Origin of the sequence: Wenzhouxiangella sp. XN79A (assembly GCF_012272825.1) — a bacterium.
Taxonomy (GTDB): domain Bacteria; phylum Pseudomonadota; class Gammaproteobacteria; order Xanthomonadales; family Wenzhouxiangellaceae.
On record NZ_JAAWWS010000122.1, the window covers coordinates 57,672 to 107,014 of the forward strand.

A 49,343-nucleotide genomic window follows, 5' to 3' on the forward strand; every position below is an offset into this window, starting at 1 on the left:
CGGTTCGACGGTGCTGACCCACTGCAATACCGGCGCGCTGGCCACCGGCGGCATCGGCACTGCCCTGGGTGTGATCGTCCGGGCCTGGAACGACGGCCGGCTGGCCCGGGTGCTGGCCTGCGAAACCCGGCCGTGGTTGCAGGGGCTGCGGCTCACCGCCTGGGAACTGGCCCATGAAGGCGTGCCGGTGGAGGTGCTGGTCGAAGGGGCGGCGGCCGCTGTGATGCAGCGGGACGGGGTCGACTGGGTGATCGTCGGCGCCGATCGGATCTGTGCCAACGGCGACGTGGCCAACAAGGTCGGCACGCTGATGCTGGCGGTACTGGCTCGCCGCTTCGGCGCCCGGTTCATGGTCGTTGCGCCGTCGACCACGCTGGATCCCTCGACGCCCAGCGGCGATCGGATCGAGATCGAGCAACGCGATGGCGGTGAGCTGTGGCGCGCCGCCGGCCTGGCCGGCGCGCCGGCCGGAGTCGCGACGCTGAACCCGGTCTTCGACCTGACCCCGGCCGAACTGATCGATTGCATCGTGACCGAGCGCGGGGTGCTCGAGCCGCCGTTCGGCGGCCGGATCCGGGCCGCGGTCGACGAGCCGTGACGGGCTGTGCGTACGGGGCGCGCTGTGGTAGAATTTCAGGATTGTGACGGACCCGATCCGATGCGTCGGAAGGTCTGAACAAAAGCATCAAAAACAATAAGATGCGAGCTTTTCTTCCGGCCCATTCCAGACCTGAATCGCATGGCTGAACTCGCCCAGGAAGTCCTCCCGGTCAATCTCGAAGACGAAATGCGTCAGTCCTACCTGGACTACGCGATGAGCGTCATCGTCGGACGCGCTCTTCCCGACGTCCGCGACGGCCTCAAACCGGTGCATCGGCGCGTGCTCTATGCCATGCACGTGCTCGGCAACGACTTCAACAAGCCGTACAAGAAATCGGCCCGCGTGGTCGGCGATGTGATCGGCAAGTACCACCCGCACGGCGACACGGCCGTCTACGACACCATCGTGCGCATGGCGCAGCCATTCTCGCTGCGCTACATGCTGGTCGACGGCCAGGGCAACTTCGGTTCGGTCGACGGTGATTCGCCGGCCGCGATGCGCTATACCGAGGTCCGGATGGCCCGGCTTGCGCACGAAATGCTGGCCGACATCGACAAGGACACCGTCAACTGGCTGCCGAACTACGACGAGTCGGAGTACGAGCCGGCCGTGCTGCCGACCCGGGTACCGAATCTGCTGGTCAACGGCTCGTCCGGGATCGCGGTCGGCATGGCCACCAACATCCCGCCGCACAACCTGAACGAAGTGATCGGCGCGCTGCTGGCGCTGATCGACGACCCGATGCTCGATATCGACGGCATCATGGAGCATCTCCCGGGTCCGGATTTCCCGACCGCCGGCATCATCAATGGCGCGGCCGGCATCGCCGAGGCCTACCGGACCGGTCGCGGCCGCATCTACATGCGCGCGCGCAGCCATTTCGAAGACGTCGACACCGGCAAGACCAAGATCGTCGTCACCGAGCTGCCGTACCAGGTCAACAAGGCGCGTCTGCTCGAGAAGATCGCCGAACTGGTCAAGGCCAAGAAGCTCGAGGGAATCTCCGAGCTTCGCGACGAGTCCGACAAGGACGGCATGCGCATGGTCGTCGAGCTCAAGCGCGGCGAGGTCGGCGAGGTCGTGCTGAACAACCTGTACCAGAACACCCAGATGCAGTGCGTGTTCGGCATCAACATGGTCGCGCTGGTCGACAACCAGCCGAAGCTTCTGAACATCCGCCAGGTGCTGCAGCAGTTCCTGATGCACCGGCGCGACGTGGTCACGCGCCGCACGCTGTTCGAGCTGCGCAAGTCGCGCGACCGGGCCCATATCCTTGAAGGCCTGACGGTGGCGCTGGCCAACCTGGATCCGATCATCGAGCTGATCAAGGCGTCGCCGACGCCGGCCGAGGCCCGCGAGGCGCTGCAGACCCGCCGTTGGGAGCCCGGTCCGGTGGCTGCGCTGCTGGGCGAGGCCGGCGCCGACCTGTCGCGGCCAGAGGATCTGCTGCCCGAATTCGGCCTCGGCGACGGCGGCTACCAGCTCTCACCGGTCCAGGCCCAGGCCATTCTCGACCTGCGCCTGCAGAAGCTGACCGGGCTGGAGCAGGAGAAGCTGTCCGACGAATACCGCGAGATCCTCGAGGCCATCCGCGAGCTGATCCGCATCCTGTCCGATCCGGACGCGCTGATGCAGGTCATCCGCGACGAGCTGACCGACCTGCGCGCCACCTACGGCGACGAGCGTCGGACCGAGATCGTTGCCGATCAGCTCGATCTGACCATGGAGGACCTGATCACGCCGGAAGACGTGGTCGTGACCCTCTCGCACGCAGGCTACGCCAAGTACCAGCCGCTGGACCGCTACCGCAGCCAGAAGCGTGGCGGACGCGGGCGCAGCGCGGCCCGAACCAAGGACGAGGACTTCGTCGAGCGGTTCTGGGTCACCAACACCCACGACACGCTGCTGGTGTTCACGAGCGCCGGCAAGGTCTACAAGACCAAGGTCTACGAACTGCCGCAGGCCGGTCACAGCTCGCGCGGACGGCCGATGGTCAACCTGCTGCCGCTCGATGCCGACGAGCGGATCAACGCCGTGCTGCCGACTCGCGAGTTCCCGGACGACTGGTTCGTGTTCTTCGCCACCCGCAGCGGGCGGGTGAAGAAGACTCCGCTGTCGGATTTCGCCAATATTCGTGCCAACGGCATCTGGGCGATCGAGCTCGAGGGCGACGACGAGCTGGTCGACGTCGCGTTCACCGACGGCAGTCGCGACATCCTGTTGCTGTCGTCGGCCGGCAAGGCGATCCGGTTCGGCGAGGACAAGGTCCGGCCGATGGGCCGCCAGACCCGGGGCGTGATCGGCATCCGCCTGCAGGCCGACCAGCAGGTCGTTTCGATGCTGGTCGTCGACGATTCGGCCGATCTGCTGCTGGCCACGGCCAACGGCTACGGCAAGCGGACCGCGCTGGAGGAGTTCCCGATCTACAACCGCGGCGGGCAGGGCGTGATCGGCATCCAGACCAGCGGCCGCAACGGCGAACTGGTTGCCGCGCTGATCGTGAGCGACGACGACGACGTGATGCTGACCTCCAACAGCGGCACCCTGGTCCGGACCTCGGTGGCCGAGATTTCCCGCCTGGGTCGAAACACGCAGGGCGTGACGCTGATGCGCCTGGGCAAGGGCGAACAGCTGATCGGTATCGCCCGGGTTGCGGTGTCCGAAGACGAGGAGCTCGGCGACGACGAGGACGTCGAGATGGACGACGACGCCTGACGGCTTGCCGCCGTCGGGCGCTTGCTGTACTGTCCACCGGGCCGCCTGAGGGCGGCTCGTTGTCATTCCGGATTCAGGAGCCCGCCCATGCCGTTCATTCCTTCCGCGCGTACCTCGCCCCCCGCTCTCTGCCGATTGGTGACCACGAAGGTCACGACCATGGTCTTCACGATCGTTGCCATGAGCATCGCAGGAGCCGCGCTGGCCGCCGACTCGGCATGGCGCATGGATCCGGCCCGGGCGGCCTCGCCGGAGTTGCTCGAACGTGCCGAATGGGTGCGTGACTATGGCCGCTTCGTCTGGGTCGTCGGCGATCGCGCCGAGCTCGCGCCGCTGCTGGCGGCCTCGACCGAGCGGATCGATTCGCCGTACCGGATCGGGCTGCACGGCGAGCGTTTCGACCCGACCGAGCTGGACCGCGACGAGCCGTCGCGCGCGCCGGACGGCGCCGGTCTGCTGCTGGTCCAGCTTCGCGGCCCGGCCCTGGCCGACGACCTGCTGGCGCTGCGTGATGCCGGGCTGGACGTATTCCAGCCGCTGCCGGGCTTCGGCTACCTGGCCTGGGGCGATGCGGTTTCGGCCGGACGGGCCGCCGGCTCGCCGTTCCTTCGGCACGTCGGTCCGCTACCGACGCGCCTGAAGACCCAGCCGGGCCTCAAGGCGCGCGGTGAATGGATCCGCAACATCAACGTCCATTTCTACAACAGCGGCGATCCCGGCGACGTGGCGCGATCGATCGCGGCTCTCGGCGCACGGGTCATCGACGTCTGGGCCGCCCAGCCCGACCGACGGCTCTACAACGCCGTCATCGAAGCGGATGTCCGCATGCTGCCGGCTCTGGCCGATCTTTCCGAGGTCATCGCCCTGAGCTACCTCAGCCCGGAGCCGGAGCTGGAGGATGAAAGCGGGGCCCAGGTGCTGGCCGACAACCTCGACGCGAACAACATCCCGTTCCCGGGTTATCCGGCCTGGCTGGGCTCGGTCGGCCTGGACGGCTCGGGCGTGACCTGGTCGACCACCGACTCGGGCGTCTGGTACGGCCACGGCGACTACAGCAGCCGGATTGTCGGTGGCGCGAACTATCCGGGCTGCAACCTTGCCAACCCGGGTGACGATCCGACCTCGGGCGGCCACGGCACCCACGTCACGGGCATCTTCGCCGGCGACGGCACGGCCGGCTTCGTCGACAGCGACGGCTTCCTCTACGGCCACGGCGTGGCGCCGGAAGTGTCGATCTTCGCCCAGAACCCGATCTGCGGGTCGCAGAGCAGCTGGCCGCCGGCCGGAGGGTGGCCGGTGCTCAGCCGCGATGCGCTGACCGGAGGGGCGATCGGCTCGAACAACTCGTGGACCTCCGGCGAAGGCACGCAGCACGGCTATCAGGCCACCGAGCGAACCTATGACCTGATGGTGCTGGACGGCAACTTCGATACGCCCTCGGTGCTCGACCCGTTCATGGTGGTGTTTTCGGCCGGCAACTCCGGCGGCAGCGGCGTGACCGCACCGAAGGAGGCCAAGAACGTGGTGGTGACCGGTTCGCTGGAGACCTTCCGCGTCTCGGGCGACGTCGATGCGATCAGCGGCTTCTCCAGCCGCGGTCCGGCCGTCGACGGTCGCTGGTTGCCGACCATCTCGACGCCCGGCGAGAGCGTCAGCTCCACGCGCCGGCCGAGCGCCTCTTCGTGCGCGTCGCCGATTTCGGGTACCGATGGCGAATACTCGTTCTGCAGCGGCACCTCGATGGCGGCCCCGCATGCGTCGGGCGCGCTGATCCTGTTTACCCAGTGGTGGCGCCAGCAGTTCGCCGGCGCCACGCCGAGCCCGGCGATGGGCAAGGCCCTGTTGATCAATTCGGCGACCGCGCTGTCGGGCTCGCCGCCACCGAACAACGATTCCGGCTGGGGTCGGGTCGACCTCTCGACGATCGTCGATGACGGCCTGAGCTTCGAGTTCTGGGACCAGGAAACCCTGTTCACTGCCTCCGGCGAGAGCTTCACCCGGACCGTCGGCGTGGTCGATCCGACCCAGCCGCTGAAGGTGACCCTGGTCTGGTCGGATGCACCGGGCGCGATCGGCGCCAACCCCGCTCTGGTCAACGACCTCGACCTGACGGTGACCAACGGCGGGACAACGTATCTCGGCAACAACTACAGCAGCGGCGTATCGCAGCCCGGTGGGTCGCCCGACCGGCTGAACAACATCGAACAGGTGACGCTGCCGGCTCCCGGCCCGTCGGCAACGATCACCGTCGATGCCTTCCAGATCGCCGGCAGCGTGCTGCTGGATCAGTCCAGCGTCACCACCGCACAGCATTTTGCCCTGATCTGTCAGAACTGTCTGGAGGAACCGGATTACACGCTCGAGCTCGATCCGGCCGAAATCCTGGCCTGCGTGCCGGATTCCCGCGATGTCACCGTCCAGGTCGGCAGCCTGCTGGGCTACAGCGACCCGGTTTCGCTGGCCACCAGCGGGCTGCCGGCCGGTGCCTCCGGGACGTTCAGCGTCGACCCGGTCGATCCGGGGTCGTCCTCCACGCTGTCGCTGACGCTTGGCGCCTCGGTCGTTCCGGGCACCTATGCCGCGCAGGTCGAGGGCAACTCGACCAGCGGGCCGAAGAGCGCGCCGCTGGACCTGCAGCTGTTCGATGCCGCGCCGGCGGCGCCGACGCTGCAGGCGCCGGTCGACGGCGCGCTTGACCTGCCGACCGACGTCGCGTTCAGCTGGGCGGCAAGCGCCCAGGGGCTGGACTACCGGCTGGAAGTCGCCACCGACGCCGGGTTCACCGATGTGATCCACGACATCGTGACTCGCGAACTGCAAGCGACGCTGCCGCTCGAGACGGCCACCGAATACTACTGGCGGGTGACCGCCTTGAATGCCTGCGGCCAGGACGTCTCCGTGGTGTTCGACCTGCGCACGGCCGCCGAGCCCGGCGTTTGCGCGTTCGGTCAGGCTGCCGACATCCACTGGATCGACGACATGGAAAACGGCACCAACGGCTGGACCACCGCGGCCCTGGCCGGCACCGACACCTGGGCGCTGGAAGATTCCGACGCGACCAGCCCGGTGCATTCATGGCGTGGACTGGATATCGCCACGATCAGCGACCAGGTGCTGGTTTCACCGCCGATCGAACTGCCGAGCGGGGTCTCGCCACTGACGCTGCAGTACTACGGCAAGCGCGACATGGAAGACGGCGGCTCGGCCTGCTTCGACGGTGGGCTGCTCGAGTACAGCAACGATGGCGGCGCGACCTGGCTGCCGGTCGACAGCAGCCGCTTGCTGACCAATCCGTACACCGGACCGATCGACGACGGATTCAGCAATCCGCTGGCGAATCGGGATGCCTGGTGCGGTACCCAGGACTGGACCCGGACCGTGGTCGACCTGGGCGGGCTGGAAGGTCAGACGGTGAGCTTCCGCTACCGGATCGGCACCGACAGTTCGGTGGCCGCCGACGACTGGCACATCGACGACGTCCGCATCCAGAGCTGCCGGGTCGTGCAGGAAGAGATCTTCTTCGACGGCTTCGAAAGCCCCTGAGCCGACGGCGGTGCAGGGGCCGGTGCCGGGGACGGACGACCGTCCCCGGCGTGTCGGTCAGGGCCGCTCCGGTTCGTCGTCGAGTTCGAGCTCGCGCAGCTCCACGCGGCCGTCGCCGAGCGCCTGCATACGCTGGGTCTCGATCGCCACGATCTGGCGGAAGTCCCACTTCTCCTCGGCATAGAACTCCGCGCCGTCCCGGCTGAACCCGTTGCGGTCGATGATCCGCAGGAAGCCGGCAAAGCCCAGCCGAGAGCCGGTCGCCAAGCGGCGGTCGCGCTGCATCCGGCGGTGGGTGCGCTCGATCGCGACCTCGTCGCCGAACTGCGGTTCGAGTTCCTCGACGCGGATCCGCTCGGCTTCGCGCCGGATCGGATCGTCGACCATCGCGTCGAGCTCCTCGACCATGGTCAGCATCATCGGATAGTCGCGCTCGGCGGCAAGCTGGAACCAGGCCAGCGCACGCGCTGGATCGAACTCGGTGCCCTTGCCCTGCAGGTGCATCACGCCGATGTTGAACTGGGCGAACTTGTCGGCCCAGCGCGCGGCGGCTTCGTACTTGGTCAGCGCCGAGGCATACTGGCCGGCGTCGTACGATCGCTTGCCTTCGGCGACCAGGCGTGCGCCCGGTGTGTGCTCGGCGTAGCTGAAGGGCGACCCGTTCTGGGCCGAAGCGGAGGTGGTGAAGACGACGGCCAGCAGCGCGGCCGTCAGGAGTGCGGTCGATTTCATGGGTTTCGTCCCCGTTCGTGGTTGCCAATGGGCGCCAACGCCCGATGCCATCGACGGAAATTATCCGGAAAAGTTCCGGCGATTTTCAATCCATGAAGGTCAGTTCTCGTCCAGCTCGAGCTCGCGGACGTCGACTTCGCCCTCGGCGACCCGTCTCATCAGCCGCGTCTCGTAGTCGACGATGGTGTCGAAATTCCATTTGTCGGGATCGTAGAACTCATCGGCGTCGCGGGGAAATCCGGTCCGGTCGATGATGGTGAGCATGCTCATGAACGCGCGCGAACCGGTCCGGGTCCCGGTCGCGTCGCGCATCCGGAATCGCATTTCCCGCGCGGTGCGCTCGCGCGTCTGTGCGTCGCCGTAGACCGGCAGAAGGTCCTGTTCGAGGACCGCCCTGGCGCGATTGCGCTCCGGCTCGTTGAACATCGCCCACAGCGCATCGGCGGCGTCCTGGAACTGGGGATAGCCGCGTTCGGCGGACAGTTCCAGCCAGGCCCAGCCCTGCAGCGGGTCATATTCGGTCCCCTCGCCGCGCAGGTGCATGATGCCCACGTTGTACTGGGCGAACTTGTCGGCCCAACGGGCCGCGGCCTTGAAATGACCCAGCGCGCTTTCGAACATGCCGGCCTTGTAGGCGCGCCCGGCCAGGATCATGAAGCGCTGGCCCGGGGTGTGTTCATCGTAGGCATAGATCGGCTCGCCGGGTCGTTCCAGCGGCTCGTCGGCGATCGAGGCGGCCGACACCAGAAGCAGCGCGACGATCGGCAGTACAGAACGTCTGAACATGGCGCATGGCCCTCCGTGAACTGCCTCCAGTGTGCCACGTGCGCCGGATTGCTGCGTCGACAGGACTTCTGGCACCCGGAACGGGCACGCTGGAGCGATACACTGCCCGGATCGACAATCTGCCCGGAGCACCGGGCGTGCAAGGAGACCCCCGCGTGTACCGAACGATTCTTTCCGTTGTCCTGCTGCTGGCCACTCTGCCGCTGCATGCTCAGGACGAAGAAACCCTGCTGCTCCGCTTTCCCGACCTGCACGATGATCGGGTGGTGTTCACCTACGGTGGCGACCTGTGGATTGCCTCCGATCAGGGTGGCGAGGCCCGCCGGCTGACCAGCCATCCCGGACTCGAACTGTTCGCTCATTTCTCGCCCGACGGCAAGTGGATCGCGTTCACCGGCCAGTACGGCGGTGACGAACAGGTGTACGTGATGCCTGCAGCCGGCGGCGAGCCGCGCCAGTTGACCGCCTATCCGGCCGCCGGGCCGCTGCCGCCGCGCTGGGGCTATGACCACCAGGTCCACGGCTGGACGCCGGACGGCAGCGGCGTGGTCTTCCGGTCGCTGCGCGATGCGCACGATTCCTCGGATGGCCAGCTCTACGTGGCGCCGGTCGACGGCGGTCTGCCGACCGTGCTGCCGATGCCGCAGGCCGGCTCGGGCGTGTACGCGGGTGATTCGGCGATCCTGTATACACCGCTGGCGCGCGACTTCCGGACCTGGAAGCGCTACGAGGGCGGTTGGGCCCAGGACCTGTGGTTGTTCGATCTGGAACGCAACACCGCTCGGGCAGTGACGACCCACCCGCGCACCGACCGCGACCCGATGTGGATCGACGGGATGGGGTACTTCGCCTCCGATCGTGGTGAGTCCGGCAAACTGAACCTGTACCGCGTCGACCCGGAAAGCGGTGCCGTCGATGCGTTGACCACCCACGACGACTGGGACGTGCGCTGGCCGGCCGATGACGGGGTGGGGCGGATCGTCTACACACATGGCGGCGCGCTGCGCATCCTGGATGTCGCCACCGGCGACGACCGGCGCCTGTCGATCCGGGTGCCCGACGATGGCGTCAACCGCCGCGTGCGCACCGTCGATGTCTCGGACCGGATCGGAAGCGCCTGGCTCAGCCCGACCGGCGAACGCGTACTGTTCTATGCGCGCGGCGACCTGTTCAATGCACCGGTCGGATCCGGCGTGACGCGCCCGCTGACCCGGTCGTCGGACGCCCACGAGCGGGAAGCGGCGTGGTCGCCGGACGGGACACGGCTTGCCTGGATCTCCGATCGTGACGGCGAAGAAGCGCTGTACATCGCAGCCGCCGATGGTCGCGGCGAGCCGCGCAAGCTGCCGTCGCCGCCCCGGACCCGCCTGTATGCACCGCGGTTCGCGCCGGATGGACAGCACATCGCCTACTCCGACAAGGACGGCTTCATCTTCGTCCAGGCCGTCGACGGCGGCGAGCCGGAATCGGTGGGTCGAGACCCGAGCTGGCGCAACCGCGATTACAGCTGGTCGCCGTCCGGACGCTACCTGGCCTTCAGCCAGACCCGGCCGAACCAGCTCCGGGCGCTGTACATCCATGATGTCCGTGACGGCGAGACGCGGCAGATTTCCGAAGGCCTGTTCTCGGAGTACGAACCTTCGTTCTCGCCGGACGGGCAGCATCTGTTCTTCCTTGCCGATCGCGAGTTCGCGCCGCAGATCTCGGGCCGTGAGTGGAATTTCGCGACCAACCGGGTGACCGGAGCGTTCGCCTATGCGCTGACCGGCGAGGCGCCCAACCCGTTCGCGCCGGAGGACCCCTCCGACGCCGGGATTCTCGACGCCGATGCCGACGACGACAGTGACGAGGACAACGACAAGAACGGGGCAGCCGACGTGGCGATCGAATTCGACGGCCTGGCCCGGCGGATCATCCGGGTGCCGGTCGAGGCCTCGAACTATCAGGACCTGTGGGCCGTGGAAGGCGGTCTTCTGCTGGCCGAGATCGACGCGTTCTACTACGGCCGCGGCTGGTCCACGCCGCCTCGCCTGAAGCGCTACGACTTCGCCGACGATGAGCTGTCGACGCTGGTCGATGGCATCGGTTCGGTCGATCTCAGCGCCGATGGCCGGAAACTGCTGACCCGGCAGGGTAGCCAGTGGCGGGTGCACACCCTGGGCAACGGCAAGGACCCGGTCGCGGTCCCGACCGACGGCCTGGTGGCCGAGATCGATCCGATGGCCGAGTGGGAGACCGCCTTCGACGAGGTCTGGCGTCGTTTCCGCGACTTCTTCTACGTCGACAACATGCACGGCTACGACTGGGAGGCGCTGCGCGATCAGTACCGGCCGCTGCTCGTCCACGTCGCACATCGCATGGACCTCAACGACATCCTCGGCGAGATGATTGCGGAACTGAACGTGTCGCATGCCTATGTCGCGGGCGGTGATCTCGGGCTTCCCGAACGCCCCGACGTCGCCCTGCTCGGCGCGCGCTTCGAGCTCGATGACCGGACCGGCCTGTACCGGCTCTCGACCATCTTCGACGGCCAGAACGACGAGCCGCGATACCGTGCGCCGCTGACCGAAACCGGCGTCGAGGCGTCGGTCGGCGACTACCTGCTGGCGATCAACGGCCGCCCGCTGGACGCCGGTGTCAATCCGTTCCTGCGCCTGACCGGGCTCGGTGACGCGCCGATCGCGCTGACGCTGGCGAGTCGGGCCGACGGACGCGATGCCCGCGAGGTGCTGGTCCGGCCGATCGATGACGAGCAGCCGCTGCACTACCTGGCCTGGGTCCGCGCGAACAAGGCCGCGGTCGAAGCCGCCAGCGACGGCCGCCTGGGCTACCTGCACCTGCCGGACATGGGCCCGGACGGGATCCGCGAGTTCATCAAGTGGTTCTATGGCCAGATCGATCGCGACGGCCTGGTCATCGACGTGCGCGGCAACGGCGGCGGCAACGTCTCGCAGATGATCATCGAGCGGCTGGCCCGCAAGCCGCTGGCGCTGGGCTATTCGCGGACCATGCCGGAAGCGACCAACTACCCGTACCAGGCCTTCCGCGGCCACCTGGTCTCGCTGCTCAACGAGAACTCGGCCTCCGACGGCGACATCTTCCCCTACCAGTTCCGCAACGCCGGGCTCGGTCCGCTGATCGGAAAGCGTTCCTGGGGCGGGGTGGTCGGTATCACCAGTCACGGTCCGCTGATCGACGGCGGCTCGGTGAACGTCCCGGAGTTCGGTTTCCTGAACACCGAGGGCGAGTATGTCGTCGAGGGTGAGGGCGTGGCGCCGGACATCGAGATCGACAACGATCCGGCCAGCGTGATCGCCGGGCGGGACCGCCAGCTCGAAACGGCCATCGAATACCTGCTCGAACGGGTCGCGATGGATCCGCCGGCGGCCCCGGCGCGACCTGCGCCGCCGGTCAAGACGCCCTGAGCCGGATCGGCCGATCCTTCAGCCGCCCGGCCACCGGGCGGCTGCTATGCTTGCGCGCCGTACCTCTCGAAGCCCGTCGGCATGAATTCGTTGCGCTGGAACCGTCTGGTCCCGTTCCTGTTCGGGGTGCTGCTGCTGGCCCAGGCGCCCGAGACCCGGGCGGCCGAGGCCTGGCTGATGACCTACGGCAAGGCCGACCGAGTCGAGGAACGGTTCGGCCACAACGCGCTGTGGATTCGCGACCCGGCGCGCGGTGTCGACCGGATCTACAACTTCGGGTTCTTCGACTTCGACACGCCGGGCTTCTACTTCGATTACCTGTTCGGCGACCTGATCTACTACGCCGTGGCCCGCGATCCGGCCGAGGAACTGGCCTACTACCGCTGGCGTGATCGCTCGGTCCGGGCCCAGCGACTGGACCTGGACGATCCGACGATCCGCCGTCTCACCGACTGGCTGGATCTGCGCGTGGCACCGGAGAACCGGAATTTCCGCTACGACTACTACCTGAACAACTGCTCGACGCGAATCCGGGATGCGCTGGATTACGCCCTGGACGGTGCGCTCGGCAACGCCACGCAGACGGAACCGGCACGGCTGACCTTTCGCGAACACACCCGCCGCCTGATGCGGCCCGACCCGCTGCTCTACCTCGGCATCCAGGCCGCGTTGGGCCCCGGGGTCGATCGACCGCGGACGGTCTGGGACGAGATGTTCCTGCCCGACGTGGTGGCCGAGGTCGCGGCCGGGTTCCGGTTGCCGGACGGCGAGGGCGGGTCCAGACCACTGGTCGTCGACGACCGGATGCTGCACGTCTCGCAGCGCCCCGAGCCGGCTGCAGTCCCCGGTTTTCCGTGGGTGCCGGTGCTGGGCCTGATGGTCGGGGGGCTGGCGCTGCTGCTGGTGCCGTACCTGCTGTTCCGTCGTCGGGGATTGAAACTGGCCGGTTGGCGAGCCTGGCTGACACTCGATGCGCTGGCCGGCGGGCTGCTGCTGTTCCTGTGGCTGGCCACCGACCACCTGGCGGCCGGCGCCAACCAGAACGTGCTGCTGCTCAACCCGCTGCTGGTCCTGCTCTGGCGCGCTCGCGGCGGACGGTTCGAACGCTGGATCGCGAGCGTCGTCATCGGCCTGTTGGTTGCGCTGCTGGTGATCAAGGCCTTCGGCAGCGGCCAATGGAACAACGACCTGCTGCTGGCGCTGGCGCCGGTCCAGCTGGCCGCGCTCTGGGTCTGGCACCGCAGCGTGCCGGCCGAGAAGGCCCGGGCGCCGGCCTGAACGAAAACGGCGCCGCCGGCCGGCGCCGTCGATATCGATGCCGCGGCCGCGGCGTTCGGGTCAGCGGCGCCCGGTCGGCACGTCCTGCTCGAACGCGCCGGGCTCGTCCTCGCGGACGTGGCCGTCGATCCGGTCCAGCGCGGCCAGCTTCTTCAGGAACGGGGTCGCGACCAGGAAGCCGACGAACACCACGCCGCAGAAGATCACGATCTGGCGGTACAGCGCCGGGAACTCGCTGACCGCATCCCCGCTGAACTCGCCGGCGACCAGCCCGGCGATCAGGTTGCCCAGCGCGGCGCCGAAGAACCACATGCCCATCATCTGGCTGTAGTACTTGCGCGGCGAAAGCTTCGAGGTGGCCGACAAGCCGATCGGGCTCAGGCAGAGCTCGCCGGTGGTGTGGAACAGGTAGGTCAGCAACAGCCAGGTCGGCAGCACCTGGTCGCCGTCCTGGATCAGGGAGGCCGCGACCCACATGAAGGCGAAGCCCAGACCGAGCTGCAGGAAGCCCAGCGCGAACTTCAGCGGGATCGACGGATCGAGGTTGCGCCGGCCGAGATTGATCCACAGCGCGGAAAAGAACGGCGCGAAGACCAGGATGTACAGCGGGTTCAGCGACTGGAAGACCTCGGCCGGAATGACCAGGCCGAGCATCTCGCGCGCGGTGTAGCGCTCGGCGAAGAGATTCAGCGACGAGCCGGCCTGCTCGAAGCCCGACCAGAACAGCGCCGCGCCGATGAACAGCGCCACGAGCACGATCACCCGATTGCGCTCGAGCCGGGTCAGCGAACCGTCGAGCAGCACCCGGCCGAAGAACAGCGCCGCGACCGCGACGATCGCGTAGACGGTGTATTGCGACAGCGAGATCGCGTCGATCGAAATCACGCCTTCCAGCGCCAGGACCGCGACCAGGAACAACAGCGCGGTGCCGCCGTAGGTCGCCCATTTCATCGCGTTGGTCTGGCCTTCCTTGCCGGCCGGCGTCGGGTGCGGTTCCTTGCCGTAGTCGCCGAGGTGGCGCTCGCTCCACTTGTAGACGACGAGGCCGGCGATCATGCCCACCGCCGCGGCAGCGAAGCCCCAGTGCCAGCCCATGTTGATGCGCAGGAAGCCGCAGATCAGCGGACCCAGGAAGGCACCGACGTTGATGCCCATGTAGTACAGCACGTAGCCCGCGTCGCGGCGCGCGCCGCCTTCGGGATAGAGTTCGCCGACGCAGCTGGAAATGTTCGGCTTGAGCAGGCCGGTGCCGACCACGATCAGGATCAGTCCGATGAAGAAACCGTAGTGCTCGCTGACCCAGCCGAAGCCGGGCAGGGCCAGCACCAGGTGCCCGGCAGCGATGATGATGCCGCCGTACCAGATCGCGTTGCGCTGGCCGAACACGCGGTCGGCCAGCCAGCCGCCGGGCAGCGCGGCCAGGTAGACCCCCGCGGTGTAGAGGCCGTAGATCGCGGTTGCGGTGGCGTCGTCGAAACCCAGTCCGCCCTCGGTCGCCGCGGCGACCATGAACAGGACCAGCAGGGCGCGCATGCCGTAGTAGCTGAAGCGCTCCCAGAGTTCGGTGAAGAACAGCGTGCCGAGGCCGGCCGGGTGGCCGAAGAAGGTCTTGCCCGGCGTGCCGGCGGCAGGAGTGGCTTGATTCATCCGGAGTTCCCGAAACGTTGGATATGGATAGGAACGGCCGTGAGTCATCGATCGGCCGGGCAAGTACGACAACTTGCCCGAAATCGGGTCTGCAAGTCAACTGACATCGGCCAGAAGATCGTGTTTCAGCCGGCCACGCTCACCACGATCTGCCTGGTGTGGGGCCGGCGACGATGCTCCCAGAGGAAGATGCCCTGCCAGGTGCCGAGGCGGAGCCGGCCGGCGTCCAGCGGAAGACACAGCGATGTCTGCGTCAGTGCACTGCGGATATGCGCCGACATGTCGTCCGGGCCCTCGGCGGTGTGTCGATAGTCCGGATCGCCGTCAGGCCCCAGTCGTGCGAAGACCGTTTCGAGGTCGTGCAGCACGTCCGGATCGGCGTTCTCGGTGATCAGCAGCGAGGCGGACGTGTGCAGGATGAACAGGTGGCAGAGGCCGCTGTCGATCCCGCTGCCGATCACGACCTCGGTGACTTGCCGGGTGATGTCCACCAGGGCACGACCGGGCGTATCGACGCTCAGGGTCTGGCGATGCATTACCCGGCGTCGCAGCGTTGGTCCGGTCGGAGCGCTTCGAGCAGGCCGGTGATCACACCCTCGAGCGCCGGGATCCAGCGAAGCACCACGACCAGGTCGTTGCACTCATCGATGTAGATGGAGTTGCCGCCGAAGCCGGCGGCCCAGTAGGCGCTTGCCGGAGCGGCCGGAATCCGCTCGCGGTCGGTGTTCAGCCACCACATCAGCCCGTAGTCCGGCCGGACCTCGACCGGCTCGCGCAGCAGGTCGAACCAGGCGTTGGACAGCAGGCGTCGCTCGCCCCAGACGCCGCGCCGCAGCATCAGCAGGCCGAAGCGCGCGTGGTCGCGGGTCGAGATGAACAGGCCGCCGCCGAAGTGGCCGCCGCCGGAGACCGACTGCATGCGCAGGCCGTCGAGTTCGATCCAGGAGTTGCCGTAGCCGTGCCAGCGCCAGGTCGGCGAGGCGCCGATCGGGTCCATGATCCGCGTGCGCAGCACGACCGGCAGTGGCTGCCGATGGACCTGGAGCAGCGCCAGCGCGGCCAGGTTCACGCGCACGTCGTTGTACTTGAACCGGCTGCCCGGCGGATGCAGCGGTCGGTCCGGCCAGGCCTCCGGGTCGTCGCCTTCGGGCCGGTCGGCCCAATCGGGTACGTCCCACAGCGTTCCCGACCAGTCGGAGGTCTGGTTCAGCAGGTGGCGCCAGGTGATCGCGCCGTTGTGCTCTCCTTCGAACCAGGGCCCCGGTACGCTTTCGGCCACTCGTGCGTCGATTCCGGGGATGCGCCGATCGTCCAGGGCCAGCGCCGCGATCGTGGCGAGATAACTCTTGACCACGCTGAACGTCATGTCGACGCGGTGGACGTCGCCCCATTCGGCCACGATCCGTCCGCCGCGCAGGATCAGTCCGCTGTCGCCGCCGCGGGGGCGGGTCGGTCCCAGCACGCGATAGTTCGGCTCCCGCGGCGACCAGCTGTCGATCAGGACCTGGTGCAGATCGGTCGGTTCGGTCACGGCCTGCGCCCGGGCCGCGGCAACGGCGCGGGCCAGTCGCTGCGGGTCGAAACCGGCGTTGGCCGGCTCGACGGTCGACCACTGGCCCGGCGGCGGCACGTAGGCGTCGTCGGCGGAGGCGCTCGCTGCGGCGACCAGGAGCAGGAGCAGCCAGCCGAGCCGAAGCGCGGGTCCGGTCTTCGATCGGAGTCGAACGTCGTTCGATACAGGCATGTGCATCAGCGTACACGAGCATCGCCCGACGAGCGCAATGTTAGACTTCGTGCATATGGGCATTGGCCGAACCGATCCTTCCTCACGCCGGGTCACCGTGGTCGGCAGCGGTTTCGCGGCGCTGACCGCGATCCGGACGCTGCGTCGTCATGCACCGGGTCTCGGCATCGACGTGGTCGCGCCGCGCGCCGAGTTCGTCTATTACCCCGGAACCATCTGGATTCCGACGGGTGGGCGCGAGCCCGACGACCTGGTGATCCCGCTCGGTCGCTTCTTCGACCGCATGGGCGTGACCCACCATCCGGCCGAGGCCACCGGCCTTTCCGAAGACGGGCGTCGGCTTGCGACGACGGCAGGAGAACTCGCCAACGACGGGCTGATCATTGCCTGCGGCGGTCGTTTTCTGGACCGACTGCCCGGGCTGGAGCACGCGATTCTTCCGTGCGGCGGGACCGGGCCCATGCTGCGGCTTCGCGAGCGCCTGCATGAACTGGACGGCGGGACGATCGCATTCGGGTTCTCGGGCAATCCCGAGGAGCCATCGGCCATGCGCGGCGGCCCGGTGTTCGAATTCCTGTTCGGCATCGAGCGCTGGCTGCGCAAGCAGGGCCGTCGCGACCGCTTCGAACTGGTGTTCTTCACGCCGGCCGAGAAACCGGGCCAGCGACTCGGCGAAAAGGCCGTCGAACGGCTGGTTCGCGAAATGCGACGCTGCGGCATCACGCTGCGGCTCGGTGAGAAGCCGCAGCGGTTCTCCGAGCGGTCGGTCGAGACCTCGGCCGGGTCCTTCGATGCCGACCTGATCCTGTTCATGCCCGGCATGACCGGCAACGCGTGGTTCGATGACACGCCGCTGCCGCGCTCGCCTGGCGGCATGATCCAGGCCGATGCGCACTGTCGCGTGGCCGGGCTCGAGCGGGTCTACGTGGCCGGCGATGCCGGCAGCTTTCCGGGCCCGGGCTGGATGCCGAAGCAGGCGCACATGGCCGACCTGCAGGCCGCGGCCGCGGCGCGCAACCTGGTCGCTGAATTCGACGGCGTACCACCCCGCCACGGGTACAAGGCCGAGCTGATGTGCATCGTCGATATGCACGACCGCGGCCTGCTGGTGACGCGGACCGAAAAGGGAAATCGCGTGCTGCCGCCGTTTCGCGGCTGGCACTGGGCCAAGCGCCTGTTCGAGTGGAACTACCTGCGGAACTATCGCTGAGGTCGCGCAGCGAAGCGCTCGCCCGGCGGCCGTGCCGCCGGGGCCGGTTCGACCGCCGGGCTCAGCCGACTTCGACGGCGATCGCCGTGGCCTCACCGCCGCCGATGCACAGCGAGGCGATGCCGCGCTTGCCGCCGCGGGCCGTCAGGGCGTGGATCAGCGTGACCAGGATGCGCGCACCGCTGGCGCCGATCGGGTGACCGAGCGCGCAGGCGCCGCCGTGGACGTTGACCCGGTCGTGCGGCAGCTCGAGTTCGTGCATTGCCGCCATGGTCACCGTTGCGAAGGCCTCGTTGATTTCGAACAGGTCGACCTCGGCGGCCGACCAACCGGCCTTGTCGAGCACCTTCTTCATCGCGCCGACCGGCGCGGTCGTGAACCATTCCGGTTCCTGCGAATGGGTGGCATGAGCAACGACCCGGGCCAGCGGCACGGCGCCGCGCGCTTCGGCGTCGCCGGCCCGCATCAGGACCAGCGCCGCTGCACCGTCGGAAATCTTCGACGAACTGGCCGCGGTGATGGTGCCGTCCCTGGCGAACGCCGGCCGCAGCGTTGCGATCCTGTCGAGCAGGATCCGACCGGGTTCCTCGTCGATGCCGACCTCGGACTCGCCCTTGCGGGTCCTGACGCTGACCGGGGCGATTTCGGCGGTGAAACGGCCGGCCTCGATCGCGGCCTGCGCACGTTCGGCCGAGGCGCGCGAAAACTCGTCCTGCTGCTCACGGGTGAAGCCGTACTTCGCCACGCACTGCTCGCCGAACTGGCCCATCATCTGGCCGTCGTAGGGATTCTGAAGGCCGTCGAAGAACATGTGGTCGAGCAGCTGGTCGTGGCCCATCCGCAGCCCGCGCTTGACCAGGTAGGGCGCATTCGACATCGATTCCATGCCGCCGGCGACGACCAGGTCGGCCGAACCGGCGACCAGCGCATCGTGACCCTGCATCACCGCTTTCATGCCGGAACCGCAGACCTTGTTCAGCGTGGTGCAGGCCACCGAGACCGGCAGGTCGGCGCCCAGCGCGGCCTGGCGGGCCGGTGCCTGGCCGAGGCCGGCCGGCAGCACGCAGCCCATCAGCACTTCGGAGATCTCGGCGGGGTCCACGCCGGCATCGGCCACGGCGGCGCGGATGGCGGCCGATCCCAGCGCGGGGGCGGCGACAGGGGCGAACTGGCCCTGGAACGAGCCGATTGCGGTGCGGCGCGCGGCCGCGATGACGATGGAGTCGGTCATATGCTGGAACGATCCTTGCTCGGGCAAACCCCCATTATCGCAGGTTCGGAGCCCGGCTCGGGATGCCCGGCCGGGTTCAGGTCGCCTGGAGTGGCCAGAACCAGGTCACCGCGTAACTGGTGACGACCATCAGGATCAGGTTCAGCGGTGCGCCGACCTTGGGGAAATCGGAAAAGCGCAGCACGCCGGTGCCGAAGATCATCGTGTTGGTCTGGTAACCGATGGGCGTCAGGAAGCTGTTCGATGCCGCGAACATCACCACGATGGTCAACGGGATCGGGTTGAGACCGAGCATGTCGCCGAGCGCGATGGCGACCGGCACCAGGATCACGACCGAGGCATTGTTGCTGAGGATACTGGTCAGGATGGTGGTCACTGCGTACAGCGCCATGACGATGAAGATCGGATCCCAGTCGGCGGCGTAGCCGGCCAGCAGCGAACTGACCCAGTCGGCGGCGCCGGACTTGGTCATCGCGATGCCCAGCGGGATGATGCCGGCAAGCAGGAAGATCACGTCCCACGAGACATCGTCGTACATGTCCTGCTTGGCGACGGTTCCGGTGGCCACCATCGCGATCACGCCGGCGATCGCGGTCAGCACGATCGGCATCGGGGTCAGGGCAGCGAGCAGGATGACCGCGGCCACGATGCTGCCGGCGACCAGCATCCGCCGGGTGTCGAAGTCGTCCTCGTATTCGTCGAGCACGACCACGTCGGAATTCTTCGCCAGGCGGGCCAGCGCGGTCTTGGAGATCTCGAGCAGCGCGATCTCGCCGACGTGCAGTTTTTCCTGGGCCAGCCGGCGCGACCGGACCGTGCGCGTATCGAGGCCGATCAGCCGACCCTGGTAGCGTTTCCAGAAATCCACCGCGCGCGCGGTGCGGCCGTTGAACAGGCCCCGGTTGCGCAGCAGGATGGGCACCAGCTGACCATCGGTACGGGCCTTGCGCACGTCGCCGAATTCCGACAGCACGTCGACCTGGGATTCCTTGATCAGGTCCATGATCTGACGGACCGTCGCCCGCGCCATGACGATGTCGCCGGCCAGGACCGGGGTGCTGCGAGCACGCTTGATCCAGGTCTTCTCGCCTCGGGTCAGCTTCATGACCTCGACCCCGGAGGAGGCTTCGAACTTCGCCTCGTCGAGGGTCTTCTCGATCAGCGCGCTGCCGATCGGCACGCCGACCTCGATGACGAAGGTCTCCTCGTCCTGTTCGTTGACCGGCCGCGCATCACGGGCCGGCAGCAGCCAGCGGCCGATGGTCAGGAAATAGACCAGGCCGGTCGCCAGAACGATCAGGCCGACGTGGGTGAACTCGAACATGCCCAGCTCGCGATCGATGCCGGGCTCTTCGGCAAGGATCGCCGAGGCCAGGATGTTCGTCGAGGTCCCGATCAGGGTCAGCGTGCCGCCGAGCATGCCGAAGAAACTGACCGGGATCAGGACCCGCGAAGCACGCAGGTTGGACCGGCGGGCCATGTCCAGCACCAGCGGAATCGCGATCGCCACTGCTGCGGTATTGTTGATGAAGCCGGAAACCACGCCGACCATGATGCCGACCACGATCATCTGGCGGATCTCGGAATTGCCGACCATCGGAAACAGCCGCTTGCCGAGCAGGTGGACCAGCCCGGACCGCTGGATGCCGCCGGACAGGATGAACATGCACAGCACGGTCACCGTGGCGGTGCTGGACAGCCCCGACAGGCTTTCGCCGACGGTCGGGAAGGCCGCCTGCAGGTCGACGCCGCGCTCGACCAGCCACTGGGAGTGGAACAGCACGGGGATGGCCATGACGGTGACCAGGATCGCCAGGGCCGTGACGTCCACCGGCAGCTTTTCGGTGGCGAACAGGTACAGGGCGCACGCAATGATCACGAACACCAGCGCGATTTCGAAGGTCATCTGGACTCCCGGACCGGTCGAGGGGCGAAGCTTACCCCAGAGGGGTGCGCCCCGTCGCGGACGGCGACGGGGGCGGTTCTGGCAATGCTCAGGAACGCTCGTGGACCAGCTCGCGGCCGATCAGCATGCGGCGGATCTCGTTGGTGCCGGCGCCGATGTCGTAGAGCTTGGCGTCGCGCAGGAGGCGACCGGTCGGGTACTCGTTGATGTAGCCGTTGCCGCCCAGCGCCTGGATCGCTTCCAGGGCCACCTCGACGGCGCTCCGCGAGGCGTGCAGCAGGCAGGCCGCGGCGTCGATACGCGATTTCTCGCCCGCGTCATAGGCCGCGCCGAGCTGGTAGGCGAAACCGCGCGAAGACTGCAGCGCGGCGTACATGTCGCCGATCTTGGCCTGCATCAGGCCGAAATCGCCGAGCCGACGCTCGAACTGCTTGCGCTCGCGCACGTAGGGCAGCACGTTGTCCATGCAGGCCTGCATGATCCCGATCGGTCCGCCGGACAGCACCAGCCGCTCGGAATTGAGCCCCGACATCAGGATCTTGACGCCGGCGTCGACCTCGCCGAGCACGTTGTCTGCCGGAATCTCGCAGTCCTCGAACACCAGCTCGCAGGTGTTGGAGCCGCGCATGCCGAGCTTGTCGAGCTTCTGGGCCTTCTTGAAGCCCGGCATGCCGTCCTCGATCAGGAAGGCCGTCATGCAGCGCGAGCCGGCCTCCTTGCCGGCCGTGCGCATGTAGACCAGCAGCACGTCGGCTTCCGGGCCGTTGGTGATCCACATCTTCGAGCCGTTGGCGACCCAGACGTCGCCGCGCTTCTCGGCCCGGCAGGCCATCGATCCGACCACGTCGGAGCCGGCGCCGGGCTCGGACATCGCCAGCGCGCCCTTGAATTCGCCGGACACCAGTTTCGGCACGTACTTCTGCCGCTGGGCGTCGCTGCCGTTGCGGTAGAGATTGTCCAGGCACAGGTTGGAATGGGCACCGTAGGACAGCCCGACCGAGGCCGAGGCACGGGAAATCTCTTCCATGGCGACGAGGTGAGCCAGGTAGCCCATGTCCGCGCCGCCCAGCGACTCCGGCACGGTGATGCCGAGCAGGCCCATTTCGCCGAGCATCGGCCAGAGGTCCTGTGGAAACTCGTTGGATTCGTCGATTTCGGCCGCGCGCGGCGCGATGGCGTCTTCGGCGAATCGCCGCACGGACTCGCGCAGCAGTTCGATGTCTTCGGACAGCTTCATGCTCTCGATCTCCGGATCTCAGGGCTCGACGGGATTCGTGACCCCCTCGGGGTCGACCCCGGCGAGCCTACGGGGCGCCCGCGGGCGCCGGGTCAACGTCGACGGGCGGGGCAGGGCGCGGCGCAGGCCGCCGTGCCCGATCCCGGTCAGTGGTTGCCGCGTTCGCGGCCCGGGAAGCGGTGGGCGCGACCCATGAACGGCAGCTTCAGCTTGCCGATGGTCGTGATCCGCTCCTCGGCCATCCGGTCGGCGGCCTTCCAGGTCGGAATGCCGTCCCGGTCGGCGATCTGGAAGATCTTCGAGACGTTGTAGTAGATGGTCCGCATCATGCGCTTGGCGCGTTCCCGGTTGTAGCCTTCGAACTCGATCGAGACGTTCATCAGGCCGCCGGCATTGACGGCGTAGTCCGGCGCGTAGAGGATGCCCCGGTTCTCCAGCTCGTCGCCGCACTGGTCGGTCGCCAGCTGGTTGTTGGCCGCGCCGCAGACGACCTTGAACTTGAAGCGGGGAATCGTCTGCTCGTTGACCACCGCGCCCAGCGCGGTCGGGCAGAACACGTCGGCGTCGACTTCGTAGATCTCGTCGAGACCGACCGCTTCGCAGCCGAGCTCGACGCAGGCCTGGACGGCCTCTTCGTTGATGTCGGTGACGAAGACCTTGGCGCCTTCGTTGCGCAGCAGCTTGACCAGTTCGTAGCCGACGTGGCCGACGCCCTGGACGGCGTAGCTGAAACTGCCGACGTCCTCGTTGCCGAACTTGTGCTGCAGGCTCGCGCGAATGCCCTGCAGGGTGCCGAAGGCGGTAAACGGCGACGGATCGCCGGAGCCGCCGTGGACCTGGTGAACGCCGACGCAATTGTCGGTTTCCTGGAACACGTACTCCATGTCGTTGACGTCGATACCGACGTCTTCTGCGGTGATGTAACGGCCGTTCATCGAATCGATGAAGCGGCCGAAGGCGCGGAACAACGCTTCGGACTTGTCGGTCCGCGGATCGCCGATCAGCACCGACTTCCCGCCGCCCAGGTTCAGACCGGCCACGGCGGCCTTGTAGGTCATGCCGCGCGACAGCCGCAGGACGTCGTCCAGCGCTTCCTGCTCGGTGGCGTAGGGCCACATCCGCAGGCCGCCGAGCGCCGGACCGAGGGTGGTGTTGTGGATCGCGATGATGCCCTTGAGGCCCGCGTCCTTGTTGTGGCAGAACACGACCTGCTCATGCTCGGTCGTGTGGATCGTTTCGAAAAGATGCATTCAGTCCTCCAGACTTCGCGCTTCTGTCGGCGCGAATCGACGGGCGATGAAGCCGGCCCCCGAGACCGGCGGGGATGAACGAGCGGGGGCGGGCTCCTGCATGCGGAGTCCGACCCGACTCAGCCGGTTATTTTAGCGGATTCGGGCCGCCGAGGTTCCGATCGGAGGGATTCTCGATGCCGGACTCGGCGTTGTCGGAATGCCGACGCTCGAATGCTAGTGTTGGCGGGCTGTCGAGCGGAACCGCCGACGAAACGGCGGGGTCGCAGGACCGGTCGGTTGCGGGCGCGTTTCGATCCGATCGATCACATTAGATTGTTACGATATACGTCGGCTTTCCGGAGTCTCGCCATGGAGCTCGATCCTCTCCTTCTGTCACGCATCCAGTTCGCCTTCGTGGTGTCGTTCCACGCGATCTTTCCGGTCTTCACGATCGGCCTCGCCGCGTGGATCGCGCTGCTTGAAGCCCTGAACTACCGCAAGCCGGACCCGGTGCTCGAAAAACTGTCGCAGTTCTGGATCAAGATCTTCGCCGTGGTGTTCGGCATGGGCGTGGTCTCGGGCATCGTCATGGCGTTCCAGTTCGGCACCAACTGGTCGCAGTTCTCGTTCGCCGCCTCGAACTTCCTCGGCCCGGTGCTGAGCTACGAAGTCGTGACCGCCTTCTTCCTCGAGGCGACCTTCCTCGGCGTGCTGCTGTTCGGTCGCAGCCGGGTGCCGCCGGGCCTGCACCTGCTGGCCGCCTGCATGGTCGCGATCGGCACCTTCATCTCGTCGTTCTGGATCCTGTCGACCAACAGCTGGTTCCATACCCCGGCCGGCGTGGAACTGATCGACGGGCATTTCCAGGTCACCTCCTGGCTGCAGGCGATCTTCAACCCGTCGCTGCCGTACCGGTTCGCGCACATGGCGCTGGCCTCGTTCATCACCGGCGGGCTGGTGGTGGCCGCGGTCAGTGCCTGGTACCTGGTGCGCGACCGCAATCCGCGCTCCAGCCGGATCGCGCTGAAGATGACCGTGGTGATGCTCGCGATCGCCACCCCGCTGCAGATGTTCGTCGGCGACCTTCATGGCCTGAACACCTTCGAGCACCAGCCGATGAAGGTGGCCGCCATGGAGGGGCACTGGGAAACGCAGCGCGGCGCGCCGCTGATCCTGTTCGCGATTCCGGATGCCGATGCCGAGGAAAACCATTTCGAGGTCGCGATTCCGAAGCTCGGCAGCCTGATCCTGACCCACTCGCTCGACGGCGAGGTCCAGGGTCTGAAATCGGTGCCGGCGGAGGACCGTCCACCGGTCGGGCCGGTGTTCTGGAGCTTCCGGGTCATGGTCGGTCTGGGCGTGTTCTTCATCCTCCTGTCATGGGTCTCCGCAGTCCAGCTGTTCCGCGGCCGGCTGTTCGACTCCAGGCGGCTGCTGCGGGTGATCTCCTGGGTCTCGCCCTTGCCGTTCATCGCGGTGCTGGCCGGCTGGTTCGTCACCGAGATCGGCCGTCAACCCTGGATCGTCCACGGCCTGATGCGGGTCGAGGACGCGGTCACCCCGTCGCTGTCCGGCGGCATGGCGCTGACCACGCTGATCGGTTACATCTCGGTCTATGCGGTGGTGTTCGGTGCCGGCCTGTACTACCTGCGCCAGGTCATTCTGGCCGGACCGGACCCGATCGAGCAGGCGCACGATTTCGACTCCGCCCGGCCGAAGCGGCCGCTGTCGGCCAATCCCTTGAACTTCAACGGCGAGACACCGGCAGCGGAGGGCTGATATGGAAACCATCGACCTGACCCTGATCTGGCTCGGGATCATCGGCATCGGGATCTTCATGTATGTCCTGATGGACGGCTTCGATCTCGGCGTCGGCATCCTGTTTCCGTTCGCGCCGGACGACGCCTCGCGCGATCGGATGATGAACTCGGTGGCGCCGATCTGGGACGGCAACGAAACCTGGCTGATCCTCGGCGGTGCCGGCCTGCTGGCGGCGTTTCCGCTGGTCTACGCGGTATTCCTGCCGGCGCTGTACATCGGCGTCTTCCTGCTGGTGGCGGGCCTGATCTTCCGCGGCATCGCCTTCGAGTTCCGGTTCAAGGCCTCGCCCGCTTCGCGCCACTGGTGGGACCGCTCGTTCAATATCGGCTCGACCGTAGCGGCCTTCGCCCAGGGGGCCGTGGTCGGTGCCTACATCCAGGGCTTCGAGGTGGTCGATTTCCAGTATGCCGGGGGGGCCTTCGACTGGCTCACGCCGTTCACCGTGATGACCGGCGTGGGCGTGGTCACCGGGTATGCATTGCTCGGTGCGACCTGGACGGTGATGAAGACGGAGGGGGCCACGCAGGACTGGGCCTTCCGGATCAGCGAGCGCCTGCTGATCGGCGTGCTCGCGTTCTTCGTCGTGGTCAGCCTGTGGACGCCGTTGTCCAAACCGTTCGTCCAGGCGCGCTGGCTGGACGGGATCGCCTGGCTCTGGCTGTTCCCGGTACTCACGCTGGCGGCCTCGTTCTGGGTCTGGCGAGCGTTGCGGGAACGCCGCGACGTCGTCCCGTTCGTCGGTTCGATGGTGCTGTTCGGGCTGTTCTACCTGGGCCTGCTGATTTCGATGTGGCCGTATGCCGTGCCGCCGGACTACACCTTCTGGGACGCCGCCTCGGCGCCGGGCAGCCAGTTGTTCCTGCTGCTGGGCGTGCTGTTCCTGATCCCGGTCATCCTGGTCTACACCGCGTTCAACTACTGGGTGTTCCGCGGCAAGGTCCGGGATGGCGACGGCTACCACTGAGCCTGCGCCCGGCGCCTGGCTGGCCGGCCGGGCGCCGGGCTGGCTCCGCCCGGCACTGGTGGGGCTGGCCACGATCGAGTCGCTGCTGGTCGTCGGCCAGGCCGGACTGATTGCCTGGTTGTGCCACCGGGCGCTGGTCGCGGAGGTGCCGATCGGCCTGGCGGCGCCGGCGGCATTGCTGGGCGTGCTGCTGCTGCGCGCGACGGTGCTCGGGGTTCGGGGCTGGATCGCGGCGGATGCCTCCGCGCGCATCCGGGTCGAATTGAGGCAGGCCGTGCTCGCGGCGCTGCGCGGCGCCGGCCCGGTGGACGCGCCGCCGACGGGGCGGGTCCTGGCGGCGTTCGACGAGCAGATCGAAAAGCTCGATCCCTACTACGCCCGGTTCCTGCCCCAGCAGTTCGCGGCGGCGATCCTGCCGCCGGTCCTGCTGGTCGCGGTGTTTGCCGTCGACTGGATCGCCGGGCTGTTTTTGTTGTTCAGTGCACCGCTGATCCCGGTCTTCATGGTCCTGATCGGCTGGGGCGCCGAGGCCCGGGCGCGGCAGCAGGTCGATGCACTGGGCCGGCTGGGCGGCTGGTTTCTCGATCGCTTGCGCGGGGCGGCGACGCTGCGTCGCTTCGCGGCCGAGTCGGCGACGTCCGCGGCCGTGGCGCAGCGCACCGAGGAACTGCGACGGGCCTCGATGAACGTGCTGAAGCTGGCGTTCCTGTCGTCGGCCGTGCTGGAGTTCTTCGCCTCGGTCGCGATCGCCGCGGTCGCGATCTACGTCGGGATGGGGTTGCTGGGCTTTCTGACCTTCGGGCCGGCCGGTGAGCTGACCCTGGCCGGCGGGCTGTTCGTCCTGCTGCTGGCACCGGAGTACTTCGCGCCGCTGCGTGCGCTGTCGCAGGGCTGGCACGATCGCGCCGATGCAGGCGCCGCGGTCGGTGAGTTGCGCGATCTGCTCGGTCGGGCGAAGACGCCGGCGCCCACGCCGATGGACCGGGCGGCGCGGCCGGTATCGACCGCGGTGCCGAGTCCGCCGGCGATCGCGGTCCGGATCCGTGGGCTGCGCTTCGCCCACCGCGGCCGGCCCCCGCTGTTCGACGGCCAGATGCTGGACGTGGCCGCCGGTGAACGGGTTGCGCTGGTCGGGCCGAGCGGGGCCGGCAAGAGCACCCTGATCGACCTGCTGGCCGGTTTCCTGCATCCCGAGGCCGGGCGGATCGAACTGGACGGCGAGTCGACCGAGGGTTGGAGCGATGCCGAGCGGGCCGCGCGGATCGCCTGGCTCGGTCAGCGGCCGACCCTGTTCGCTGGCTCCTTGTACGACAACATCGCGCTGGGCTGGCGCGAAGCCGATCGCGATGCGGTCGAGGCGATTGCCGAGCTCGCCGGTGTCATGACCTTCGCGCGGCGCCTGCCCGAGGGTCTCGACGCGCCGGTCGGCGAGAACGGTCACCGACTGTCCGGCGGCCAGATGCAGCGCGTCGCGCTGGCTCGGGCGCTGCTGCGGCCGCGTCCGCTGATCCTGCTCGACGAGCCGACCGCGCACCTCGACCCGCAGGGCGAGGCCGACGTGTTGAGCTCGCTGGAGCGCTTGCTGGCCGCGCGGCCGGCCACCGTGCTGGCTGCCAGTCACCGTCCGGGCATGCTGCGTCACGTCGACCGGGTAGTGCGGATCGATGGCGACCGGTGGACCGAGGAGAGCGTGGCATGAACGGGCCGAGGCGCCTGCTGCCGTGGTCCGGCGCAACCGGACGCTACGCGCTGCTCGCCGCGCTGCTGGCCTTGCTCGGGATCGGTCTTGCCGTCACGCTGCTGGCGGTGTCGGGCTGGCTGATCACGGCGGCCGGCCTGGTCGGTCTCGGCGTACTGGCGATGATCGACATCTTCGCCCCCGGGGCGGTGATCCGCGGGAGCGCGGTGGGTCGCACCGTGGCCCGCTACGGCGAACGGCTGGCCGGACACGATGCCATGCTGCGTCAACTCGCCTCGCTGCGGCTCGATGCCTTCCAGCGCCTGATGCGCTGGCCGGTCCGGCGACTCGACGGGATCGTGAGCGGGGACCTGCTGACCCGGCTGACCCGCGACATCGACGCGCTCGAGCTGTTGCTGCCGCGCTGGTGGCTGCCCAACATCGCCGCGATCGGTGGTTCGCTGCTGGCCGCGGCGGCCGTGGTGCTGCTCGCCCCGGCGCTGTGGTTCGCACCGCTGGGGTTGCTGCTTTCGGCACTGGCGCTGCTGGCGGCGTTGCGGCGGATCAGCGCTCCGGCGGGTCGCCGGCTGGTCGAGGACAATGCCGTGCTTCGCAGCGAGCTGACGACCTGGCTCGACGGACTGGGCGAATTGATCAGCCTCGATCGCGCCGCCGAGCGGAGCGAGCGCCTGGTCGCGCGCGCCCGCCGCCTCGTCGATGCCCAGAGGCATCAGCGCCGGGTCGAAGCGCTCGGTCAAGCAGGCATCGCGGCGCTCGGCTACCTCGCGTTCTGGCTGGTCCTGATCGGCGGCTTGCGGCTGGCCGTCGAAGGGGCGCTGGCGGGGCCGGTGGCAGTGGCGCTGGCGCTGGTCATGCTGGGCCTGGTCGAGGCCTGGCAGGCCACGCCTGCCGGCTGGGTATTGCGCGCCAACTGCGCCCAGGCCGCCGACCGGATCGAGGCGCTGGGCGAGACGGCGAACCCCGGTGAATTCGACGGACTGGCTGCCACCACCGCTTCAGGCGGTTCGGCAATGGCGCGCGGTGCGGCGCTGGCGCTCGACCGGGTCCGGTTCGGTTGGGGCCCGGCCTCCGGCGATGTTCTGCGAGGTGTGGACCTGGCCCTGGCCCCCGGGGAACGGGTCCTGATCGAAGGCGTCAGCGGCGGCGGCAAGACGACGCTCGGTCGGATCGCGGCCGGCGAACTGGTGCCCGAGCGGGGCAGGGTGCGCTTCAACGGCGAGGATCTGTTCGGCGAGGTCGAAGCCGAACGCTATCGCCGCGTCGGGCGACTGGAACAGTCCCCGCGGCTGTTCCGCGACACGCTGGAAGCCAACCTGAGAATCGGCGACCCCGAAGCCTCGCGGGCGCGGCTGGACGCGGTTCTGGCTGCCGTCGACCTGGCATCGTGGTGCGACGGCTTGAGCCACGGGATGGCGACCTGGCTGGGCGAGCGGGGCGTCGGTCTGTCCGGGGGCCAGGCGCGTCGGCTGACGCTGGCGCGCCTGTTGCTGACCCGCAGCCCGGTGCTGGTCCTCGATGAGCCGCTGGCCGGCCTCGACGGCCCGACCGCGAAGCGCGTGATGGCCGGCATCGAACCCTGGATCGTCGGTCGAACCCTGCTCGTGCTGTCGCACGACCGGTTCGGGCCCGGATCCATCGATCGGCGGCTTCGTCTGGTCGATGGACGCCTGGAAACGACCTGATCGCGGAATCGACTCGATCGGGCCGGTCCGAACGCGCCCGGACCCATGCGGATCAACCGATCAGTCGCCGGCGTCGAGAACGACTTCGACGGTGAACGCGCCGCGCAGATCGCCCGGGGCGAACCCGGTCGCCGCGTCGGCGGGATAGGCCGCCTCGATCGCTTCGGCCAGTTCGGGCGCCAGGGTCTCGCCGTGACAGGTCACGCACAGCGGTTGGGTCGGAATGGCCTTCATCCAGCGACCGGTCGCACGACCGTCGAGGTCGGTTTCGATCCAGGTTTCCAGCTCGGCCGGGCTCGCCCCGGCTGCGATTCGTTGCTCGAAATCCTGTAGAACCCCGGCTTCCCAGGCGTCCGGTGCATTGTCGGGGTTGCGCACACGCAGCGCCGTCCTGCCGACCCGGGCCCGCTCGCTCGAGGTCTCCTCGGCGATTTCCGGGGCCCGGATGCGGCAGGTCTCGATCCCCTGTACCGGCCCGCCTTCGGCAATCGCTGCCTGCAGCTCCTGCTGGAGCCGGCTGGCCAGGGTGCCGGCGGATGAGCGGGCCCGGTCGACCCATTCAGGTGCCGCCTCGCCGGCCGCGACCGGGAGCGCGGCGTGGCTGCAGCCCAGCACGACGGCGCCGAGTGCAATTCGCTGGACGGTATTCATTCGAAGGCCGCGCCCGTCGGGCGACCCAGGCGGCGAAGAAGGATCGCCAGCGGACAGAAACCGGTGAACGCGGCCTGTAGCATGTTCACGCCGACGAACGCGGTCAGGACCAGCCAGTACACGCTGTGCAGCTGCGACAGGACCAGGCTGACGAGGATCATCGTGCCGGCAAACGCGAAGACGAATCGATCGATATTCATGGCAAGGTACCGTTCGGGACTTGAATACAATATAAGAAAACACTAATATATTGTCAAGCGAACGGCGGCTGAATCGTGGCCGCTCTCGGGATCCGATCTTTCGAGGAGAATTCATGTCCAGACCCGCGCTGATCGACCGTCTTGCGGATCGAACCACCACTCTGGCGACCGGCCGACCGGGCGCGATCACTCTGCTGATGGTCGCCTCGCTGGTCCTGCTGGCGGCCGTGGCCGCGCTGCCCAGCATCTGGCCGCAGACCTTCTCTGCGCTGCATCCTGCCACGATCGATACGGATCCGGAAAACATGCTGGCCCACGACGAGCCGGTCCGGGTGTTCCACGACGAGGCCAAGGACGAGTTCAACCTCTACGATCTCGTCGTCATCGGCATCGTCAACGAGAGTCATCCCGACGGCGTGTTCAATCCCGATAGCCTGGCGCGGATCGACGCCTTGACCGAGTTCGTCCAGGGCCTGAGCGACCCGAAGGCCGAGCCGGGCGAGTACCGGGGCGTGGTGGCCGTGGACGTGATCGCGCCGGGCACGGTCGATGACATCCGCCAGGATGGTCCGGGCCAGGTCGCGTTCTCGTGGCTCATGGAGACGCCGCCGGTCACCGCGGAAGCCGCGCGTGAGATCCGCGAGCGCGCGATGCGGATCCCGATGCTGCGCGACACCATGGTGGCCGGCGATGGAAGCGCGCTGGCAATCTATGTTCCGTTGACCCACAAGGACTTTTCCTGGAACGTCCGTGAAGCGGTGCAGGAGTTCACTGCCGACTGGCCGGCCGACGACCAGGTCCACATCACCGGACTGCCGGTGGCAGAAGATACCTTCGGCGTCGAGATGTTCTACCAGATGGCCGTTTCGGCCCCGCTGGCGATGCTGGTCATCTTCATCCTGATGTGGTGGTTCTTCCGCAATCTCGTGCTGGTGATTTCGCCGATGATCGTGGCCATGGTCAGTTCGCTTTCGACCATGGCGCTGTTGATCGCGACCGGCAACACCATCCACATCATGAGCTCGATGATTCCGATCTTCGTGATGCCGATCGCCGTGCTGGATTCGGTCCATATCCTGTCGGAGGCCTTCGATACCTATCGGAAGTTCAACGACCGGCGCAAGACCATCGAGCACGTGATGAAGAGCCTGTTCCGGCCGATGCTGTTCACGTCGTTGACGACCACCGCCGGCTTCCTGTCGCTGGCGCTGACTCCGATTCCGCCGGTGCAGGTGTTCGGCGTGTTCGTGGCCGTCGGCGTGCTGCTGGCCTGGCTGTGGTCGATCCTGTTCGTACCGGCCTTCTTCATGATGATCCCGGAAAAACGACTGGCGGCGTTCGGCCACGACGAAGGCGACGACGCCGGCAGCCGCACGCTGCTCGGCCGAACCTTGCACGCCACCGGCCGCGGAGCGATGCGCGGCCGCGTCGCGGTGCTGTTCGGCGCCGTCGCGCTGGTTTCGATCGCGGCCTTCGGCATCACCCAGATCCGGATCAACGACAATCCGATCAAGTGGTTCGATGCCGATCACCCGATCCGGGTCGCCGACCGCGTGCTCAACGCGCATTTCGCCGGTACCTACACCGCCTACCTCGAGTTGCACGACACCTCGACCGGCTCGCTCGAAACCCTGTCCGCCGAGGTGGCGAGCGCGCTCGGTGACGAGGCCGAGGCGCTGGCCGATCGCGGGCTCGCCGAGCGCGCCGCGATCTTCGAACAGGCGGCCGAGCGGGCCGGCTCGGTCGATGCCGACGATGCCGCGACCTACTTCAGCGAATTGCAGGACGCGATCCAGTCGAGTGCCGATGCCAGCGACGATCCGTTCACCTGGGACGATGCGTGGTTGGTGGTCGATGCACAGCGCAGCCGACTGGAAACCTTCAAGCAGCCCGAGATCCTGGAGTGGATGATCGAGCTGCAGAACGGCCTGCTCGAAGACCCGCGGGTCGGCAAGGTCAACGGCCTGCCGGACATCGTGCGGGTGGTCCATCGCGAGCTGCTCGGCGGTGGCGAGGACGAGTTCAGGATTCCGGATCGCGCCGCGACCGTGGCCCAGACCTTGATGACCTATCAGAACAGCCACCGGCCGCAGGATCTGTGGCGCTTCGTCACGCCCGACTACCGAAAGACCAGCCTGTGGATCCAGATGACCAGCGGCGACAACCAGGACATGGAGCAGGTGATCTCGACGCTCGATGCCTTCCTGGCCGAGAACCCGCCGCCGGTGGGAATCGAGGCCGACTGGTTCGGCCTGACCTACATCAACGTCGTCTGGCAGGAAAAGATGGTCAACGGCATGCTGTGGTCGTTCATGGGTTCGTTCCTGGTCGTGCTGACCATGATGACGCTGCTGTTCCGCTCGTTCCTGTGGGGTCTGCTGGCGATGGTCCCGCTGACCATCACGGTGGCGCTGATCTATGGTGTGATCGGCCTGATCGGCAAGGATTACGACATGCCGGTCGCGGTATTGAGCTCGTTGAGCCTGGGCCTGGCGGTGGACTTCGCGATCCATTTCCTGACCCGCGCACGGCAGGTCTACCGGCACAACCGCAGCTGGACCGAGACGGCCCGCGAGGTGTTCGGCGAACCGGCCCGCGCGATCAGTCGCAACGTCATCATCCTGGGCGCCGGGTTCCTGCCGCTGCTGGCCGCCCCGCTGGTGCCCTACCAGACGGTCGGGATCTTCATCGCCTCGATCATCTTCGCCGCCGGTATCATCACGCTGGTGCTGTTGCCGGCCCTGATCACCACGCTGGAAAAGCCGCTGTTCCGGCGGCTGGCCAAGGAGGCCTGACATGACGCTTCGAATCCTGTTCGCACTCACGCTGCTGCTGTCGCTGGCGATCGCCGGGGCCCAGCAACCGCCGTCGGTCGACGAAATCGTCCACAACGCCAACCTGGTGGCCTACTACCAGGGCAAGGACGGCCGGGCCCAGGTCCAGATGACCATCACCGACCGGCAGGGCCGGGCGCGCGAGCGCCGCATGACCATCCTCCGGCGCGACGCTGCCGACACCGATTCGCTGGAGGACAACGCGTACTGGAGCGAGCAGAAATACTATGTCTACTTCCAGCGCCCCTCGGACCTGAACCGGACCGTGTTCATGGTCTGGAAGCAGCTCGATGCCGACGACGATCGCTGGCTGTACCTGCCGTCGCTGGACCTGGTGCGAAGGATCGCGGCAACCGACAAGCGCAACAGTTTCGTCGGCTCGGACTTCTTCTACGAAGACGTGTCGGGCCGCTCGATCGATCTCGATCGCCACGAACTGCTCGAGACCACGGACAGCTACTACGTGGTCCGTTCGACGCCGAAGGATCCGTCCGACGTCGAGTTCGCCTACTACGAGAGCTACATCCACATCGACAGCTTCATCCCGGTGCGGATCAGCTTCTACAAGGAAGGCGGCGAGAAGTACCGCGAGGCCACGGCGCTGGAGGTCGAGACCATCGACGGTTACCCGACCGTGACGCGCTCGCAGATGGAGTCGCTGGAAACCGGCTCGACCACGGTGATGGACTATCTCAGCGTCGAGTACGACGTCGGGCTGCCGGACGATATCTTCAGCGAACGCTACCTGCGCAGCGCGCCGCGTGAGCACCTGCGCTGAGCCGCGATCGATGACCCTCGGCAGACTCCGGAGGTGCGTGTTGCTGGCCGGCCTGCTGTCGGCCGGTCTTGCGCTGGGCGTCGAACCACCGGCCGAGCCGGACGCGGAGTCCGCCTCCCGCGATGCGCCGCCGCTGCCGGCCGGCCTGTCGCCGGAACCGGTCGAGCCCGACGAGCCACCGCTGCCGTCCGGGCTGGAGGAGCGCCGGGACGACGCCGAACGCGATTCCACGGCCCCGGCCCTGCCGGCCGGCTTGGGCGGCCCGCAGCCATCGACCGAACCACCGCCGTCCGAACCGTCGCTGCCGACCGGGCTCGGCGGCGAGCCGGCCAACGAACCGGACGCCGCGGCTGCCGCGCTCGATCGGCCGAGCTGGGCGCGCGGCTGGACCGGCTTCTGGGACCTGCGCTACGGCACGCGCCTGCGCGACGACGCCGACCAGCGCCGGACCTCGCTGCTGGAAACCCGCTTGCAGCTCTCCCGCGATCATTCCCTGGGCCAGGCGCTGCTGCGGATCACCGCCGACCTGGTCTACGACGAGGTCGCAGCGCAGCAGGGCCTGGACCTGGAGAGGGGGCAGGGCGTGCTCGACCTGCGCGAGGCCTTTGTCGGGCTGCCGATCGGCGAGCGCATGGACCTGCGGGCCGGGCGCCAGGTGCTGACCTGGGGCGTCGGCGACCTGCTGTTTCTCAACGACCTGTTTCCGAAGGACTGGAACTCCTTCTTCGTCGGCCGCGATGTCGAGTACCTCAAGGCGCCCTCGGATGCGCTCCGGGCCGCGTTCTTCCTTCCGGCATTCAACCTCGACGTCGTCTATACCCCGCGCTTCGACGCCGACCGCTTCCTCGACCCTCGGCGCCTGTCCTACTTCGATCCGCGATTCGGCGCCGTGGTGGGTGCAAGCGTACCGTTCGACCCGGTCGTGCCCGACGGCTGGTTCGACGACGACGAATGGGCGGTCCGGGTCTACCGACTGCTGGGCGGCTGGGAACTGGCCGCCTACGGCTACCGCGGTTTCTGGAAGAGCCCCGAGGGGTTCGATCCGGTTACCGGCCGGCCGCGTTTTCCGCGGCTGGACGTCTGGGGCGCCAGCGCGCGCGGCACGCTTGGCCGGGGCGTGCTGTCGACGGAATTCGCGGCCTACGATTCGCGCGACGACGACCGGGGCCGCGATCCGTTCACGCCGAACAGCGAGCAGCGCCTGCTGATCGGCTGGGATCAGGAGCTGGTCGCGAACCTGTCGCTCGGTCTTCAGTACTACGTCGAGCGGACCGCGGATCATTCCGCGCTGCTGGCCAGCTGGCCGGACGGCGTCGGCCGACCACCGGATCGCCACCGGCAATTGCTGACCGGTCGGCTGACCTGGTTGACGCACGGCCAGAACGTGACCTGGTCGGCCTTCGTGTTCGCCTCGCCGTCGGACCGGGATGCCTACCTCCGGGGGGCGTGGTCCTGGAAGCCGACCGATCGCTGGACGCTCTCGGCCGGGTTCAACGCCTTCGAAGGACGGAATCGCGACAGCTTCTTCGGCCAGTTCGAGACCAACTCCAACGCCTATCTCGGCGTGCGCTACGGGTTCTGAGCGACCTGCTCGGACCGTCCGGCGGCGCGGATCTCCGGATAGTGGTCCAGAAAGACGTCGACCAGCGCGGGGTCGAAGTGCCGCCCGGCCTGTTCGCGAATGTAGTCGAGCACCTTTTCTTCCGGCCAGGCCTGCTTGTAGACGCGGTCGTGGCTGAGCGCGTCCCAGACGTCGATGATGGCGAACAGCCGGGCATCGCGCGGAATCGCCGTGCCGGAAAGCCCGCGCGGGTAGCCGGTGCCGTCCCATTTCTCGTGGTGGCACCACGGGATATCGGTCGAGGGTTCGAGAAACTCGATCTCCGAGAGGATCCGCCGGCCGATTTCCGGATGGGTGCGCATCACGCGCCAGTCCTCGTCATCGAGTTTTCCGGGCTTGATGAGGATCTGGTCGGGAATGCCGATCTTGCCGATGTCATGAAGCAGCGCGCCGCGCCACAACCGGTCCAGTTCGCTCTCGTCGACCCCGGCGGCGCGGGCGAAGGCCACCGTCATCGCGGCGACGCGCTCGGTATGGTCGCGCGTTTCTTCGTGGCGCAGGTCCATGACCCGGATCCAGCCGCGGATGGTCTGGTGGTAGCTCTCCCGGAGCGCCCGATGTCGTTCGTCGAGCGCCCGGAAATGCGCACGGATCAGGCCGTACAGCAGCAAGGAGGTAATCGCGATGAAGAACCAGCCCTTGAGATTCTGCGCGCGCGTGATGGCCTCGGTCGTGCCGAACATGCTTTCGATCGCACCGTCGGACAGCCAGATCCACAACCCGCCGACCGCGGCATAGATCAGGACGATCCGGAGTTCGGCGCGAGCGAGGAAACGCATGGAGATCCGATTCCGGCCCGTCCTGCGGGCGGCCATGGTCAGGACACCACGGTACCGGCTCGGCGAACGGAGCGCAATCGTGATCGGCAACGGGCTTCGATGCGGGATTCGATGCCGGGCGGCGAGAGCGGCCGGCCGCTCGATGAACGGCAGCCGGCGACCGGGTTCAGCTTCGTTCGGTCTCGCCGGCCAGGCGGGCCCGGATGCCGTCGGTCAGGTGCGGCTCGATAGCGCGGCGCATCGGCGTGATCAGCTTGAACGGGGCGGCAAGAATGTGCCCGGACTGCAGCCAGCGATCACCGCCGGCGATGTCCATCACCACACCGCCCGCTTCCTGCACCAGCAGCGCGCCGGCGGCCACGTCCCACGGTTTCAGGGCCAGTTCCCAGTACCCGTCGAGGCGTCCGCAGGCCACGTAGGCCAGGTCCAGCGATGCCGCGCCGGCCCGCCGGACGTCCTCGGCCTGCTCGAACAGGGCGTCGAACATGGCCGAGTAGGCCGGCATCAGGCGGCGCTGCCGGAACGGGAACGCGGCGCCGAGAATCGCACCGGACAGCTGGGCCCGGCCGGAGACCCGGATCCGCCGGTTGTTCAGGGTCGCGCCCTGACCCCGACTGGCGGCAAACAGCTCGTCGCGCGTCGGATCGTAGACCACGCCGTGCTCGACCCGCCCCTTGACGACCAGCGCGATCGAGATCGCGTAGTGAGGAATGCCGCGCAGATAGTTGCTTGTGCCGTCGATCGGATCGATCAGCCAGACATGGTCACTGTCGCCGCTCCTGCCGTCCTCTTCCCCGACGATCGCATGATCGCCGTAACGACGCTGCAGCTCGTTGCGGATCGTGGCCTCGCAGGCCCGGTCGATTTCGCTGGCATAGTCACCGCGCGCCTTGCGCTCGACCGGGATCGAGTCGACCCGGTCGCGGTACTTCATCAGCAGGTCGCCGGCCTTGTGGGCGGCTTCGATCGCGGTATTCAGGAACGGATGCGTCAACGGATTCGTTTCTCTGCGAAAGCAAGCCTGCAAGCATACCAGAAGGCAGCGTTTCGGCGATCCGGCGCCGGGTCGGCGCGGGTCGATCCTGCACCGACATCGGCCCGTCCGAGTACACTGGTCCGGAGCTTTCCCGGACTCCGCACATGGACGGTCCAGCCCCGATCCGTTTCGTCCTCGATCACCCCTCCCACCCCGGCAACATCGGTGCCGCGGCACGGGCGATGAAGGTGATGGGGCTGTCCGATCTTCACCTGGTCGCGCCCGCGCAGTTTCCCAGTGCCGAAGCCACCGCGCGGGCGTCCAGCGCCGACGACGTCCTGCACCGAGCGTCCGTTCACGCTGCACTGGACGATGCGCTGGCCGGATGCGTCTGGGTGATCGGAACCAGCCACCGGGCCAAGCACGTCGAGCAGCCCTTGCTGGAACCACGCGAAGCCGCGTCCCGGGCGCTGGAGCAGCCGGGTCCGGTGGCGGTGCTGTTCGGCTGCGAGCGATCGGGGCTCGACAACGCCGCCATGGACCGATGCCACGCGCTGGTCCAGATTCCCACCGGCCCGGACTACACGTCGTTGAACCTGGCCCAGGCGGTTCAGATTCTCGCCTACGAAGTCCACCTGGCGATGCGCGAGGGCCGGGTCGAACCCGAGCGATCGGCCCGGCCGCCGGCGACGGCCGAACGCCTGGCGGTGTTCTTCCAGCGGCTGGAGGCCACGCTGCGGGCGATCCGGTTCAGTACGCCGGGGCAGGACGAGATGCTGCATCGTCGACTTCGTCGGGTGTTCATGCGGGCGCGGCCCGATGACGATGAGCTGAACATGCTCAATGGTATGCTCTCGCGCACCCTCGCCACCGCCCGCCACCGTGACCGGAACGAACGCGACGCCGATCGAGAATGACGACCGCTATCGCCGGATCTGGACGGTGGTCGCCGGTATTCCGTCGGGCAGCGTGCTGAATTACGGTGAAGTCGCCCGGCTGGCCGGAATGCCCGGTCGGGCCCGGCTGGTCGGTCGGGCGCTGGGCCGGGCACCGAAATCGATGGCGCTGCCGTGGCACCGGGTGGTCAACGCCCAGGGCGCGATCAGCTTCAAGCCGGGTTCCGGGCCCTATCGAGTCCAGCGCGAGAAGCTCGAATCCGAAGGCGTGGAATTCGTCGAGGACCGGATCGACCTGGAGCGCTACAGCCCCGAGCAGGCGCTGGACCGGATGCTCTGGGGGCCGCCGGGCGACCCCGCATGAGCGGATCGAGTCAGTCCGACTCTGCCTGGTGCAGGTGCACGTCGCGCTGCGGAAAGGGGATTTCGCAGCCGGCGGCCTCGAGTTCGGCCTTGATCGCTTCCAGCAGCTCGCCGCGTACCACCCAGTAATCACTCGACAGCACCCACGGGCGGACCGCGAAGTTCACGCTGGAGTCGGCCAGCTCCATCACCAGGATCGCCGGCTCCGGGTCCTCGAGCACCTTGTCGTGGGCGCGCAGCGTGCGGTCGATGGTGTCGCGCGCGATCTTCAGGTCGTCTCCGTAGCCGACCCCGATGATCAGGTCGATCCGACGCGTGTCGTAGGCCGAGTAGTTGGTGATGCTGTCGCTGGTGATCTGGCCGTTGGGTACGATGATCCGGCGATTGTCCGGGGTGTTCAGGACGGTGTTGAAGATCCCGACTTCCTCGACCGTGCCCGATGTGCCACCGGCCTCGACGAAGTCGCCCCTGGTGAACGGCCGGAACAGCACCAGCATCACGCCGCTGGCAAAGTTGCCCAGCGAATTCTGCAGCGCCAGGCCGACCGCCAGGCCCGCCGCACCGAGAACCGCGACCAGCGGGGTGGTCTGGATGCCGAGCTGGCTGACCGCCGCGATGATGACCGCGACCAGCAGGATGGCGTAGAGAATGGCCGACAGGAAGTTGGACAGCATGTCGTCGATGCCGCGCTTGCGCATGAGCCGGGCCAGGAACGCGCTGACGGCCTTGGCCACCCAGCGGCCGATGACGAAGATCAGCAGCGCGGCCAGCACCTTCCATGCCCAGGCCAGCAGCGTGGCGGTGTCCAGATTGTTCAGATACTCGGTGATCGCATCCATTCGGATTCTCCCTTGTTCGGCCCGCCCCGGGCCCTGTTCGGTTCAGACCGGAGACGGAAACCGGGCCGGCCGGTTCCGGTCCGGCGTCAGAAATAGTCGTGACCGTGGGTCAGCATGTCCTCGATGACGTCGCCCAGACTGCCCAGTCGCTCGATCCGATCTTCCAGGGCCCGGACGGAAAGATAGCGGAAATCGAGGTTGTCGCAGAGCTTCAGGAACGGTACGCCCTCGAGGTCGCCGACCGCGAGGTAGCCGCCGCGCAGCATCAGGTTCACGCGCAGCACCTTGACCGGGTCGTGGTGACCCAGCGGGCTGACCGTGGTTTCCAGGCGCAGGATTCGGCGATCGTCACTGTCCTTCAGTTCGGCCAGGAACACGCTCTGCCGACGGCGCCCGCCGGTCTGCAGCTCGACGCCGAGCATGAACTTGTCGCGGTGAACGACATCGAAGCGGGCCTCGACGTGCTCGGCCAGTTCGGCAAAGGTATCCATTACTTCGGCTCCAGCCGGATCGCGCCGTCGAGCCGGATCGCCGAGCCGTTGAAATAGGCGTTCTCGACGATGGTGCGGCACAGCGAGGCGAATTCTTCCGGTTTGCCGAGCCGCTTCGGAAACGGGACCGAGTCGGCCAGCGCCTGCTGGATCTCGTCCGGCATGGTGTCGACCATCGGGGTGTGGAAGACGCCTGGTGCGATGGTCATCACGCGGATGCCGAAGCGGGTGAGTTCGCGGGCCATCGGCAGCGTCATGCCGACCACGCCGCCCTTTGACGCCGAGTAGGCCGCCTGGCCGATCTGGCCCTCCCAGGCCGCCACCGAAGCGGTGTTGATGATCACGCCGCGCTCGCCGTCGTCGTTGGCCGGATTGTGCTGCATCCGGTAGGCCGCGGCCTTGGCGACGTTGAAGCTGCCGACCAGGTTGACCATCACGGTGGTGCGGAACCGGTCCAGCGGCATCGGCGCCTCGCGGCCGAGCACCCGGCCGGCGCCGAGAATCCCGGCGCAGTTGACCGCGACCTCGAGGCCGCCCATCGCGTCGGCGGCTTCGTCGACGGCGGCCTGGACCGCCTGTTCGTCGCTCACATCGACCTTCGCGAAACGCGCATGGTCCCGGCCCAGGGCGTCCAGCGCGGCTTCGGCGGCCGCCTCGTTGAGGTCGAACAGGGTCACCTTCGCGCCGTGGGCGACGAAATGCTCGGCCACGCCGAACCCGAGCCCGGAAACTCCGCCGGTGATGATCGCGCGGATGCCTTCAAACTTCATCAGAACTACTCCTCAACGGATTGAAAATAAAAGAATCAGTCGGCGTGCTTCTTGTTGTAGATCGCCGATCCGGCCCGGCTGCCCTGGCGGCCGAGGGTGCCGGCGATCCAGCGCCCGACCTCGGCCAGGGCCTCGAGGTCGACCCCGGTATCCAGGCCCAGCCCCTCGATCAGGTAGACGACGTCCTCGGTGGCCACGTTGCCGGTCGCGCCACGCGCGTAGGGGCAGCCGCCGATGCCGGCCACCGAGGAATCGACGGTGCGCAGGCCCAGCTCCAGCGAGACCAGGATGTTGGCGATCGCCTGGCCGTAGGTGTCGTGATAGTGCACCGCGAGCCGCTCGGCCGGGACCGACTCCAGCACCGCCTTCAGCATCGTGCGTGCCTTGCCCGCCGTACCCACGCCGATCGTGTCGCCCAGCGAGATCTCCGCACAGCCCGCCTCGAGCAGCGCCTCGGCGACCCGGACCACGTCGGCGATCGGCACTTCGCCCTGGTACGGGCAGCCCAGCACGCAGGAAATGTAGCCGCGAACCCGGACCCCGTCCTGCCGCGCTCGTTCGAGCACCGGGCGGAAGCGTTCGAACGACTCATCGATGCTGCAGTTGATGTTGCGCTGGTTGAACGCCTCGGAGGCGGCCGAGAACACCGCCACCTCGGTGGCGCCGGCCGCGCGGGCCCGGTCGTAGCCGCGCTCGTTGGGCACCAGCACCGGATAGCGGGTCCCGTCCCGGCGCTCGAGACCGGCCATCAGCTCCTCGGCGTCGGCCAGCTGCGGCACCCAGCGCGGATGCACGAAGCTGGTCGCCTCGACCACCGGGATGCCGCAGTCGGCGAGCCGGTGGATCAGCTTCAGTTTGGTTTCGACCGGCACATAACGGGACTCGTCCTGGAGCCCGTCGCGCGGGCCGACCTCGACGATCCTGACGTCGTTTTGCGCCATCGATGCAGCCCTGCTGGAGTGGAAGAAGGGAGAGACGGCATTCTACCGTTCGGCGAGAAGCGGTTGGCGACCGGCTGTCGACGAGCGCGATCGAGTCAGTCGGGCTCGATCTGCAGCAGCAGCGCGTCGGCTTCGACCAGGTCACCGACGGCGGCGGCGACCTCGCCGACCGTACCGGCGGCCTCGGCCTTGATCGACAGCTCCATCTTCATGGCTTCCATCAGCGCGACGGTCTGGCCCGATTCGACGCGATCGCCTGCCGAAACCCGGACGTCGATCACCTTGCCGGGCATCGGTGCGAGCAATCGCCCGCTGCCGCCAGCGGCGCCGGCCGCGGCCTCGAACCGGGCGCGGCGATGGACGGCCCAGCGCCGCTCGGCCTCGCAGATCTCGACCGCGTCGCCATGGCGGTGGACGCGCAGGCGCCATGTCCGATCGCCGATCGCGACCGAGGCCGCGCCGGCGGGGTCGATCTGCCCGCGGAAGGCGTGTTGCCGGCCATCGATCTCGATCGAATATGCACCGGCACCGAGGACCCGGGCTTCCAGCGGAATCCGCGTACCTGCGACTTCCAGGTCCAGCGCGATCGGTGCCGGTTCGCCAAGCCGCCAGCCGTCGCCGAGGCCCCACGGCGACGGCGCGGCGTCCGATTCGGGCAGCAGGGCAAGGACGGCCGCGGCGACGACTTCCGTCGGCGGCATCGCAGCGCGGTCGAGCAGGGCGTCGAGGTCGCGGTCCAGGTACCCCGTATCCAGCGCGGCATCCCGGAACACCTCGGCGGCCGCCAGTTGCTGCAGGAAGCCGAGGTTCGTCGTCAGCCCGGCGACCCGGGTCCCGGACAGTGCCTCGAGCAGCCGCGCCCGACAGACCGTGCGATTCTCGCCGTGCACGATCAGCTTGGCGATCATCGGGTCGTAATGCACGCTGACCGCGTCGCCGGCGTCGATGCCGCGGTCGACCCGGATCCAGTCGCCGGCCGGCCAGTCCAGGGCCTCGACCCGGCCCGACTCGGGGAGGAAGCCGGCATCCGGGTCCTCGGCATAGATTCTCGCTTCCATCGCGTGCCCACGGCAGGTGATCTCGTCCTGCGCCAGCGGCAACGGCTGGCCGGCCGCCACGCGGAGTTGCCACTCGACCAGGTCCTGCCCGGTCACGCACTCGGTGACCGGGTGTTCGACCTGCAGCCGGGTGTTCATTTCGAGAAAGTAGAAGCCGTGGCGATCGACCAGGAATTCGACCGTGCCGGCGCCGACGTAGTCGACGGCCCGGGCCGCGCGAACGGCGGCCTCGAGCAGTTCGACCCGCAGCGCCGGGTCGAGATCGGGCGCCGGCGCCTCCTCGATGACCTTCTGGTGCCGTCGCTGGCTGGAGCAGTCGCGCTCGAACAGGTGAACGATGTTGCCGCAGCGGTCGCCGAACACCTGGGCCTCGATATGGCGCGGATGCTCGACGTAGCGCTCCAGGATCATCCGGTCGTCGCCGAAGGCCGAGCGCGCCTCGCGGCAGGCGGCGGCGAGCGCATCGCGAAACTCGCCGGCCGAACGCACGACCCGCATGCCCTTGCCGCCGCCGCCGGCGGCGGCCTTGAGCATCAGCGGGAAGCCGACCCGCTCGGCTTCGCCGATCAGCGCATCCTCGGCCTGGTCTTCGCCGTGGTAGCCGGGGACCAGCGGAACGCCGGCCTTCTCCATCAGCGCCTTGGCGCGGGCCTTGGAACCCATCGCCTCGATCGTTTCCGGTCGCGGTCCGATCAATGTGATTCCGGCCGAGTCCAGCGCGCGGGCGAAGTCGGCGTTCTCCGACAGGAAGCCATAGCCCGGATGCACGGCCTCGGCGCCGGTCGCCCTGGCCGCGTCGATGATCCGCTCGGCGACCAGGTAGGACTTCGCCGCCTCCGCCGGGCCGATCTCGATGGCCTGGTCGGCCAGGCGGACATGGCGGGCGCCGCGATCGGCTTCGGAGTGGACCGCGACCGTATCGATGCCGAGCCTGCGGCAGGTCGCGATGATCCGGCACGCGATCTCGCCGCGGTTGGCGATCAGGATGCGTTTGAACAGGGGCGCTCGTGTCATGCGTCGGGATTCCGGGTCCAGTCGGGAGTGCGCTTGTCGAGGAATGCGCGGAGGCCGGCCTGGCCCTCTTCGGAAATGCGAAGGCGTGCGATCCACTCCGCCGTGATCGCATCGAGCTCGTGCGTTCCGCCGTCGAATTCGTCGACCCGACGGATCAACGCCTTGCATTCGGCCACGGCGTTCGGCCCGCAGGCCAGCAGGGCGTCGAGACGCGCATCGATCGCTGCGTCCAGCGACGCATCGGCCACCACGCTGTCGACCAGGCCGATGCGCCGGGCTTCGGCCGCATCGAAGCGCTCCCCGGTCAGGAACCAGCGCCGGGCGTGGGTGGTTCCGATGCGCGCGATGACGAACGGCGCGATGGTTGCGGGGACCAGGCCCAGCCGGACTTCGGTGAGACCGAACCGGGCACTTGTCGCGGCCACGGCCATGTCGCAGCAGGCCACCAGGCCGACGCCGCCGCCGAAGGCATGACCCTGGACGCGTGCGATCACCGGGCAGGGAAGGGTGTCCAGGGCCCGGAACATCGCCGCCAGGCGTTGCGCATCGGCGCGGTTCGCGGCTTCGTCGGCGTCGGCCATCGAGCGCATCCAGCCCAGGTCGGCACCGGCCGAGAACGAGCGGCCGCTGCCGGTCAGGACCAGCGCCCGCGGCGGCTTGTCGGCCAGCTCGGCGAAGCGCTCGGTCAGCCGGTCGATCAGTCCTGCGTTGAAGGCGTTATGGACCTCGGGGCGATCCAGGGCCAGCCGGACCACGCCCCGCCGGTCGTTCGATTCGTTCAGCATCGCTGCAGCCTCACATCCGGAAGACGCCGAAGCGCCCCTTTTCGATCGGCGCGTTCAGCGACGCGGCCAGCGCCAGGCCGAGCACGCGCCGGGTATCGGCCGGATCGATGACGCCGTCGTCCCACAGTCGGGCGGTGGCGTAGTACGGGTGGCCCTGGTGCTCGTACTGGTCGCGGATCGGCGCCTTGAAGGCTTCTTCCTCGTCCTCGCTCCAGCGCTCTCCGGCCCGCTCCAGGCCATCGCGCTTGACCGTGGCCAGGACGCTGGCCGCCTGTTCGCCGCCCATCACCGAAATCCGCGCGTTGGGCCAGGTCCACAGGAAGCGCGCACCGTAGGCCCGACCGCACATGGCGTAGTTGCCGGCCCCGAAGGAGCCGCCGATGATCACGGTCAGCTTCGGCACGTGCGAGCAGGCCACGGCGGTCACCATCTTTGCGCCGTCGCGCGCAATGCCGGATTGCTCGTACTTCTTTCCGACCATGAAGCCGGTGATGTTCTGCAGGAAAATCAATGGGATATCGCGCTGATTGCACAACTCGATGAAGTGCGCGCCCTTCAGCGCCGACTCCGAGAACAGGATGCCGTTGTTGGCGACGATGCCGACCGGCATGCCGTGGAGGCGGGCGAAACCGCAGACCAGCGTGGTGCCGTAGCGGGCCTTGAACTCGGTGAACTCCGAGCCGTCGACCAACCGGGCGATGATCTCGCGGACGTCGAACGGATAGCGCGTGTCGGTGGGCAGGATGCCGTAGAGGTCCTCGACCGGATAGGCCGGCGGCTGCGGTTCCGTCGGGCCGGGTCCGTCGGGTCGGCGGCGGTTCAGGTGCGAGACGATCTCGCGTGCCATGGCCAGCGCATGGGTATCGTTCTCGGCGAAATGGTCGGCCACGCCGGAAAGGCGGGTGTGGACGTCTGCGCCGCCCAGCGTTTCGGCGTCGACTTCCTCACCGGTCGCCGCCTTGACCAGCGGCGGCCCGCCGAGAAAGATCGTGCCCTGCTCCTTGACGATGATCGCCTCGTCGCACATCGCCGGAACGTACGCGCCCCCGGCGGTGCACGAGCCCATGACCACCGCGATCTGCGGGATGTTCCGTGACGAAAGCCGGGCCTGGTTGTAGAAGATCCGCCCGAAATGCTCCTTGTCGGGAAAGACTTCGTCCTGCAGCGGCAGGAACGCGCCGCCGGAATCGACCAGGTAGATACAGGGCAGGTGATTTTCCAGCGCAACCTCCTGGGCCCGCAGATGCTTCTTGACCGTCATCGGGTAGTAGGTGCCACCCTTGACCGTCGCGTCGTTGGCGACCACCATGCATTCGGTGCCGGCGATGCGCCCGATGCCGGCAATCACGCCGGCTGCCGGCGCCGCGTCGTCGTAGAGCCCGTGGGCGGCCAGCGGGGCGATCTCGAGAAACGGGCTGCCGGGATCGAGCAGGGTGCGCACGCGATCGCGCGGCAGCAGTTTGCCGCGGGCCACGTGCTTCTCTCTGGCCCGCTCCGAACCACCGAGCGCGGCGCGCTCCAGGTGCTCCCGAAGATCCCGGGCCAACTCGCGATGGTGCTGTGCACGGCGAGCGAAGTCCGGGTCCTTCCGATTGATCTGCGATTCGATACGGGGCATGGCGGCCGGGCCTTCGATGCGCGAGCTGGAAATCGCCCTCTAGTGTACCCGCTGGACCCTGCTCGGAGCCGGCGTCCGAATCCCCGGCCGGATGCACGGACAGACGCGGATCGGCGGAATCGGCCGAGCCGCACAGCCGAGAACCATCGTCGAGTCGGTATGATGGCGGCCTTGTTCGCGGAGCCACCGATGTCCGATCCCGATCCTGTTGTGCCGACCTTCGAAGCGCTGGGGCTTCCCTCGAGCCTGCTGACCACCTTGACCGAGCTGGGCTACGAAGCACCGTCACCGATCCAGGCCATGACCATTCCGGCGCTGCTGGCCGGTGGCGACGTACTCGGCCAGGCCCAGACCGGCACCGGCAAGACCGCGGCGTTCGCGCTGCCGATCCTGGCCCGGCGGGAGGCAGGCGGCGCGCGTCCGTCCGCGCTGGTGCTTGCGCCGACCCGGGAGCTGGCGATCCAGGTCGCCGAGGCCTTCCACCGTTACGCCAGCGGCCTGCCGGGCTTCCACGTGCTGCCGATCTACGGTGGCCAGGCCTACGCGCCCCAGCTCAACGGCCTGCGCCGCGGCCCCGACGTGGTGGTCGGCACGCCGGGGCGGATCATCGATCACCTCGGCAAGGGCACCTTGAAGATCGACCGGCTCCGGACCCTGGTTCTGGACGAAGCCGACGAAATGCTGCGCATGGGCTTCATCGACGACGTGCGCGATGTCATGGAGCGAATCCCTGCGAGCTGCCAGAAGGCGCTGTTCTCGGCCACCATGCCCGACCCGATCCGGCGGATCGCCGAGCGCCACATGAGCGAAGCCGAGCACATCACGATCCGCTCGAGCACGACGACCGCTGCCAACATCAGGCAGCGCTACTGGGTCGTCAGCGGCCTGCACAAGCTCGATGCCCTGACCCGGATCCTGGAAGTGGAGGAATTCGACGGCATGATCGTCTTCGCGCGCACGCGCGTCGCCACCGAACAGCTGGCCCAGCGGCTGGAAGCCCGCGGCTTCTCCGCCGCGGCGCTGAACGGCGACGTGCCGCAGAAGCAGCGCGAACAGATCGTCGAGCGCCTCAAGCGCGGCGAAATCGACATCCTGGCGGCCACCGATGTTGCCGCACGCGGCCTGGACGTCGAGCGGGTCAGCCACGTGGTCAACTACGACATCCCGCATGACACCGAGGCCTACGTGCACCGGATCGGGCGAACGGGGCGCGCGGGTCGGTCCGGCGAGGCGATCCTGTTCGTCGCGCCGCGCGAACGCGGCATGCTGCGGGCCATCGAACGGGCCACCCGACAGCCGATCGAGGCGATGAGCCTGCCCACGCTCGGCGATGTCGAGGCACAGCGTGCCTTGCGGTTCAAGGCGCGCATCCGCGCGGCACTCGACAGCGACGAGCTCGACGTCGGGCGCGAACTCGTTCAGCAGGCGCTGGATTCGCTGGAGGCCCCGATCGAGGACCTGGCCGCCGCGCTGGCCGTGATGGCCCGGGGCGATTCGCCTCGTCTCGGGGTCGATCGCGCGCCGGCGACCCTCGAGGACCGGCCGACCGGATCACGGCCGGGGTCCAGTGCGCCCCGGCGCGCTCCTTCCGGGTCCGTTGCTGGCGATCGAGACAACCCTAGGCATGACGGTCGCGACGGCGGGCTGGTCGGTTATCGAATCGACGTCGGGGCGCGCCACGGGGTGAAGCCGGGCAACATCGTCGGCGCGATCGCCAACGAAGCCGGACTCGACGCCCGCCAGATCGGCAGGATCGATATCCAGCAGGAGTTCAGCGTGGTCGACCTTCCGGCCGACCTCGCACCGGACGTATTGGAGCACCTGCGCGGTGTCCGGGTCGCCGGGACGCCGCTGGCCATTCGACTCGATCGTGGTGCACCCGGCCGCGGCGGGCCCCCGTCGACCGAGCCGGGTCGACCGGTGCGCACTCCATCGCGATTCGATTCCGACAAGACGAAAGGAAAGGGCAGACCGCCCGGCAAGGGCGGGCCGGCCAAGAACGTCAGGAAACCTCCGGGCGTCGGGAAACCCGTGCGCGCGCGGGGTTCCGGCGCCGACGCGCCGGGGCAGGAATCGAAGCCGGCGACGGCACCGAAGAAGCGGACTCCGTCGAAAGGACCACCTCGAACGCGCGCCGAGCGCAAGGCGCGCTTCGACAAGCGCAAGAAGCGTTGATGTCGCGCCGATGCACCGGGCCCGGACTCGTCCGGAAGAGCAGCCGCAGATGAAACTCCACGGAAGCTACACCTCGCCCTACGTTCGCCACTGTCGCATCGCGATGCGGGATGCGGGGCTCGCGTTCGAGTTCATCGAGACCGATAACGGGCAGAGCGCACGGCAGTCACCGACCCAGCGGGTGCCCTTCCTGGACATCGACGGGCTGCGGTTGACCGACTCGACCAGCATCCTGCGCTGGGTGCGGGAGCACCAGGGCCGGCCTTTCCTCGCCGACCCGGGCGCGTTCGATCGCTACCTGATGGTCAACACCGCGATGGACGCGGCCGTGAATCTGTTTCTGCTGGAGCGCGACGGGCTGCGGCCGGAAGACGTTCCGTATCTGGCCCGCCAGCGCGATCGGGTCCGGACCATCCTCGAGGCGCTGGACCTTCGGTTCCAGGCGGTCGGGCTCGACGGCGACGACGGCTTGCGGCTGGCGTGCTTCCTGAGCTGGGCGATGTTCCGCGACCGGGCCGATCCCACCGGGTACGGGACGCTGGGCGGCGTGCTGGAGCACTGGGACGCTCGGCCCGAATTCGCAGCAACACACCCCGGTCTCCCAGGCCGATAGTCCGGCAGCGGATTCTTGCTCGATTGCCGAAGGCGCCGATCCCGCAAGCAGCCTGCCCTTCCGCGAGACCGTTCGCTCCCGCTGCTGTGACGGCAAGGGGATTCCCGGTGTGCTCGAGCGGATGCCTGACGTGCCTCGATTTCGTTATAATGCGCGGCTTGATTCGGACGGACACCGGGTCGAGCGTCAGCGGAGGGCAAGCACCGAAGGTGCGCAGTCCATGCGGCGGTCTCGCGGTCCAACGGACCGCCGATCAGGGCAGCCTGGTCCTTGCAGTTCGAGTTTCGGAGAGGTGGCAGAGTGGTCGAACCGAGCGAAGCGAGCTCGATGCGAAGACCGCGAAGCGGTTGAAGCCACCCGGAGCGTCAGCGGAGGGCAAGCACCGAAGGTGCGCAGTCCATGCGGCGGTCTCGCGGTCCAACGGACCGCCGATCAGGGCAGCCTGGTCCTTACAATTCGAGTTTCGGAGAGGTGGCAGAGTGGTCGAA

General features: G+C 68.0%; 37 protein-coding genes (1 of these 37 only partly in view). 17 read left to right on the top strand and 20 right to left on the bottom strand.

Annotation, left to right across the window (positions count from 1 at the left end; all coding sequences use genetic code 11):
• From mtnA to HFP89_RS00860, 3 genes are all read left to right on the top strand, one after another.
• Window positions 1-598: the 3' portion of an S-methyl-5-thioribose-1-phosphate isomerase gene (gene mtnA, locus HFP89_RS00850; RefSeq protein WP_168715743.1), read on the top strand. 434 nt of this gene lie to the left of the window's left edge; only the last 598 of its 1,032 coding nucleotides appear in the window; its start codon lies beyond the left edge, outside the window; the stop codon is at window positions 596-598.
• Between the two features lie 141 nt (window positions 599-739).
• Window positions 740-3,316 (top strand): DNA gyrase subunit A, encoded by a 2,577-nt coding sequence (gyrA, locus tag HFP89_RS00855; protein ID WP_168715744.1) that lies wholly within the window; start codon window positions 740-742, stop codon window positions 3,314-3,316.
• 180 nt (window positions 3,317-3,496) lie between these two features.
• Window positions 3,497-6,859: a S8 family serine peptidase gene (locus HFP89_RS00860; protein ID WP_168715745.1), complete on the top strand. Its 3,363-nt coding sequence runs from the start codon at window positions 3,497-3,499 to the stop codon at window positions 6,857-6,859.
• Between the two features lie 57 nt (window positions 6,860-6,916).
• Here HFP89_RS00860 and HFP89_RS00865 read toward each other — a convergent pair whose 3' ends face one another.
• Complete coding sequence (locus HFP89_RS00865; protein WP_168715746.1) at window positions 6,917-7,591, bottom strand: SEL1-like repeat protein; 675 nt, start codon at window positions 7,589-7,591, stop codon at window positions 6,917-6,919.
• A gap of 99 nt (window positions 7,592-7,690) precedes the next feature.
• Complete coding sequence (locus HFP89_RS00870; RefSeq protein WP_168715747.1) at window positions 7,691-8,377, bottom strand: sel1 repeat family protein; 687 nt, start codon at window positions 8,375-8,377, stop codon at window positions 7,691-7,693.
• 155 nt (window positions 8,378-8,532) lie between these two features.
• Here HFP89_RS00870 and HFP89_RS16265 point away from each other — a divergent pair, with 155 nt between their 5' ends.
• Together HFP89_RS16265 and HFP89_RS00880 are read left to right on the top strand one after the other, a co-directional pair.
• A complete protein-coding gene (locus HFP89_RS16265; RefSeq protein WP_168715748.1) occupies window positions 8,533-11,802 on the top strand; it encodes a S41 family peptidase in 3,270 nt (1,089 codons plus the stop codon).
• Between the two features lie 81 nt (window positions 11,803-11,883).
• The gene (locus HFP89_RS00880; protein WP_168715749.1) at window positions 11,884-13,080 is read left to right on the top strand and encodes a DUF4105 domain-containing protein; all 1,197 of its coding nucleotides are present in this window, start codon (window positions 11,884-11,886) and stop codon (window positions 13,078-13,080) included.
• 60 nt (window positions 13,081-13,140) lie between these two features.
• On the opposite strand, the gene HFP89_RS00885 is transcribed toward HFP89_RS00880, so the two are convergent.
• The 3 genes from HFP89_RS00885 to HFP89_RS00895 form a co-directional block, all read right to left on the bottom strand.
• Window positions 13,141-14,727: a peptide MFS transporter gene (locus tag HFP89_RS00885; protein ID WP_168715750.1), complete on the bottom strand. Its 1,587-nt coding sequence runs from the start codon at window positions 14,725-14,727 to the stop codon at window positions 13,141-13,143.
• Window positions 14,728-14,852: 125 nt separating this feature from the next.
• Window positions 14,853-15,263 (bottom strand): secondary thiamine-phosphate synthase enzyme YjbQ, encoded by a 411-nt coding sequence (locus HFP89_RS00890; RefSeq protein ID WP_168715751.1) that lies wholly within the window; start codon window positions 15,261-15,263, stop codon window positions 14,853-14,855.
• Window positions 15,263-16,471: a serine hydrolase gene (locus HFP89_RS00895; protein WP_168715752.1), complete on the bottom strand. Its 1,209-nt coding sequence runs from the start codon at window positions 16,469-16,471 to the stop codon at window positions 15,263-15,265. The genes HFP89_RS00890 and HFP89_RS00895 overlap by 1 nt, the downstream gene beginning before the upstream one ends.
• Window positions 16,472-16,508: 37 nt before the next feature.
• Between HFP89_RS00895 and HFP89_RS00900 the strand changes: the two genes are divergently transcribed.
• Window positions 16,509-17,681: an FAD/NAD(P)-binding oxidoreductase gene (locus tag HFP89_RS00900; protein WP_240955785.1), complete on the top strand. Its 1,173-nt coding sequence runs from the start codon at window positions 16,509-16,511 to the stop codon at window positions 17,679-17,681.
• Window positions 17,682-17,742: 61 nt separating this feature from the next.
• Here HFP89_RS00900 and HFP89_RS00905 read toward each other — a convergent pair whose 3' ends face one another.
• The 4 genes from HFP89_RS00905 to HFP89_RS00920 form a co-directional block, all read right to left on the bottom strand.
• Entirely contained in the window at window positions 17,743-18,912 is a 1,170-nt protein-coding gene (locus tag HFP89_RS00905; RefSeq protein WP_168715753.1) for an acetyl-CoA C-acyltransferase, read from the bottom strand.
• A gap of 76 nt (window positions 18,913-18,988) precedes the next feature.
• Complete coding sequence (locus HFP89_RS00910; RefSeq protein WP_168715754.1) at window positions 18,989-20,818, bottom strand: SLC13 family permease; 1,830 nt, start codon at window positions 20,816-20,818, stop codon at window positions 18,989-18,991.
• An 88-nt stretch (window positions 20,819-20,906) separates the two neighbouring features.
• A complete protein-coding gene (locus tag HFP89_RS00915) occupies window positions 20,907-22,055 on the bottom strand; it encodes an acyl-CoA dehydrogenase family protein (protein WP_168715755.1) in 1,149 nt (382 codons plus the stop codon).
• Window positions 22,056-22,201: 146 nt separating this feature from the next.
• Window positions 22,202-23,305 (bottom strand): Glu/Leu/Phe/Val dehydrogenase, encoded by a 1,104-nt coding sequence (locus HFP89_RS00920; protein ID WP_168715756.1) that lies wholly within the window; start codon window positions 23,303-23,305, stop codon window positions 22,202-22,204.
• A gap of 351 nt (window positions 23,306-23,656) precedes the next feature.
• On the opposite strand from HFP89_RS00920, the gene HFP89_RS00925 reads away from it, so the two are divergent.
• Genes HFP89_RS00925 through cydC form a run of 4 tightly spaced genes read left to right on the top strand, consistent with a single transcriptional unit; the run spans window position 23,657 to window position 29,453 of the window.
• Complete coding sequence (locus tag HFP89_RS00925; protein ID WP_168715757.1) at window positions 23,657-25,066, top strand: cytochrome ubiquinol oxidase subunit I; 1,410 nt, start codon at window positions 23,657-23,659, stop codon at window positions 25,064-25,066.
• Window position 25,067: 1 nt separating this feature from the next.
• Window positions 25,068-26,072, top strand: a complete 1,005-nt coding sequence (gene cydB, locus HFP89_RS00930; RefSeq protein WP_168715758.1) for a cytochrome d ubiquinol oxidase subunit II — start codon at window positions 25,068-25,070, stop codon at window positions 26,070-26,072.
• Window positions 26,053-27,771 (top strand): thiol reductant ABC exporter subunit CydD, encoded by a 1,719-nt coding sequence (cydD, locus tag HFP89_RS00935; RefSeq protein ID WP_168715759.1) that lies wholly within the window; start codon window positions 26,053-26,055, stop codon window positions 27,769-27,771. The genes cydB and cydD overlap by 20 nt, the downstream gene beginning before the upstream one ends.
• A complete protein-coding gene (cydC, locus tag HFP89_RS00940; RefSeq protein WP_168715760.1) occupies window positions 27,768-29,453 on the top strand; it encodes a thiol reductant ABC exporter subunit CydC in 1,686 nt (561 codons plus the stop codon). The genes cydD and cydC overlap by 4 nt, the downstream gene beginning before the upstream one ends.
• A 60-nt stretch (window positions 29,454-29,513) precedes the next feature.
• On the opposite strand, the gene HFP89_RS00945 is transcribed toward cydC, so the two are convergent.
• Together HFP89_RS00945 and HFP89_RS00950 are read right to left on the bottom strand one after the other, a co-directional pair.
• The gene (locus HFP89_RS00945; RefSeq protein ID WP_168715761.1) at window positions 29,514-30,104 is read right to left on the bottom strand and encodes a DUF3365 domain-containing protein; all 591 of its coding nucleotides are present in this window, start codon (window positions 30,102-30,104) and stop codon (window positions 29,514-29,516) included.
• Complete coding sequence (locus HFP89_RS00950) at window positions 30,101-30,304, bottom strand: DUF2892 domain-containing protein (protein WP_168715762.1); 204 nt, start codon at window positions 30,302-30,304, stop codon at window positions 30,101-30,103. Before HFP89_RS00950 ends, HFP89_RS00945 begins: the two co-directional genes overlap by 4 nt.
• A gap of 113 nt (window positions 30,305-30,417) precedes the next feature.
• On the opposite strand from HFP89_RS00950, the gene HFP89_RS00955 reads away from it, so the two are divergent.
• The 3 genes from HFP89_RS00955 to HFP89_RS00965 are packed head-to-tail and all read left to right on the top strand — an operon-like array spanning window position 30,418 to window position 35,498.
• On the top strand, window positions 30,418-33,099 hold the full coding sequence (locus tag HFP89_RS00955; RefSeq protein ID WP_168715763.1) for an efflux RND transporter permease subunit: 2,682 nt from the start codon (window positions 30,418-30,420) through the stop codon (window positions 33,097-33,099).
• Window position 33,100: 1 nt separating this feature from the next.
• A complete protein-coding gene (locus HFP89_RS00960) occupies window positions 33,101-33,916 on the top strand; it encodes an outer membrane lipoprotein-sorting protein (RefSeq protein WP_168715764.1) in 816 nt (271 codons plus the stop codon).
• 10 nt (window positions 33,917-33,926) lie between these two features.
• On the top strand, window positions 33,927-35,498 hold the full coding sequence (locus HFP89_RS00965) for a hypothetical protein (RefSeq protein ID WP_168715765.1): 1,572 nt from the start codon (window positions 33,927-33,929) through the stop codon (window positions 35,496-35,498).
• On the opposite strand, the gene HFP89_RS00970 is transcribed toward HFP89_RS00965, so the two are convergent.
• Complete coding sequence (locus HFP89_RS00970; protein WP_168715766.1) at window positions 35,486-36,316, bottom strand: HD domain-containing phosphohydrolase; 831 nt, start codon at window positions 36,314-36,316, stop codon at window positions 35,486-35,488. The two genes, HFP89_RS00965 and HFP89_RS00970, sit on opposite strands and share 13 nt — an antisense overlap.
• 166 nt (window positions 36,317-36,482) lie before the next feature.
• Window positions 36,483-37,310, bottom strand: coding sequence for an inositol monophosphatase family protein (locus HFP89_RS00975; RefSeq protein WP_168715767.1), 828 nt, complete (start codon window positions 37,308-37,310; stop codon window positions 36,483-36,485).
• Between the two features lie 146 nt (window positions 37,311-37,456).
• On the opposite strand from HFP89_RS00975, the gene HFP89_RS00980 reads away from it, so the two are divergent.
• On the top strand, window positions 37,457-38,209 hold the full coding sequence (locus tag HFP89_RS00980) for an RNA methyltransferase (protein ID WP_168715768.1): 753 nt from the start codon (window positions 37,457-37,459) through the stop codon (window positions 38,207-38,209).
• Window positions 38,175-38,552 carry a methylated-DNA--[protein]-cysteine S-methyltransferase gene (locus tag HFP89_RS00985; protein ID WP_346775172.1) on the top strand — a complete coding sequence of 126 codons (378 nt, stop codon included), beginning with the start codon at window positions 38,175-38,177 and terminating at the stop codon, window positions 38,550-38,552. Before HFP89_RS00980 ends, HFP89_RS00985 begins: the two co-directional genes overlap by 35 nt.
• 10 nt (window positions 38,553-38,562) lie before the next feature.
• On the opposite strand, the gene HFP89_RS00990 is transcribed toward HFP89_RS00985, so the two are convergent.
• The 7 genes from HFP89_RS00990 to HFP89_RS01020 all read right to left on the bottom strand — a co-directional run bounded on the left by HFP89_RS00990 (window position 38,563) and on the right by HFP89_RS01020 (window position 46,067).
• Window positions 38,563-39,390: a mechanosensitive ion channel domain-containing protein gene (locus tag HFP89_RS00990; protein ID WP_168715770.1), complete on the bottom strand. Its 828-nt coding sequence runs from the start codon at window positions 39,388-39,390 to the stop codon at window positions 38,563-38,565.
• An 86-nt stretch (window positions 39,391-39,476) separates the two neighbouring features.
• Window positions 39,477-39,881 carry a hypothetical protein gene (locus tag HFP89_RS00995; protein ID WP_168715771.1) on the bottom strand — a complete coding sequence of 135 codons (405 nt, stop codon included), beginning with the start codon at window positions 39,879-39,881 and terminating at the stop codon, window positions 39,477-39,479.
• A complete protein-coding gene (locus HFP89_RS01000; RefSeq protein WP_168715772.1) occupies window positions 39,881-40,651 on the bottom strand; it encodes an SDR family NAD(P)-dependent oxidoreductase in 771 nt (256 codons plus the stop codon). Before HFP89_RS01000 ends, HFP89_RS00995 begins: the two co-directional genes overlap by 1 nt.
• Before the next feature lie 35 nt (window positions 40,652-40,686).
• The gene (locus HFP89_RS01005) at window positions 40,687-41,592 is read right to left on the bottom strand and encodes a hydroxymethylglutaryl-CoA lyase (RefSeq protein WP_168715773.1); all 906 of its coding nucleotides are present in this window, start codon (window positions 41,590-41,592) and stop codon (window positions 40,687-40,689) included.
• A gap of 95 nt (window positions 41,593-41,687) precedes the next feature.
• Window positions 41,688-43,664: a biotin carboxylase N-terminal domain-containing protein gene (locus tag HFP89_RS01010; protein ID WP_206212164.1), complete on the bottom strand. Its 1,977-nt coding sequence runs from the start codon at window positions 43,662-43,664 to the stop codon at window positions 41,688-41,690.
• Entirely contained in the window at window positions 43,661-44,449 is a 789-nt protein-coding gene (locus tag HFP89_RS01015) for an enoyl-CoA hydratase-related protein (protein ID WP_206212165.1), read from the bottom strand. Before HFP89_RS01015 ends, HFP89_RS01010 begins: the two co-directional genes overlap by 4 nt.
• A 10-nt stretch (window positions 44,450-44,459) precedes the next feature.
• On the bottom strand, window positions 44,460-46,067 hold the full coding sequence (locus HFP89_RS01020; RefSeq protein WP_168715774.1) for a carboxyl transferase domain-containing protein: 1,608 nt from the start codon (window positions 46,065-46,067) through the stop codon (window positions 44,460-44,462).
• 189 nt (window positions 46,068-46,256) lie between these two features.
• Here HFP89_RS01020 and HFP89_RS01025 point away from each other — a divergent pair, with 189 nt between their 5' ends.
• Together HFP89_RS01025 and HFP89_RS01030 are read left to right on the top strand one after the other, a co-directional pair.
• Window positions 46,257-48,242: a DEAD/DEAH box helicase gene (locus HFP89_RS01025; RefSeq protein WP_168715775.1), complete on the top strand. Its 1,986-nt coding sequence runs from the start codon at window positions 46,257-46,259 to the stop codon at window positions 48,240-48,242.
• Between the two features lie 49 nt (window positions 48,243-48,291).
• Window positions 48,292-48,855: a glutathione S-transferase family protein gene (locus tag HFP89_RS01030; protein ID WP_168715776.1), complete on the top strand. Its 564-nt coding sequence runs from the start codon at window positions 48,292-48,294 to the stop codon at window positions 48,853-48,855.
• The last annotated feature ends 488 nt before the right edge of the window (window positions 48,856-49,343 follow it).

Coding starts and splice junctions, on each gene's coding strand:
- gyrA (WP_168715744.1), top strand. CDS start 740: ATGGCTGAACTCGCCCAGGAAGTCCTCCCGGTCAATCTCGAAGACGAA.
- HFP89_RS00860 (WP_168715745.1), top strand. CDS start 3,497: ATGAGCATCGCAGGAGCCGCGCTGGCCGCCGACTCGGCATGGCGCATG.
- HFP89_RS00865 (WP_168715746.1), bottom strand. CDS start 7,591: ATGAAATCGACCGCACTCCTGACGGCCGCGCTGCTGGCCGTCGTCTTC.
- HFP89_RS00870 (WP_168715747.1), bottom strand. CDS start 8,377: ATGTTCAGACGTTCTGTACTGCCGATCGTCGCGCTGCTTCTGGTGTCG.
- HFP89_RS00880 (WP_168715749.1), top strand. CDS start 11,884: ATGAATTCGTTGCGCTGGAACCGTCTGGTCCCGTTCCTGTTCGGGGTG.
- HFP89_RS00885 (WP_168715750.1), bottom strand. CDS start 14,727: ATGAATCAAGCCACTCCTGCCGCCGGCACGCCGGGCAAGACCTTCTTC.
- HFP89_RS00890 (WP_168715751.1), bottom strand. CDS start 15,263: ATGCATCGCCAGACCCTGAGCGTCGATACGCCCGGTCGTGCCCTGGTG.
- HFP89_RS00895 (WP_168715752.1), bottom strand. CDS start 16,471: ATGCCTGTATCGAACGACGTTCGACTCCGATCGAAGACCGGACCCGCG.
- HFP89_RS00900 (WP_240955785.1), top strand. CDS start 16,509: ATGTTAGACTTCGTGCATATGGGCATTGGCCGAACCGATCCTTCCTCA.
- HFP89_RS00905 (WP_168715753.1), bottom strand. CDS start 18,912: ATGACCGACTCCATCGTCATCGCGGCCGCGCGCCGCACCGCAATCGGC.
- HFP89_RS00910 (WP_168715754.1), bottom strand. CDS start 20,818: ATGACCTTCGAAATCGCGCTGGTGTTCGTGATCATTGCGTGCGCCCTG.
- HFP89_RS00915 (WP_168715755.1), bottom strand. CDS start 22,055: ATGAAGCTGTCCGAAGACATCGAACTGCTGCGCGAGTCCGTGCGGCGA.
- HFP89_RS00920 (WP_168715756.1), bottom strand. CDS start 23,305: ATGCATCTTTTCGAAACGATCCACACGACCGAGCATGAGCAGGTCGTG.
- HFP89_RS00925 (WP_168715757.1), top strand. CDS start 23,657: ATGGAGCTCGATCCTCTCCTTCTGTCACGCATCCAGTTCGCCTTCGTG.
- cydB (WP_168715758.1), top strand. CDS start 25,068: ATGGAAACCATCGACCTGACCCTGATCTGGCTCGGGATCATCGGCATC.
- cydD (WP_168715759.1), top strand. CDS start 26,053: ATGGCGACGGCTACCACTGAGCCTGCGCCCGGCGCCTGGCTGGCCGGC.
- cydC (WP_168715760.1), top strand. CDS start 27,768: ATGAACGGGCCGAGGCGCCTGCTGCCGTGGTCCGGCGCAACCGGACGC.
- HFP89_RS00945 (WP_168715761.1), bottom strand. CDS start 30,104: ATGAATACCGTCCAGCGAATTGCACTCGGCGCCGTCGTGCTGGGCTGC.
- HFP89_RS00950 (WP_168715762.1), bottom strand. CDS start 30,304: ATGAATATCGATCGATTCGTCTTCGCGTTTGCCGGCACGATGATCCTC.
- HFP89_RS00955 (WP_168715763.1), top strand. CDS start 30,418: ATGTCCAGACCCGCGCTGATCGACCGTCTTGCGGATCGAACCACCACT.
- HFP89_RS00960 (WP_168715764.1), top strand. CDS start 33,101: ATGACGCTTCGAATCCTGTTCGCACTCACGCTGCTGCTGTCGCTGGCG.
- HFP89_RS00965 (WP_168715765.1), top strand. CDS start 33,927: ATGACCCTCGGCAGACTCCGGAGGTGCGTGTTGCTGGCCGGCCTGCTG.
- HFP89_RS00970 (WP_168715766.1), bottom strand. CDS start 36,316: ATGCGTTTCCTCGCTCGCGCCGAACTCCGGATCGTCCTGATCTATGCC.
- HFP89_RS00980 (WP_168715768.1), top strand. CDS start 37,457: ATGGACGGTCCAGCCCCGATCCGTTTCGTCCTCGATCACCCCTCCCAC.
- HFP89_RS00990 (WP_168715770.1), bottom strand. CDS start 39,390: ATGGATGCGATCACCGAGTATCTGAACAATCTGGACACCGCCACGCTG.
- HFP89_RS00995 (WP_168715771.1), bottom strand. CDS start 39,881: ATGGATACCTTTGCCGAACTGGCCGAGCACGTCGAGGCCCGCTTCGAT.
- HFP89_RS01000 (WP_168715772.1), bottom strand. CDS start 40,651: ATGAAGTTTGAAGGCATCCGCGCGATCATCACCGGCGGAGTTTCCGGG.
- HFP89_RS01005 (WP_168715773.1), bottom strand. CDS start 41,592: ATGGCGCAAAACGACGTCAGGATCGTCGAGGTCGGCCCGCGCGACGGG.
- HFP89_RS01010 (WP_206212164.1), bottom strand. CDS start 43,664: ATGACACGAGCGCCCCTGTTCAAACGCATCCTGATCGCCAACCGCGGC.
- HFP89_RS01015 (WP_206212165.1), bottom strand. CDS start 44,449: ATGCTGAACGAATCGAACGACCGGCGGGGCGTGGTCCGGCTGGCCCTG.
- HFP89_RS01020 (WP_168715774.1), bottom strand. CDS start 46,067: ATGCCCCGTATCGAATCGCAGATCAATCGGAAGGACCCGGACTTCGCT.
- HFP89_RS01025 (WP_168715775.1), top strand. CDS start 46,257: ATGTCCGATCCCGATCCTGTTGTGCCGACCTTCGAAGCGCTGGGGCTT.
- HFP89_RS01030 (WP_168715776.1), top strand. CDS start 48,292: ATGAAACTCCACGGAAGCTACACCTCGCCCTACGTTCGCCACTGTCGC.